55 protein-coding genes (2 of these 55 cut by a window edge) are annotated in these 56,913 nt (G+C 63.7%); 33 read left to right on the top strand and 22 right to left on the bottom strand.

Features of this window, described 5'->3' with window-relative positions; genetic code table 11:
* Positions 1-256: the 3' portion of a class I SAM-dependent methyltransferase gene (locus HMI60_RS09955; RefSeq protein ID WP_193591087.1), read on the top strand. Its footprint begins 404 nt before the window's first position; the window shows 256 of its 660 coding nt (coding positions 405-660); the start codon falls outside the window, past its left edge; the stop codon is at positions 254-256.
* A gap of 10 nt (positions 257-266) precedes the next feature.
* Positions 267-785, top strand: a complete 519-nt coding sequence (locus HMI60_RS09950) for a gamma carbonic anhydrase family protein (RefSeq protein WP_018777234.1) — start codon at positions 267-269, stop codon at positions 783-785.
* 76 nt (positions 786-861) lie between these two features.
* Here the strand turns inward: HMI60_RS09950 and HMI60_RS09945 are convergent, their stop codons facing one another.
* On the bottom strand, positions 862-2,565 hold the full coding sequence (locus HMI60_RS09945; protein ID WP_193591086.1) for an NAD(P)/FAD-dependent oxidoreductase: 1,704 nt from the start codon (positions 2,563-2,565) through the stop codon (positions 862-864).
* Positions 2,562-4,076 (bottom strand): amino acid permease, encoded by a 1,515-nt coding sequence (locus tag HMI60_RS09940; protein ID WP_064722074.1) that lies wholly within the window; start codon positions 4,074-4,076, stop codon positions 2,562-2,564. The genes HMI60_RS09945 and HMI60_RS09940 overlap by 4 nt, the downstream gene beginning before the upstream one ends.
* A 110-nt stretch (positions 4,077-4,186) precedes the next feature.
* Between HMI60_RS09940 and alr the strand changes: the two genes are divergently transcribed.
* A complete protein-coding gene (alr, locus tag HMI60_RS09935; RefSeq protein WP_193591085.1) occupies positions 4,187-5,419 on the top strand; it encodes an alanine racemase in 1,233 nt (410 codons plus the stop codon).
* Positions 5,409-7,016 carry a PucR family transcriptional regulator gene (locus HMI60_RS09930; protein ID WP_193591084.1) on the top strand — a complete coding sequence of 536 codons (1,608 nt, stop codon included), beginning with the start codon at positions 5,409-5,411 and terminating at the stop codon, positions 7,014-7,016. The genes alr and HMI60_RS09930 overlap by 11 nt, the downstream gene beginning before the upstream one ends.
* On the opposite strand, the gene HMI60_RS09925 is transcribed toward HMI60_RS09930, so the two are convergent.
* The gene (locus tag HMI60_RS09925) at positions 7,013-7,858 is read right to left on the bottom strand and encodes a carbon-nitrogen hydrolase family protein (RefSeq protein WP_079581111.1); all 846 of its coding nucleotides are present in this window, start codon (positions 7,856-7,858) and stop codon (positions 7,013-7,015) included. The two genes, HMI60_RS09930 and HMI60_RS09925, sit on opposite strands and share 4 nt — an antisense overlap.
* 305 nt (positions 7,859-8,163) lie before the next feature.
* On the opposite strand from HMI60_RS09925, the gene HMI60_RS09920 reads away from it, so the two are divergent.
* From HMI60_RS09920 to HMI60_RS09890, 7 genes are all read left to right on the top strand, one after another.
* The gene (locus tag HMI60_RS09920) at positions 8,164-9,354 is read left to right on the top strand and encodes an ROK family transcriptional regulator (RefSeq protein WP_018777228.1); all 1,191 of its coding nucleotides are present in this window, start codon (positions 8,164-8,166) and stop codon (positions 9,352-9,354) included.
* Positions 9,355-9,484: 130 nt separating this feature from the next.
* Positions 9,485-11,041 carry a multiple monosaccharide ABC transporter ATP-binding protein gene (mmsA, locus tag HMI60_RS09915; RefSeq protein WP_193591083.1) on the top strand — a complete coding sequence of 519 codons (1,557 nt, stop codon included), beginning with the start codon at positions 9,485-9,487 and terminating at the stop codon, positions 11,039-11,041.
* Positions 11,042-11,086: 45 nt separating this feature from the next.
* Complete coding sequence (mmsB, locus tag HMI60_RS09910; protein ID WP_018777226.1) at positions 11,087-12,358, top strand: multiple monosaccharide ABC transporter permease; 1,272 nt, start codon at positions 11,087-11,089, stop codon at positions 12,356-12,358.
* 54 nt (positions 12,359-12,412) lie between these two features.
* The gene (locus HMI60_RS09905; RefSeq protein ID WP_035733403.1) at positions 12,413-13,510 is read left to right on the top strand and encodes a sugar-binding protein; all 1,098 of its coding nucleotides are present in this window, start codon (positions 12,413-12,415) and stop codon (positions 13,508-13,510) included.
* Positions 13,511-13,796: 286 nt separating this feature from the next.
* Complete coding sequence (locus HMI60_RS09900; protein WP_193591082.1) at positions 13,797-15,248, top strand: ABC transporter permease; 1,452 nt, start codon at positions 13,797-13,799, stop codon at positions 15,246-15,248.
* A gap of 2 nt (positions 15,249-15,250) precedes the next feature.
* Positions 15,251-15,943: an ABC transporter ATP-binding protein gene (locus HMI60_RS09895; protein ID WP_110504333.1), complete on the top strand. Its 693-nt coding sequence runs from the start codon at positions 15,251-15,253 to the stop codon at positions 15,941-15,943.
* 108 nt (positions 15,944-16,051) lie between these two features.
* Positions 16,052-17,122, top strand: coding sequence for a Gfo/Idh/MocA family protein (locus HMI60_RS09890; protein WP_193591081.1), 1,071 nt, complete (start codon positions 16,052-16,054; stop codon positions 17,120-17,122).
* Positions 17,123-17,137: 15 nt separating this feature from the next.
* Here HMI60_RS09890 and HMI60_RS09885 read toward each other — a convergent pair whose 3' ends face one another.
* From HMI60_RS09885 to HMI60_RS09875, 3 genes are all read right to left on the bottom strand, one after another.
* The gene (locus HMI60_RS09885) at positions 17,138-17,578 is read right to left on the bottom strand and encodes a DoxX family protein (RefSeq protein WP_018777221.1); all 441 of its coding nucleotides are present in this window, start codon (positions 17,576-17,578) and stop codon (positions 17,138-17,140) included.
* 69 nt (positions 17,579-17,647) lie between these two features.
* Complete coding sequence (locus HMI60_RS09880) at positions 17,648-18,319, bottom strand: phosphonatase-like hydrolase (protein ID WP_193591080.1); 672 nt, start codon at positions 18,317-18,319, stop codon at positions 17,648-17,650.
* Positions 18,316-19,083 (bottom strand): GntR family transcriptional regulator, encoded by a 768-nt coding sequence (locus HMI60_RS09875; RefSeq protein WP_026267088.1) that lies wholly within the window; start codon positions 19,081-19,083, stop codon positions 18,316-18,318. The genes HMI60_RS09880 and HMI60_RS09875 overlap by 4 nt, the downstream gene beginning before the upstream one ends.
* Before the next feature lie 163 nt (positions 19,084-19,246).
* On the opposite strand from HMI60_RS09875, the gene HMI60_RS09870 reads away from it, so the two are divergent.
* The 5 genes from HMI60_RS09870 (at position 19,247) to HMI60_RS09850 (ending at position 24,246) form a co-directional block, all read left to right on the top strand.
* On the top strand, positions 19,247-20,452 hold the full coding sequence (locus HMI60_RS09870; RefSeq protein ID WP_193591079.1) for a TIGR03364 family FAD-dependent oxidoreductase: 1,206 nt from the start codon (positions 19,247-19,249) through the stop codon (positions 20,450-20,452).
* Between the two features lie 42 nt (positions 20,453-20,494).
* On the top strand, positions 20,495-21,424 hold the full coding sequence (locus HMI60_RS09865; RefSeq protein WP_039240251.1) for a phosphate/phosphite/phosphonate ABC transporter substrate-binding protein: 930 nt from the start codon (positions 20,495-20,497) through the stop codon (positions 21,422-21,424).
* Positions 21,424-22,179, top strand: coding sequence for a phosphonate ABC transporter ATP-binding protein (locus HMI60_RS09860; RefSeq protein ID WP_110504324.1), 756 nt, complete (start codon positions 21,424-21,426; stop codon positions 22,177-22,179). The genes HMI60_RS09865 and HMI60_RS09860 overlap by 1 nt, the downstream gene beginning before the upstream one ends.
* The gene (gene phnE, locus HMI60_RS09855) at positions 22,176-23,030 is read left to right on the top strand and encodes a phosphonate ABC transporter, permease protein PhnE (RefSeq protein ID WP_110504322.1); all 855 of its coding nucleotides are present in this window, start codon (positions 22,176-22,178) and stop codon (positions 23,028-23,030) included. Before HMI60_RS09860 ends, phnE begins: the two co-directional genes overlap by 4 nt.
* Before the next feature lie 106 nt (positions 23,031-23,136).
* On the top strand, positions 23,137-24,246 hold the full coding sequence (locus HMI60_RS09850) for an FAD-dependent oxidoreductase (RefSeq protein WP_193591078.1): 1,110 nt from the start codon (positions 23,137-23,139) through the stop codon (positions 24,244-24,246).
* A gap of 122 nt (positions 24,247-24,368) precedes the next feature.
* On the opposite strand, the gene HMI60_RS09845 is transcribed toward HMI60_RS09850, so the two are convergent.
* Positions 24,369-26,588: an NADP-dependent isocitrate dehydrogenase gene (locus tag HMI60_RS09845; protein WP_193591077.1), complete on the bottom strand. Its 2,220-nt coding sequence runs from the start codon at positions 26,586-26,588 to the stop codon at positions 24,369-24,371.
* Between the two features lie 321 nt (positions 26,589-26,909).
* On the opposite strand from HMI60_RS09845, the gene HMI60_RS09840 reads away from it, so the two are divergent.
* On the top strand, positions 26,910-27,911 hold the full coding sequence (locus HMI60_RS09840) for a serine protease (protein ID WP_018777212.1): 1,002 nt from the start codon (positions 26,910-26,912) through the stop codon (positions 27,909-27,911).
* Between the two features lie 130 nt (positions 27,912-28,041).
* Here the strand turns inward: HMI60_RS09840 and purH are convergent, their stop codons facing one another.
* Together purH and HMI60_RS09830 are read right to left on the bottom strand one after the other, a co-directional pair.
* A complete protein-coding gene (gene purH, locus HMI60_RS09835; RefSeq protein WP_018777211.1) occupies positions 28,042-29,712 on the bottom strand; it encodes a bifunctional phosphoribosylaminoimidazolecarboxamide formyltransferase/IMP cyclohydrolase in 1,671 nt (556 codons plus the stop codon).
* 247 nt (positions 29,713-29,959) lie between these two features.
* Positions 29,960-30,889: an endonuclease domain-containing protein gene (locus HMI60_RS09830; RefSeq protein WP_193591076.1), complete on the bottom strand. Its 930-nt coding sequence runs from the start codon at positions 30,887-30,889 to the stop codon at positions 29,960-29,962.
* A gap of 172 nt (positions 30,890-31,061) precedes the next feature.
* Between HMI60_RS09830 and HMI60_RS09825 the strand changes: the two genes are divergently transcribed.
* From HMI60_RS09825 to HMI60_RS09815, 3 genes are read left to right on the top strand one after another with little or no spacing between them, the layout of a single operon-like run.
* A complete protein-coding gene (locus HMI60_RS09825) occupies positions 31,062-32,009 on the top strand; it encodes an N-acetylglucosamine kinase (RefSeq protein ID WP_193591075.1) in 948 nt (315 codons plus the stop codon).
* Complete coding sequence (gene murQ / locus HMI60_RS09820; RefSeq protein ID WP_193591074.1) at positions 31,984-32,934, top strand: N-acetylmuramic acid 6-phosphate etherase; 951 nt, start codon at positions 31,984-31,986, stop codon at positions 32,932-32,934. The genes HMI60_RS09825 and murQ overlap by 26 nt, the downstream gene beginning before the upstream one ends.
* Positions 32,935-32,974: 40 nt before the next feature.
* Positions 32,975-34,327 carry an MFS transporter gene (locus HMI60_RS09815; RefSeq protein WP_110504309.1) on the top strand — a complete coding sequence of 451 codons (1,353 nt, stop codon included), beginning with the start codon at positions 32,975-32,977 and terminating at the stop codon, positions 34,325-34,327.
* Between the two features lie 58 nt (positions 34,328-34,385).
* Here the strand turns inward: HMI60_RS09815 and purN are convergent, their stop codons facing one another.
* Positions 34,386-34,955: a phosphoribosylglycinamide formyltransferase gene (gene purN, locus HMI60_RS09810; RefSeq protein WP_039240237.1), complete on the bottom strand. Its 570-nt coding sequence runs from the start codon at positions 34,953-34,955 to the stop codon at positions 34,386-34,388.
* A gap of 11 nt (positions 34,956-34,966) precedes the next feature.
* Here purN and HMI60_RS09805 point away from each other — a divergent pair, with 11 nt between their 5' ends.
* Positions 34,967-35,416: a hypothetical protein gene (locus HMI60_RS09805; protein WP_026267087.1), complete on the top strand. Its 450-nt coding sequence runs from the start codon at positions 34,967-34,969 to the stop codon at positions 35,414-35,416.
* Between the two features lie 24 nt (positions 35,417-35,440).
* On the opposite strand, the gene HMI60_RS09800 is transcribed toward HMI60_RS09805, so the two are convergent.
* The 4 genes from HMI60_RS09800 to HMI60_RS09785 form a co-directional block, all read right to left on the bottom strand.
* Entirely contained in the window at positions 35,441-36,775 is a 1,335-nt protein-coding gene (locus HMI60_RS09800) for a DUF6350 family protein (RefSeq protein WP_039240236.1), read from the bottom strand.
* Between the two features lie 716 nt (positions 36,776-37,491).
* On the bottom strand, positions 37,492-37,869 hold the full coding sequence (locus HMI60_RS09795; RefSeq protein WP_018777203.1) for a hypothetical protein: 378 nt from the start codon (positions 37,867-37,869) through the stop codon (positions 37,492-37,494).
* Positions 37,866-38,264 carry a J domain-containing protein gene (locus HMI60_RS09790; protein ID WP_055974595.1) on the bottom strand — a complete coding sequence of 133 codons (399 nt, stop codon included), beginning with the start codon at positions 38,262-38,264 and terminating at the stop codon, positions 37,866-37,868. Before HMI60_RS09790 ends, HMI60_RS09795 begins: the two co-directional genes overlap by 4 nt.
* A 227-nt stretch (positions 38,265-38,491) precedes the next feature.
* On the bottom strand, positions 38,492-38,914 hold the full coding sequence (locus HMI60_RS09785) for an Hsp20/alpha crystallin family protein (RefSeq protein WP_018777201.1): 423 nt from the start codon (positions 38,912-38,914) through the stop codon (positions 38,492-38,494).
* 138 nt (positions 38,915-39,052) lie between these two features.
* Here HMI60_RS09785 and HMI60_RS09780 point away from each other — a divergent pair, with 138 nt between their 5' ends.
* The 3 genes from HMI60_RS09780 to HMI60_RS09770 all read left to right on the top strand — a co-directional run bounded on the left by HMI60_RS09780 (position 39,053) and on the right by HMI60_RS09770 (position 42,210).
* Positions 39,053-39,496, top strand: coding sequence for a MerR family transcriptional regulator (locus tag HMI60_RS09780; protein ID WP_227453697.1), 444 nt, complete (start codon positions 39,053-39,055; stop codon positions 39,494-39,496).
* A gap of 162 nt (positions 39,497-39,658) precedes the next feature.
* Entirely contained in the window at positions 39,659-40,828 is a 1,170-nt protein-coding gene (locus tag HMI60_RS09775) for a glycosyltransferase family 1 protein (protein WP_055974592.1), read from the top strand.
* The gene (locus HMI60_RS09770) at positions 40,825-42,210 is read left to right on the top strand and encodes a UDP-glucose/GDP-mannose dehydrogenase family protein (RefSeq protein ID WP_193591073.1); all 1,386 of its coding nucleotides are present in this window, start codon (positions 40,825-40,827) and stop codon (positions 42,208-42,210) included. Before HMI60_RS09775 ends, HMI60_RS09770 begins: the two co-directional genes overlap by 4 nt.
* 8 nt (positions 42,211-42,218) lie before the next feature.
* Here the strand turns inward: HMI60_RS09770 and HMI60_RS09765 are convergent, their stop codons facing one another.
* Complete coding sequence (locus HMI60_RS09765) at positions 42,219-42,914, bottom strand: uridine kinase (RefSeq protein WP_193591072.1); 696 nt, start codon at positions 42,912-42,914, stop codon at positions 42,219-42,221.
* A 270-nt stretch (positions 42,915-43,184) separates the two neighbouring features.
* On the opposite strand from HMI60_RS09765, the gene HMI60_RS09760 reads away from it, so the two are divergent.
* The 4 genes from HMI60_RS09760 (at position 43,185) to HMI60_RS09745 (ending at position 45,189) form a co-directional block, all read left to right on the top strand.
* Positions 43,185-43,769 carry a hypothetical protein gene (locus tag HMI60_RS09760; RefSeq protein ID WP_227453696.1) on the top strand — a complete coding sequence of 195 codons (585 nt, stop codon included), beginning with the start codon at positions 43,185-43,187 and terminating at the stop codon, positions 43,767-43,769.
* Between the two features lie 75 nt (positions 43,770-43,844).
* A complete protein-coding gene (locus HMI60_RS09755; RefSeq protein ID WP_064721972.1) occupies positions 43,845-44,261 on the top strand; it encodes an SRPBCC family protein in 417 nt (138 codons plus the stop codon).
* Entirely contained in the window at positions 44,261-44,689 is a 429-nt protein-coding gene (locus HMI60_RS09750; protein WP_193591070.1) for a MarR family winged helix-turn-helix transcriptional regulator, read from the top strand. Before HMI60_RS09755 ends, HMI60_RS09750 begins: the two co-directional genes overlap by 1 nt.
* Before the next feature lie 86 nt (positions 44,690-44,775).
* Entirely contained in the window at positions 44,776-45,189 is a 414-nt protein-coding gene (locus tag HMI60_RS09745) for a hypothetical protein (RefSeq protein ID WP_039240223.1), read from the top strand.
* 242 nt (positions 45,190-45,431) lie between these two features.
* Here the strand turns inward: HMI60_RS09745 and HMI60_RS09740 are convergent, their stop codons facing one another.
* From HMI60_RS09740 to HMI60_RS09725, 4 genes are all read right to left on the bottom strand, one after another.
* Positions 45,432-46,688, bottom strand: a complete 1,257-nt coding sequence (locus HMI60_RS09740) for an APC family permease (RefSeq protein WP_193591069.1) — start codon at positions 46,686-46,688, stop codon at positions 45,432-45,434.
* Positions 46,689-46,760: 72 nt separating this feature from the next.
* Complete coding sequence (locus tag HMI60_RS09735; protein WP_227453695.1) at positions 46,761-49,307, bottom strand: LuxR C-terminal-related transcriptional regulator; 2,547 nt, start codon at positions 49,305-49,307, stop codon at positions 46,761-46,763.
* A 403-nt stretch (positions 49,308-49,710) separates the two neighbouring features.
* A complete protein-coding gene (locus tag HMI60_RS09730; protein WP_011773907.1) occupies positions 49,711-49,914 on the bottom strand; it encodes a cold-shock protein in 204 nt (67 codons plus the stop codon).
* Positions 49,915-50,146: 232 nt separating this feature from the next.
* Positions 50,147-50,701 carry a hypothetical protein gene (locus HMI60_RS09725; protein ID WP_193591068.1) on the bottom strand — a complete coding sequence of 185 codons (555 nt, stop codon included), beginning with the start codon at positions 50,699-50,701 and terminating at the stop codon, positions 50,147-50,149.
* Positions 50,702-50,877: 176 nt separating this feature from the next.
* Here HMI60_RS09725 and HMI60_RS09720 point away from each other — a divergent pair, with 176 nt between their 5' ends.
* Genes HMI60_RS09720 through HMI60_RS21260 form a run of 3 tightly spaced genes read left to right on the top strand, consistent with a single transcriptional unit; the run spans position 50,878 to position 53,116 of the window.
* Positions 50,878-51,210, top strand: coding sequence for a hypothetical protein (locus HMI60_RS09720; RefSeq protein WP_193591067.1), 333 nt, complete (start codon positions 50,878-50,880; stop codon positions 51,208-51,210).
* A 9-nt stretch (positions 51,211-51,219) separates the two neighbouring features.
* A complete protein-coding gene (locus tag HMI60_RS09715) occupies positions 51,220-52,464 on the top strand; it encodes an NAD(P)/FAD-dependent oxidoreductase (RefSeq protein WP_193591066.1) in 1,245 nt (414 codons plus the stop codon).
* Positions 52,465-52,516: 52 nt separating this feature from the next.
* Complete coding sequence (locus HMI60_RS21260; RefSeq protein ID WP_193591065.1) at positions 52,517-53,116, top strand: HNH endonuclease; 600 nt, start codon at positions 52,517-52,519, stop codon at positions 53,114-53,116.
* A 29-nt stretch (positions 53,117-53,145) separates the two neighbouring features.
* Here the strand turns inward: HMI60_RS21260 and HMI60_RS09705 are convergent, their stop codons facing one another.
* The 3 genes from HMI60_RS09705 to HMI60_RS09695 all read right to left on the bottom strand — a co-directional run bounded on the left by HMI60_RS09705 (position 53,146) and on the right by HMI60_RS09695 (position 55,593).
* Complete coding sequence (locus HMI60_RS09705) at positions 53,146-53,766, bottom strand: dihydrofolate reductase family protein (protein WP_193591064.1); 621 nt, start codon at positions 53,764-53,766, stop codon at positions 53,146-53,148.
* Between the two features lie 167 nt (positions 53,767-53,933).
* On the bottom strand, positions 53,934-54,134 hold the full coding sequence (locus HMI60_RS09700) for a hypothetical protein (protein ID WP_193591063.1): 201 nt from the start codon (positions 54,132-54,134) through the stop codon (positions 53,934-53,936).
* Between the two features lie 67 nt (positions 54,135-54,201).
* The gene (locus HMI60_RS09695) at positions 54,202-55,593 is read right to left on the bottom strand and encodes an APC family permease (RefSeq protein ID WP_193591062.1); all 1,392 of its coding nucleotides are present in this window, start codon (positions 55,591-55,593) and stop codon (positions 54,202-54,204) included.
* Between the two features lie 203 nt (positions 55,594-55,796).
* Between HMI60_RS09695 and HMI60_RS09690 the strand changes: the two genes are divergently transcribed.
* Entirely contained in the window at positions 55,797-56,207 is a 411-nt protein-coding gene (locus HMI60_RS09690) for a hypothetical protein (protein ID WP_193591061.1), read from the top strand.
* A 77-nt stretch (positions 56,208-56,284) separates the two neighbouring features.
* Positions 56,285-56,913, top strand: partial view of a DNA cytosine methyltransferase gene (locus HMI60_RS09685; protein WP_193591060.1) — the 5' portion only. The gene runs 532 nt beyond the window's last position; the window shows 629 of its 1,161 coding nt (coding positions 1-629); it begins with the start codon at positions 56,285-56,287; its stop codon lies off the right edge, out of view.

Here is a 56,913-nt window from a genome sequence, read left to right as displayed (position 1 = left end):
ACCGGGTGCGCCAATCGCCGTCGGACTCTGGTCCGGTGACGACGACGAAGTTCTGAACCCGGAGGACCTGGAAGAACCGCGGCGTTTCTTCAGCCGCCGCAGTGACGAAACCGTGCGGCGGATTTTTGGGGAACACGGCGTGGTGGAGCATTTCCGAACGTGGCCGGAAGGTGTGGGCGTTGAGTCCGGCCCCGGCGCGGGAAACTGGGAGCAGCACTACCAATTCCTGGTGCTCCGCACCCCTTCAGCCAACTAGGCTGGGCTTCATGGCTCCTTCTTACACTTTTGCCGGGGACACTCCGGACATCCATGAAACCGCCTTCGTGGCGCCCACCGCGTCCATCATTGGCAAGGCCACCTTGGCCCAGGATTCCAGCGCTTTCTACGGCGTCTCCGTCCGCGCTGATACAGCCGCGATCAAGGTGGGGGCGGGTTCCAACCTGCAGGACAACGTGGTCCTTCACGCCGATCCCGGTTTTCCCTGCACCGTCGGCGAGCGCGTCTCCGTCGGGCACAGCGCTGTGGTCCACGGCTGCACAGTGGAGGACGACTGCCTCATCGGCATGAGTGCCACCATCCTCAACGGCGCGGTGATCGGCACGGGTTCCCTCATTGCGGCCGGCGCCGTCGTGTTGGAAGGCACCGTCATTCCCCCGCGCTCCCTCGTAGCGGGCGTTCCTGCCAAAGTCCGCCGCGAATTGACGGACGAAGAATTCGAGGGCGTGAAGCACAACGCCGCCCACTACAAGGAACTCGCAGCGGCGCACCGGGACATGCACGCTTAACGCCGAATGCGAGGCCCGCTCTGCGTCCCCTGCGATGGGTTTGGGGCGTAGAGCGGGCCTCGCAATGCAAAAGGGACTAGTCCAAGCTGATCGGGCCGAGCTCGTCCAGCAGGTCACCCGGGCCGGGGTTTCCGGCGGCGGACGAGCCACCCAGGTGGTTCACCACGCCCCAGACGGCATTCAGGCCCGTGGTGACGGCGCCCTCGGCCCACCCGGCGGTGAAGGACACGTCATCACCGGCGAGGAAGATGCCGCGCTGGTTCCCGGGCAGTTTGTCCTGCTTGAAGTGCGTGAACAGCCGCTGCTGGTAGCGGTAGTGTCCGGGCAGGTTGGCCTTGAAGGCCCCCATGAAGTTGGGGTCCGCTTCCCAGGAGACGGTGATCGGCTGCCCCACAATGTGGCTCGCGATGTCAACGCCCGGATAGATCTGCTCCAGCGAGTGGAGCATCAACTTGACGCGCTCCTCCGCAGTGAGTGCGAGCCACTTCAGGGCGTCGTCGTTCCACGTGTAGGACAGGAGGATGACAGCGGGCTTGTCCGGGCCGTCGTCGAGCAAGTACGTTGCCCGGTTGAGGCGGTCGGTGAGGGTCATGGACAAGACTTCACGCCCGGTCTCCGGGTCGATGTCCTTCCAGAACGGCCGGTCCACCATCACGAAGGTCTTGGACGACTGCATGTAGTGCGAGCGTTCGATCGCGGTCCACATCTCCGCGGGGAACAGTGCCTCTTCGGTGTGGATACGGGTGGAGAGCAGCCACGACTGGCATGTGGTGACCACGGCCTGGTAGCTGGCTTCGCGTCCCCAGTTTTCCCGCACCACGAGGTCGCCGTTCTCTGCCCGGCGGATGTTGTCCACGGCACCGCGCGGCGAACCTGAGTGCAGGGAGGCCAGCGAGGTTCCTTCCGGCCAGTGCTTCAGGCCCGACGGCGCGTGGTTCCAGAGTGCCTCCGGGAGCCTTTGCGCGCCTCCCGAAATGGAGCGGTGCTGGTCGTCGGCGTCGGTGTATACGACGCGCAGGATCTCAAGGATGGAGTTGGGGAAGTCGGTGTCCCAACCGCCCGTGCCGAAGCCGACCTGGCCGAATGCCTCGCGGTGGGCGAAGCCGGCTTCCTTGAAGGACTTGCTGGCAGCGATGAAGCCGTAGAAGGTCTGCTCGTCGAGTTCGGGCAGGAGCGCGTTCCAGAGTTCCTTGATCCGCTTGGTGTCCCGGGCCTTGATGGCTTCCTGCATCTCCGCGAAGGCTGCGCCATCGTTGATCGCGGCTTTCCAGGCATCGGCAACTTCGCGGAAGAACACGGGCAGTTCGTCGGCGGTGGTGGCGTAATGCTTCTTGCCGGCGAGCTCGATCACAGTGCTGGATGTTGCCGGTGCCATGGGGTTGGGGAAATCGTTGGTGTCCAGCCCCAGGAGGTCCACGTAGTGGTAGAACGCCTTGCCGGAAACCGGGAAGCGCATGCCGCCGAGGTCGGCTACGACGCCGGGCGCCGACGGGAAGCTCGCGGTCCGGAGCCGGCCACCGATCTGGTCGGCCTCGTAAATGACCGGTTTGAGGCCAAGCTTCATGAGTTCGTAGGCGGTCACGAGTCCTGAGAGGCCCGCACCGATAACGGCGACTTCGGTGCCGTACATTTCCTCCGGGACGGAGCCAAGCCCGTCCGGGTGTGCCAGGTAGTGGTCGTAGCTGAAGGGGAAGTCCGGGTTCAGCATGGTGATCGGCGCTTCACTGGCGCCGGGTGCTGCGGGTTCCCCGGCGACGGGAAGTTCGGTGGCGATGGTCATGGTTTTGCTGCTTTCACAGGTTCCGGGCTCATGGCCCTGGTGGTCATTTCACGGTAGTCCTGCTCGCTGAGCGCGGCTACCTTGGAGTTCCGGCGTCCATAGCCGAAGTAGACGGCGATGCCCACCAGCATCCACACCCCAAAGGTGATCCAGGTATCTGCGCCGAGGTTGAGCATCAGGTAGGCGCACATCAGGGCGCCCAGGATCGGCGTGACCGGGTATAGGGGAACGCGGAAGCTTCGCTCGAGGTCCGGGCGGTTGCGTCGCAGGTAGATCACGGCGACGTTGACCAGGGCAAAGGCAAACAGCGTGCCGATGCTGGTGGCGTCCGCCAGCGCGCCCAGCGGGACAAGGCCCGCAGTGAGGGCGACGGCGGTGCCGATGATGAGCGTTCCCGCCACCGGAGTGCCGGTCCGCGGGGAGACGCGGCCGAAGATTTTGGGCACCATGCCGTCGCGGGACATGGACAGCATGATGCGCGTCTGGCCGTAGAGGACCGTCAGGACGATGCTGGCGATGGCGAGCACAGCACCGATGGAGAAGACCAGGGCGATCCAGGGCTGGCCGGTGATCTCGTGCAGGATCTGCACCAGGGCCGCTTCTGTACCATCGAACCATCCCCACGGGCGGGCACCGATAGCGGCCACGGATACGAGGACGTAGATGCTGGTGACGATCACCATGGACAGCATGATGGCCCTGGGAAGGTCACGCTTGGGGTTCCTGGCCTCTTCCCCTGCCGTGGACGCGGCGTCAAAGCCGATGTAGGAGAAGAAGACGCTGGAGGCCGCTGCCGAAACACCTGCGGCGCCCATGGGCAGCAGGGGCTCGAAGTTGCCGGCATTGAAAGCCGTGAAAGCCACTGCGCAGAAGAAGATCAGGATGCCCACCTTGATGATGACAATCGCTGTGTTGATCCACGCACTCTCGCGGGCGCCCCTGACCAGCAGGATCATGGCGAAGACCACGATCACCACGGCCGGTATGTTGACCAGGCCGCCATCCCCCGGAGGTTGGGACAACGCGTCCGGAAGGACCTGCCCAAAGGCGGCCAGGGTCTCATTGACGTACTGTCCGGCGCCGACGGCAACTGCTGCCACGGAGACGGCATACTCCAGCACCAGGCACCAGCCGCAGATCCACGCCATGCCCTCACCCATGGTGGCGTAGGAGTACGAGTAGCTTGACCCGGCAACCGGCACGAGGCCTGCCATCTCGGCATAGGAAACAGCGGAGAGGAGCGCAGCAAGGCCGGCGATGACAAAGGAGATCCAGATGGCCGGACCTGCCAGCGGAACGGATTCGCCGAGAATGACGAGGATGCCGGTGCCGAGCGTGGCACCAACGCTGATCATGGTCAGCTGCAGCACGCCGAAGCTGCGGACCAGCGGAGTGCCGCCTTCGCCGCTGCCGGACTCGCTGACCATCTGCCCAATGGGCTTTCGGCGCAGCAACTGGGCTCCGAGGCTCGGCCTCGCAGCGCCCACCGCCGCTGGATTTTCGGTGTTCACAGGCACAGTCACCCTTGACGTCCCTTCAAAGTAGTTTCGATTTCCCCTCCACAAGACTGGCATGTGAGCCACCTCTCACCGCGGTGCAAAATGACCTATAGTGTTCAACCATGAGACGTAATGCACACTATCAAGAGGCTGCCCCAGCGGCCCTCTCCGGACAGGTCACCGTTGACCTGTCCGCCATTTCAGACAACGTCAAGGCCCTGAAACAGCGCACCGAGGCGCCGTTCTTCATGGCCGTGGTGAAGGGCAACGCCTATGGGCACGGCCTGGTGGAAGTCGCCCAAACTGCTGCCGATGCCGGGGCCGGTTGGTTGGGAACAGCCCAACTCACGGAAGCCATCGCCCTCCGCAAAGCAGGCATCACCCTACCCATCCTTTCCTGGCTCTATCTGGCATCCCAGACAAGTGCCACCATTCTCGAGGCGCTGGAAAACGACATCGACGTGTCCCTCGGGAGCGTTGGCCAACTGGAGGTCCTGGCGGGTATCGCCAGCCGCCTTGGCCGCCCCGCCGTCGTCCATCTCGAACTGGACAGCGGCCTCAGCCGTGGCGGCGCGCGCAAGGAAGACTGGGCGGAACTCGTGGCGCACGCGCGGCAAGCCGAAATCGACGGGACCCTCCGCGTCCGCGGCCTCTGGACCCACCTGGCCTGGGCCGATGTCCCGGCACACCCTGGCAACGCAGCCGCCGTCGCCGAGTTCGAGGACGCCGTCCGTGAAGCCCGTGACGCCGGGCTGGCCCCCGAACTGCGGCACGTTTCCAGCTCCGCCAACATCCTGGACCGCCCCGAATTCCACTTCGACATGGTCCGCGCAGGGCTGGCAATCTATGGCCTCGCTCCGGCGGACCACCTCAACCCGGCGGACTTCGGGCTGCGCCCGGCGCTGAGCGTGACTGCGCCGCTGGTCATGGTGAAAAAGGTCCCAGCGGGCACCGGGGTCAGCTACGAACACCAGGCCATCACCTACGAACCCCGGTACCTGGGGCTCATCCCGCTCGGCTACGCGGACGGCATTCCCAAGGGCATCAGCGGACGCTCGGTGGTGAACATCGCTGGCCGCAGCGTGCCGGTAATCGGCAAGGTCTGCATGGACCAGTTCATGGTGGACCTTGGGCCGGATGCGTCCGGAATCGCCGTGGGAGACACCGCCGTACTGTTCGGCGATCCCTCCAGCGGAGCGGCGAGCGCCGACGACTGGGGTGCCGCGATCGGCAGCCATGGAGACGAGATCATCAACAGGATCGCACCGCGCCTCCCCCGCGCCTACTCGACAACCGCCTACCAGTGCCCCGACTACCAGGAGCCGGCAGCCGCCGGGCAAGGCAATGTCGCCTGAGCCCGCCACCGCCCGCCTGAGCTTCGTCACGCTTGAGCAGTTCCTGGAGCAGCTGCCGCCCGAGTTGAAAATGATTCACGACGGCGGCAGCGGCGGCTCGCTGCTGCGGTGGGTGGAACCCAGTGAGCTCGAAGACCCCACGCCCTACCTGCCCGAGGGCGAATTCCTCCTCACCGCCGGGCTGCCCTTCCTTGGGGAGGGCGGCACGGCGGCGAAGGTGGACGCCTACGTCCGCCGGCTCGTGGACGCCAAGGTCGCTGCACTGGGGTTCGGCATCAGACCCTACTTCGACGCCGTACCTGAGGCCCTGGTCGAAGCGTGCCGCACCCACGACCTCACCCTTTTCGAGGTACCGGAGTCCGTCCCGTTCGCCGCGATCGGTCTTGAATTCTCGCAGCTTCTGGAGACAGACAACGCACGCGTTTTCCGGCAGCTCGCCGAGACCAACCGGCAGCTCATGCGCGCGGTCCTCTCCCCCAGGCCGGAACACGAACTGCTGGCAGCCCTCGTCCAGCGCGTACCGGTGTGGGCGCTGCTGGTGGGGGCGGACGGGCGGGTCAGGGCACGCGGGCACAATGCCGGCGGCAGCAACGGCGTCGAGCATTCACTGCTGGCACCGATGCTGGAGCGGCTGCTGTCCGGCAGCGGTCCCCGCGTGGAGATGGACAGCTTTGAGCAGCCGGGATCGGCGCTGGTGTTCGGGCACCCCCTGCGGAGTACCAAGGACGCGAACCTTGGCGCGTTGATCCTTGGTTCGGACGCGCCGCTGACACCTGCGCAGAACAACGTGGTGCAGTCGGCCGTGGGGTTGCTGGAACTGCTGGTGCGGCAACGAACCAGCGGATCCCTGGCTCCGAGCCAGCTCGCCACCGCGGTGTTGCTGCATCCGGACTCCCTGGCTACCGGCGGGACCAAGCACGTCAACGGCCTCAAGGACCTGCTGGCACAGAGTTTGTCGTCCACCAGGTCGGCGCAGATGCGGGTGGTGCAGGGTGTCAGGGTGGATGGGGCGGCCGACGATGGTCCCGTCCGCGAGGTGCTCCAATGGCGGCGTCTGCTCGACACCAAGCTGGTGGAGATCACCGAGTACGGTTTCGCGGCGATCACCCGTTTGAGGGTCGATGATTCGCTGCTGGCCGACATCGAAAAACTGGGCTGGCGCCTGGTGATTGGCGAACCGACGGAACTTCACGGGCTCTCAGCGGCCTACCAGCGGGCAAGCTCCCTGCGGTCCCGGGTTGTCTCCAGTGGCATGAGCGCACGCGTGGACGAAGTGACGTGGTCGGTCACCGGCCTTCTGGGACGCGAAGCGGGGACCATGCTGGCCGAGCGGCTTCTGGCGCCCGTGCTGGCGTTGGAACCGGACCGCAGGGATCCGATGCTGTCCGTGCTGCGGGGATGGCTCAGCGAAAACGGAAGTTGGGACGGCTCCGCCAAATTGCTCGGCCTGCACCGGAACAGTGTGCGCCGGCAGATCGGCGTCCTCGGGGAGCTGCTGGACATGGACCTCAACCAGGCGCAGGTACGGGCAGAGTTGTGGTTCGCGCTGCAGTACGTGGACGGGTTTGTGACGGCGGACCGGGAGGCCACTGCCTAGGCCTGCTGCTCCCACTCGCTGTACAGTTCCGGCCTGCGTTCACGCAGGTACGGGACTTCGTCACGGGCGGCCTTGACCGTTTCCGTACCGACCTCCGCGAACAACAACGCTGCGCCCTCCCCTGCGGCGGCGAGCAGCGAACCGTCAGGACCGGCCACCACGCTGCCGCCCAGGAAGTTGTAGATGTCCTCGTGGCCGGAATGGTTGGCGTAGGCCACGTTGAGCTGGCTTTCCAATGCCCTGGCGCGGATGAGCACTTGCGGCACGTTCTCGAACCCGGCGGAAAGAGCTGTCGGCACCAGCAGGAGTTCAGCACCGCGGGTGGCCGCGGCACGCACTGCCTCAGGGAACTCGACGTCGTAGCAGATCAGCATCGACGTGCGGATTCCGTTGAAATCCACGACGGCGGGAGGTACGTGGGCGCCGACGAACGCCTTGTGTTCCTCCGGACCGAAGAGGTGGACCTTGGCGTAATTGAGGATTTCATCGCCCGAAGCGTCCAGCAAAGTGGCCGTGATGTGCCAGGCGTCGCCGGCCAAAGCCGGCTGCGCGGCGTCGTCGTGTGCTGCCTCCTTGGGGGCGACGGCCGGCAGGCTGTAGACCAAGCCAATGCCGTGAGTGCGCGCGATCCCGGCCAAGCGTTCGCGAACTGCCGGCAAAGTGGCGGGGTCCAACTCGGCATGCAGGCGCAGTGGCGCGTAACCAACAGGGAACAGCTCCGGGGTGAGCAGCAGAGCAGCTCCCGCGCTGGAAGCACGCTGGGCTGCGTCCTCGATTGTGCGCAGGTTGGCGTCCACGTCCATGACGGAGGCGTTCGCCTGCAGGATTGCGAGCAGCATCATTACCACCTTGTTTCACCTGATCCCTGCCGTCCGTGGGCATGGGACATCTTCTTGGTTCAAGCCTAGGCTTAGCTCCGTTGCATGCGGCGATGCAATTGGACCTGCGGGCCGCGAACCCGGGACGCATTGCACGCGCCTCCCTGTTGCGGGGCCCGCTCTGCGCCTAAAAAGTTGGGGATAGGGCGCATATCGGGCCTCACAAGGGGTACTTAGAGAGTGTCCTTGCGTTGGAGTATGTCAGTGATGCTTGACTCGCTGTGTTCACTTCTTGACTACAACGCATCTTCTGGGGCAATCTTCTTGTCATGCCCGCTACGCAGCGCTCAACGAAGAGCCACCCAAGAAAACCCGGCTCGCAGTCCGCGCTCCGCCACCTCAATCAGCAGCGCATCATCGAGTGCTTGCTGAGCGGACCGTCCACGCAAGCCGAGCTTTCGCGGCAGACCGGCCTCTCCACCGCCACGATCTCGAACATCGTCAAAATCATGCAGGACGCCGGCCTGGTGTCCACCGAACCGACCACGAGCTCCGGCCGCCGCGCAACCAACGTACGGCTGAACAGCAACGGGGCTGTCGCCGTCGGAATCGACTTCGGACGCCGCCACCTGCGGGTGGTTCTGGCCTCGCTGGGTTACCACGTTATTGCCGAGGACTACATCGAGTTGCCCTTGGGTCACCAGGCGGAAGAGGGCATCGCCGCTGCGGTCCGCCTGCTGGAGAAACTGCTCCGTGAGAACGGCATCGACCGAACGGCCGTAGTCGGAGCAGGAGCCGGCATTCCCGGCCCGATCGACCGCAGATCCGGCACCGTCGCGCAAGGCGCCATCCTTCCCGAATGGGTGGGCATCGACATCCTCCACAGGCTGGAGGAAGCACTGAATTGCCCCGTCTTTGTTGACAACGACGCCAATCTTGGCGCGCTGTCCGAAGTGACCTGGGGACCGCACAGCGGGGTCTCCAACCTCATGTTCCTCAAGATCGGTTCGGGCATTGGCGCCGGCCTGATCCTCAACGGATTCCCGTACTACGGCAACGTCGGCATCACCGGTGAAATCGGCCACGCGACGATCCATGAACACGGCCTCGTGTGCCGCTGCGGGAACCGGGGTTGCCTGGAAACGATAGCGTCCACCACCACCATGATCGAGCTGTTGGGCCGCGGCCAGGAGACATTGCTGACGCCCCAGGACATCGTGCGCAATTGCCTCGCCGGGGACTCCGCGACACAGCGCGTCGTGGACGACGCCGGCCTGGCCGTGGGACGTGCACTGGGGAACGTTTCCAACCTGATCAACCCCGAGGTCATCGTTGTCGGTGGCCCGCTGGCTGGTCTTGGCGACCTGCTCCTGGACCCCATCCGCAGGGGCCTGGTACGCCATGCCGTGCCCGTGGTGGGCGAGACGACGCACCTGGCAATGTCCTCCCTCGGCGCCCGGGCAGAGGCCCTCGGAGCGGCCGCTTTGGTGTTCCAGCACGCCGGTATTACTGGTAGGTAACGAAATCGTTAGCTGGATCATGCGTTCAAGTCTTGACGACAAGATAGGTGATCCAGTTTACTTTTTCATCAGACAGCTCCGCCGTTTGCGGGGCCGACAACGAAGTCATGCATTGGAGGCGTAAGGGCTGATGACAACCCTCGACACGCAAGGCGAGCCCATCCTTTTGGAGATGCGCTCCATCACCAAGGAATTCCCTGGAGTGAAAGCCTTGTCGAACGTAAGCCTGCGCGTAATGGCCGGCGAGATCCACGCAATCTGTGGTGAGAACGGTGCAGGCAAATCCACGCTGATGAAGGTCCTGTCCGGGGTCTACCCCTACGGCAGCTACACCGGCGACATCGTGTACCAGGCCGAGACGCAGCAGTTCAAGGACATCCGCGCCAGTGAAGCGGCCGGCATCGTGATCATCCACCAGGAACTGGCACTGATCCCGGAACTGTCCATCATGGAGAACATCTTCCTGGGCAACGAACCGACGAAGTGGGGTGTCATTGACTGGGCCGAGGCCCGTAAGCGTTCCCTCGAACTCCTTGCCCGGGTAGGCCTCCGCGAAGACCCGGACACCCCCATCAAGGAAATCGGCGTCGGCAAGCAGCAGCTGGTGGAAATCGCCAAGGCGCTGAACAAGTCCGTGAAGCTCCTGATCCTGGACGAGCCCACCGCAGCACTGAACGAATCGGACTCCCAGCACCTGCTGGACCTGATCCTTGGCCTCAAAGGCCGCGGCATCACCTCGATCATCATTTCCCACAAGCTCAACGAGATCGAACAGATCGCGGACGAGATCACCATCATCCGCGACGGCAAGTCGATCGAAACGCTGAACGTCAAACGCGATGGCGTGGATGAGGACCGCATCATCAAAGGCATGGTCGGCCGGACGCTCGAGTCCCGGTTCCCGGACCACGAGCCCAAAATCGGCGAAGTCTTCTTCGAGGTCAAGGACTGGACAGTGGGTCACCCCCAGATCCAGGACCGCCTGATCTGCAAGGGATCCAGTTTCTTTGTACGCCGCGGTGAGATCGTCGGCTTCGCAGGCCTTATGGGCGCCGGCCGCACGGAACTTGCCAGGTCGGTCTTCGGCCACTCCTACGGCCGGTTCATCAAGGGCCAGATCTACAAGGACGGCAAACCGATCCAGCTCCGCAGCGTCAGGGCAGCGATCGACGCCGGACTCGGCTACGTGACCGAAGACCGGAAGTCGCTCGGGCTGAACCTGCTGGACGACATCAAGACGACCACCGTTGCGGCCAACCTTCGCGCCATCAGCAACTACACCGTAGTTGATGACCGCAAGGAGTTCAGCGTCGCGGAGGAATACCGGAAGTCGCTTCGGACCAAGACCCCATCGGTTGAAGAGGGCGTAGCCAAACTCTCCGGTGGCAACCAGCAAAAGGTGGTGCTGGCCAAGTGGATGTTCACCGACCCGGACCTCCTGATCCTGGATGAACCCACCCGCGGCATTGACGTGGGCGCCAAATACGAGATCTACGGCATCATCCAAAGGCTGGCCGACCAGGGCAAGGGAGTGATTGTCATTTCCTCGGAGCTTCCGGAGCTCCTGGGCCTGTCCGACCGTATCTACACCATCTTCGAAGGCGCCATCACCGGCGTCCTGGACAAGAACGAAGCAAGCCAGGAAAGCCTCATGAAGCTGATGACTTCCTCCCGCAAAGCAGCCTGACCCTTTGGCCCAGCCCCGCCCCTTCCTGACACAAGGACCAAAACAATGAACGCGCTCAAGAAGCTATTTGGTGGCAATACCCGCCAGTTCGGCATGATCTTCGCCCTGGTGGCACTTATCGTCTTCTTCCAGATCTTCACGGACGGCCGCACGTTGACGCCCGGCAACGTGATCAACCTGTTCAACGGCAACTCTTACATCCTCATCCTGGCCATCGGCATGGTCCTGGTTATCATCGCCGGCCACATCGACCTCTCCGTGGGATCCGTGGCAGCATTCGTGGGCGTGTTCGTGGCCCTCGCAATGCGTGACTGGGGCCTGCCCTGGTGGGCCGGTGTGCTCTTCGGGCTGCTCCTTGGTGCCGTGATCGGTGCCTGGCAAGGGTTCTGGGTGGCATACGTCGGCATACCCGCGTTCATCGTGACGCTGGCCGGCATGCTCCTGTTCCGCGGCTTCAACCAGTTTGTCGGCAAGTCCAACACCATCCCGGTCTCCAAGGACTTCCAGTACCTCGGTTCCGGCTACCTTCCGGAGATCGGCCCGAACACCGGCTTCAACAACCTCACCTTGCTCCTCGGCATCGTTGCTGCAGCATTCGTCGTCATCATGTCGCTGCGTGCCCGCGCTGCCAACAAGGCTTTGGGCGCAGACGTTCCCGAGCTCTGGGTTGAGGTCACCAAGCTGGTCCTCATCTGCGGAGCGATCCTCTACGCCACGTACTTGTTCGCCACCGGCCGCCCCGGAACGTCCTTCCCCATCCCCGGCCTGATCCTGGCCGTCCTGGTCCTCATCTACGGTTTCATCGCAGACAAGACGGTCCTTGGCCGCCACGTCTACGCTGTGGGTGGCAACCGCCACGCAGCCGAGCTGTCCGGCGTGCAGTCCAAGAAGGTCAACTTCATGGTCATGATGAACATGTCCGTCCTGGCAGGCCTGGCCGGCATGATCTTCGTTGGCCGCTCCACGGCATCGGGCCCGTTCGATGGCGTTGGCTGGGAACTGGATGCCATCGCAGCCGTCTTCATCGGTGGCGCAGCCGTTACCGGTGGCGTCGGTACCGTGATCGGCTCGATCGTCGGTGGCCTTGTCATGGCCGTCCTCAACAACGGCCTGCAGCTTCTGGGCGTCGGCGCCGACCTCACCCAGATCATCAAGGGCCTGGTGCTCCTGGCCGCAGTTGCCTTCGACGTCTACAACAAGTCCCAGGGCAAGCGTTCGATCACCGGTTTGCTGCTGAAGAACTTCCAGCGCAACAACAACGAACTCAAGCCCGACGAAACCACCTCCACCAAAGAGGTCATCTCCAAGGAAGCGTAATCCCGCTTCCGCTCGACTCGCTCCACCCCACCCACACAGAAAGTGAACCAAGATATGCGAATGTTTGGTAAAGCAGGAAAGGCAGCAGCAGTCGCTGCCATCGCGGCACTGGCGCTGACAGCCTGCGGCCGCACTGACAGCGGCTCAAGCAGCAGCACGGCAGGCGGGGAAGCGTTCCCCAAGGACTCGCTGATCGGCGTCGCACTTCCGCAGAAGACCAGTGAAAACTGGGTCCTCGCGGAGAAGCTGTTCAACGATGGCCTCTCCGGCGCCGGCTTCAAGGCCGACGTCCAGTTCGCCAACGGCGGCGTGTCCGAGCAGCAGAACCAGATCAGCGCCATGGTCACCAAGGGTGCCAAGGTCATCATCGTGGGAGCCATCGACGGCGCCCAGCTGGGTACCCAGCTTCAGCAGGCCAAGGACTCCGGCGCCACCGTTATCGCCTACGACCGTCTGCTCCTGAACACGGACAACGTGGACTACTACGTGGCCTACGACAACTTCAAGGTCGGTGTCCTGCAGGGCCAGGCGTTGCTGGACGGACTGAAGGCCAAGAAGCCTTCCGGCCCGTACAACATCGAGCTCTTCGCCGGTTCCCCGGATGACGCCAACGCCAAGGTCTTCTTCGACGGCGCCATGAGCGTCCTGAAGCCGAAGATCGACGACGGCACCCTCAAGGTAGTCTCCGGCCAGACCTCCTTCGAGCAGGCCGTTACCCAGGGCTGGAAGGCAGAAAACGCACAGCGTCGCGCTGACACGCTGCTCACCGGCAGCTACGGCACCGCTTCGCTCGACGGCGTCCTGTCCCCGAACGACACCCTGGCCCGTGCAGTGCTGACGTCAGTCAAGGCCGCCGGCAAGCCGCTGCCCGTGGTCACCGGCCAGGACTCCGAAGTTGAGTCCGTGAAGTCCATCATGGCCGGCGAGCAGTACTCCACCATCAATAAGGACACCCGCAAGCTCGTTGAGCACGCCATCACCATGGTGAAGGACCTCCAGGCCGGCAAGCAGCTGGAGATCAACGACAAGGACTCCTACAACAACGGCGTCAAGACCGTTCCTGCGTTCCTCCTGCCGCCGCAGATCGTTACGGCTGAGAACGTCAAGACGGCTTACGTCGACGATCCGGTACTCGGCCCGATCACCAAGTAACACCCGAGCACCAAGTAATACAGCAAGCCCCGGTCCGCCAGCAGGCGGGCCGGGGCTTTCGCTTGCTCAGGTTCTGCTGGATCATCGAGCCCCCGGGGCGGGCCAGAGACCCGGAATTCGGGGTTCCGGGTAACAGCGAATGTGAATGATCCAGCAGAATTCGTGACCCCAGGCTTTCACAGCCCACACATAGCTTCGGCTGGAGTGCCGCACAGCAGCGCTCAGCAATGTTGGACCTGCAGCCCGCGTCCCGTGGGCCACGAACTTGCAGGTCCAGAGGAGAAACGTGAGCGTCCTTGCCCGAAGCGTAGGCAATGCCTTCCGCAACAAAATCAGAACAGCGGCGGTGGTCGCCGTCCTCGCCGTAGCGATCGGGCTGGCTTTGGCCATGCTCGTGGCCAACCAGGCGGTGGGCGCCAAAGTGCAGGAGCTCAACGCCTCCGTAGGCACCACCCTGACGGTCAACCCGGCGGGCGGGCAAGGCTTCGAAGGCGGCGGCGAACCCCTCACGACGGCGGAAGCCGGGACCGTGGCGTCGGTCGCCAATGTCACCTCGGTAGTCGGAACCAAGGCCCTGCGCCTGCAGACTGCAACGACAGGAACCACAGGAACCACGCAGCAGGCGGCTCCTGGAGGCGGCTTCGGCCCTGGAGGCCAGCAGGCTACGGTCAGCACCAACCTGACAGCGGCCATCGACGCCGGCACCCTGGGCAACCGCAACAATGCCAACGGAAATTCGGGAACGGGCACCACCGCCCTGCCCGCCCGGGCCCTTCCGATCACGGCAACGGGCATCGGTGCGGAGGTCGACAGCACCGGCAAAGCACTGAATATCACCAGCGGCACCGGGCTGGGCGATTACACGGCTGCCGGTGGGAAGGCCCTGGTAGGCACGTCCTTGGCGGAAAAGAACAGCCTGAGTGTCGGGTCCACCTTCACCGTGCAGGACAAGACGTTCACAGTGGCCGGTATCTTCGACGCCGGCACCGCGTTCGGCAACAATGCCGTCTACCTGACGCTCCCCGAAGCCCAGACCCTGGCGTCAACACCGGACGAGCTCTCCAGCATGATCGTCACGGTCAACAGCATGGAGAACGTCGACAGCACCAAAACGGCCGTCCAATCGGCTCTCGGCACGGATAAAGCCGACGTCACCCAAGGCCAGCGCAACCTTGAAACAGCCGTCAGCTCCTTGGACAGCGTGAAGAGCATTTCCATGGTCGCCTTCATTGCGGCCCTCGCCACGGCGGGGATCATCATCCTGCTCATCATGGTCATGCTGGTCCGTGAACGCCGCCGCGAAATCGGCGTGCTGAAAGCCATCGGTGCTCCCAACCGCACCATCGGCCTGCAATTTGTCCTCGAGTCCCTGGTTCTCGTTGCCATGGGCAGCGTAGTGGGCGCGGTGATTGCATCGTTCGCCAGTGGCGGCATCGCCTCGGCACTGATCAGTTCAAACACAACCACGACGGCGGCCCCCACCAACCAGCGCGGCGGCGGCCTTGCCGGCGCCATGCCAAACGGGGCGGTACCCGGTGGTGGCGGCTTCCCCGGCGGCGGGCAGGGAGGTCCGTTTGGCGGGGCCTCACAGTTGCTCAGCTCCGTCACGGCCAGCGTCTCCCCCGGCGTCCTCGCGGCCGGCATCGCCGCAGTGTTCGCCGTCGCCATCATCGGTGCGCTGGTTCCGGCGCTGCTGACCGCCCGCATCCGTCCCATCGAAGTACTCCGAGGAGAATAGCCGTGATTGAAGTCAAGGACCTGGTCCGTCAGTTCAAGTCCGGTGACCGGACCATCAAGCCAGTCAACGGCGTGAGCTTCGAGCTCGAAAAGGGTTCGTTGTCGTCCATCGTGGGCAAGAGCGGCAGCGGCAAGAGCACACTGTTGTCCCTCCTGGGCGCATTGGACAAGCCCACCTCAGGGGACGTCGTCGTCGATGGCGTCAGCCTGGCGGGGCTGCCGGACGGCAAGCTGACCGAGTACCGCCGCCGCGACATCGGTTTCGTCTTCCAGCAATTCAACCTGATCCCCAATCTCAGTGCCGTGGACAATGTCATGCTGCCCATGGAGTTCGCCGGAGTCCGCAAAGCGACCAGGCTGAAGCGGGCCAAGGAACTGCTTGAGCAGGTTCAGCTGGATCCGGAGAAGCATTCGCGGCGGACCAACCGGTTGTCCGGTGGGGAGCAGCAGCGTGTGGCGATTGCCCGGGCGCTGGCCAACGAGCCCAAGCTGATCCTCGCCGATGAGCCCACCGGAAACCTCGATGAGCAGACCGGCGAGCACATCATCGAACTCCTGAGCTCCCTGAGCCGCGACCACAACACCACCATCCTGGTGGTCACGCACGACCGCAGCCTGGCTCAGAAAACCGAACGCTGCTTCCGTCTCCAGCAGGGCCGGCTGACCGAGGAGCTCAGAACCGGATCGCGTCGATGACCTTGACGCGCACCGCCACGAGCGCCGGAATGGCTCCGCCGAGTGCGCCCACAAGGACGGCTGTGCCCCTGGCCGCCAACGCCTGCGCGGAATGAGAGGATGGCTGGCATGACTCTTCCTATTGCCGTGCCGTGGCTCACAACCCAGGACAACCAGGATCCTCGCGCTGCCACCGGGCAACCTTTGCGGTGGGGCGTGGTGTCCACGGGCAATATCGCCAAGAGCGTCTCCCAGGACCTGGCCCTCTTGGAGGACGCGGAACTCTACGCCGTGAGTTCCCGGACCCAGGCTGCCGCGGATGCCTTCGCCAACGCTTCGGGTTTCGCCAAGGGATACGGGGACGACGCCGGTGTTCCCGGCTACCAGCGTCTGTTCGAGGATCCTGCGGTGGACGTGGTCTATGTGGCGACACCCCACGCCCAGCACTTCCAGATCGCCTCTGCGGCGTTGCGGGCCGGAAAGCACGTCTTATGCGAGAAGGCCCTCACCATTAATGCCCGTGAGGCCACGGAACTGGTGAAGATCGCGCGTGAGCAGAACGTGTTCTTCATGGAGGCGGTGTGGAGCCGCTTCCTGCCGAGCATGCAGCGGGCTTTCGAGATCGCAGCGTCCGGTGAGCTGGGGCAAATCCAGTGGGTTACCGCGGATCTCGGATTCCCGGCACCGTACGATCCTTCGGCCCGCATCTGGGCCCTGAACGACGGTGGCGGAGCGCTCTTGGACATCACGGTGTATCCCTTGCTCTGGGCCTTGGGGACGCTGGGCTTCCCGCAGTCGGTCACGGCGATCGGATCGCTGAATGAGGACGGCGTGGACACGCAGAACGCACTGACGCTGGGATATGACACGGGCGCACAGGCGCAATTGACGTCGTCCCTGATGGCCCATGGGCCAAGGACAGCCACCGTTGCCGGCGGCCTTGGCTACTTGCAGACAGTGGGATCGGTGAACAATCCGCGTGAGCTGCTGGTCAGGGTCGGCTGGGACGAGCCCCGTCACGAGCACTTCGACGTTGCAGGCATCGGCTACACCTATGAACTGCGCGAGGTGACCCGCTGTGTTCAGCAAGGACTCCTCGAGAGCCCGGTGATGCCGCTGGAAGACTCCATCAATGTGATGCGCCTCTTCGACGGCGTCCGTTCCCAGCTGGGTGTCCGTTACCCCAATGACGCCCGGTGATTTAACCAGGACGGGTTAAGACCCCTTGCGGCCTGGCTGCCTGGCCAGTTTGCGGTCCAGCGAGAAGGCCCCGGAGCCCAGGAAAACGAAGGCCACGGACACGGCGAAGTAGATGATGAGCAGCTCCGCCGTCACGCCCGCTTTGTCCGTGAGCAGGGGCTTGCCCGCTTCCGTCACGAACCAGATCGAGGCGAACATCAAAGCCGACAGGAACCCTGCCACGCGGGTCAGCGCTCCGAGGACCAGCAGCAGCCCCAGCCCCAGCTCACCGGCGATCACCAGCCACGCAACGATTTCCGGCTTCTGCACACCCATGGCAGCAACGGATGCTGCGAACGCGGCATGGCCGGCCATGAACTTCTGGAAGCCGTGGACCATGATGAGCGCGCCGAAGACCACGCGGAGTATCGTGACGCCACGGGCGGAGGACTTGGGTGAAGGGTGAAGGAATTTCACGCAGTCCAATCTTCCATGCCCGGCGCTCCCGGCCAAACGCCCGCAATCCGGCGACCTTGGAAAGAGAAGCTAGGACAGCAGCGCCGGGATGTCCTTCACTCCGGCCAGTATGTGGTGATGCGGGTGCGCGGCAAGCTCGTCGCGCCCGAGCTTGCCGGTTAGTACGCCGACGGCCAGGACCCCTGCGTTGTTGGCCGCAGCGAGGTCGTTGACAGTGTCGCCCGCTGCCATGACCGAGCGGACATCCTGGACTCCCGTCAGCTCCATGGCGCGGTGGATCATGAACGGCGCCGGACGCCCGGCGGCTACTTCGTCGGAGCACACGACGGCGTCCAGCAGGTTGCCGTCGCCGACGCCCCACCCCAGCCGCTCAAGAAGCGGCTCGGCGACGTCGCGTGAAAAGCCTGTCGTCAGGGCCACCTTGATGCCCCGGCGGCGGAGTTCGCGGAACGCGTCTTCGACGCCTTCCAGCGGGACGGGCGGGTTGGCATCGTAGAACCCGCCCAGGAGTTCCTTGAACCGCGCGAACGCTGCGGTCGCTGCGTCCTTCGTTGCGGTTCCTCCCCCGGCTTCGATCAAAGCGGTAATGGCCTCCACTTTGTCCGCACCCATCCACTCCTGGACGGCCTCGGGGCTGGTGTCGGCTCCGGTTTCTTCGACGCAGCGGGCCAGGGCAACATAGACGTCACCGTGTTCGTCGATGGTGGTTCCGGCCATATCGCAGGCTACGAGCTTGATCATGGGGTGGCTCCTTCGGTGTGGATGCGGACCAGGGCTGCCCTGCGCTCCACGGTGTTGTCGATGGTGAAGTTGGTAAGGGCCGGCAGGTAGCGGTCCTCTGAGTATTCAAGGGGCTGACCGTCACCGGAACGGGTGATGCGGCGTTCGCGCAGGAGCGGAATTCCTTCGGGTTGCTCCAGGAGTTCGGCGTCCTCGTCGCTGGCCGCTACTGCGTCGATGGTGTGCCGTGCGCTGTGCAGATCCACGCCTTGGTCCTTGAGGAACGCAAAAATGGATCCCGAGTCGGTGTCGAAGTCGAACAGTTTCCGGCCTACGTCCAGGACGAACGTGGTGCGCTCAATCATGGCCGGAGCTTCATCCAGATAGCGGACCCGCAGGACTTCCACAACCGTTGTCCCCGGCACCAGTCCGAGCGCTTCCGCAGCTTCCGGGCTCGCTTCGCGTCGTGCCACCTCCAGGGTTCGCTGGCCGGGCTTCTTGCCGATCCCCAGCGCCCACTCGGTGAACGAGTTGAAGGTGGAGAACGACTGCGACGGCACGGACGAACGGACCATCGGAGGACGGCCCCGGCCACCTGTAACCGCGCCTTCGGAACGGAGGAAGGCGAGCGCCTGGCGGATCGGTCCGCGGGAGGTTCCGAACTCCCGGCACAGCTCCGCCTCGCTTGGAAGCTGGAAACCGGGCGGCCATTCGCCGTCAGTGATGCGGCGCATGAATTCCTCGCTGAGCCGGACATGGAGGGGTGCGTTTTGCTGAGTGCTCACCAGTTGATAATACAAGTTTCCAGCATCAAGAGAGCCTCTTTCGCTGCATCCCACATGAATCCGGCGTGAACAAACATGAACGGAGGTTAAATTCTGATTAACTTGTATATACAAGTGGCGATGTAGCTTGATTCACCTCTTGCGTGCCGTCAAGGTCGATAGTGTGAACAACGCAAGCAACCCCACCTCAGCCACCGGCAACAGCCCCGGCCAAGCCGTCGACGTCGTCGTCGTCGGCGCCGGCATCATCGGCCTGGCGCATGCCGCCCACGCTGTTGCCAACGGACTGACTGTCACCATCATCGAACGCGACCACCACGCCGCCGGCGCCTCGGTACGGAACTTCGGCCACTGCTGCATCACGGCGCAGTCCGGCGAACTGTACGAGCTCGCAAAGACGTCCCGGAAGTACTGGCTCGAGTTCGCCGAGCAGGCAGGTTTTTGGGCCGTTGAATCCGGCGCAGTGGTCCTTGCCCGTGCCGATGCAGAGATGGCTGTCCTGCGCGAACTCTCCGCAGTCCGCGAGCCCGGCCAAGTGCAACTGCTCTCCCCTGCCGCGACACGGGAGCGCCTGGACCCGGTTGCGGCCGGACTGCCCGACGGCGGCACCCGCCAAGGCGTTTGGCCCGGCCTGGTCGGCGGAGCCTTCCTCCGCGACGACCTCCGCGTCGATCCCCGGACCACCGTCGCAAAGTTGGCCGAATGGCTGAGCCGGCAGCCCGGCGTCGAACTTCACTGGAACACCGCGGCACTGGGCTTCAGCCAATCGCCGGACGGCGTGACCGTGCAGACATCGCGCGGCGTGCTGCAGGCGAAGCAAGTGTTCGTGTGCGTGGGCCACGACGTCGACTACCTGTTCCCGGACCTCGCTGCGGAACACAGGATCCAGCGGTGCGCGCTCCAGATGTCATTGGCTGCCGGGCCAGCCGGAGTCCGCTTCACACCGGCTGTGCTCACCGCAACGTCCATGCTCCGCTACCCGGCTTTCACCGATATGCCCGCGGCGGAGGCCCTGCGCTCCGAAGTGGAAGCCAAGCAGCCGGAACTGTTGGACATCGGCGCCAACGTCATGTTCACCCAACGCCCCGACGGCACCATCATCCTGGGCGACTCGCACCACTACCACCGCACCGCCGACCCGTTCCTGGACGAGACAGTCACCGACGCCCTGAACAACGACATCAGCGGCAGGATCGGCCGGCCCCTGGAAATCATCGAACGCTGGCAAGGCATTTACGCGTCCTCGGACGTTGCCCCGATCCTGGTCCGCGACATCCAACCGGGCGTCACTGTGGTGTCCGTGACCTCCGGCGTCGGCATGACCCTGTCCTTTGGCCTGGCACACCGCAACGTGTCGCGTCTGTCCTGAGTTCCTCCGTACCCCCACCCCTCCCTTCGCCTAAGGATTCCCATGAAAACCACGCTCTTCACCGGCTCCGCGCTTGCCCTCGCCGCTGCTTTGGCATTGACCGCATGCGGCGGCTCAGCCCAGTCGTCTCCAGACCAGTCCTCCCCCGGGACGGTGTCGGCCACCTGCCCCAACGGCGGGATCAAGTTCGGCATCGAGCCCTACGAGGACCCGGCCAAGCTGAAGCCCGCCTACGACGTCCTGGCCGCTGCCCTTTCCAAAAAGCTCGAATGCCCGGTCACAGTCCAGGTGGTGGAGGACTACGCAGCCGAAGTCCTCGCCATGCGCAACGGCAAGCTGGACCTGGGGCAGTTCGGTCCGCTGGGCTACGTGTTCGCCGACACCAAGGCAGGCGCAGAACCACTGGTTTCATTCGGCACGGCAGAAAAGGAGCTCAGCAGCTACACGGCCGGAATCTGGGTACCCAAGGACAGCCCCATCCAGGCAATCGGCGATCTCAACGGCAAGTCCCTGGCCCTGGGCAGCGTCGGATCCACCAGCGGCGATGTCCTGCCCCGGTTCGGTCTCCGTGAGGCAGGCATCGCTGACGCCGACCTCACCATGGACTACACCGGCGGCCACCCGGAGGCACTCCTTGCCCTGACCAACGGGAAGGTGGACGCGGCCGAGATCAACTCGCAGACGCTGGCCACGGCGATCGCCGCGGGAACCTTCGCCAAGGACGATTTCCGCCAGGTCTGGACGTCCAACCCCATCCCGAACGATCCCATCACCGTACGCGGCGACGCCGATCCCGCCTTCAAACAAGCCGTCAAGGAGGCGTTCCTGTCACTGGAGCCCGCCGACGTTGCCAAGGTTGGAGAGTTCCTGGACGTGACCCCTCCCGGCCCGTTGCTGGAGGTCACCAAGGACAACTACACGCCCCTGTTCGAGCTCGCCAAGACCATGCACCTCACGGAGAAGGATCTGTAATGCCGCTCTCCGTCCAAGGGCTGGGTAAGTCCTTCAACGGCAGGACCGTCCTTCAGGGTGTCGACTTCTCCGTCGCCCCCGGTGAACTGGTTGCCTTCCTCGGCGCCAACGGCTCGGGCAAGTCCACCACGCTGCGTTGCGTCATGGGCATCACCGCTCCCGATGCCGGAAGCATCAGCATTGACGGCACGGCACTGGACCGTCTCCAGGGCCGCGAACTCCTGCAGGCGCGGCAGCGGATGGCCATGATCTTCCAGAAGATCCACCTGATTCCGCGCCGCACGGCCCTGGATAACGTCTGCGCCGGAGCCCTGGCACGCATCCCCACAGTCCGTTCCCTCACTCCGCTGCTGTTCCCCGCCGAAGTCCAGCAGGAAGCCCTGGACTGCCTGGACCGCGTTGGCATGGCGGACCGTGCCTTCGACCGAGTTGGCCGGCTTTCCGGCGGACAGCAGCAACGCGTGGCAGTAGCCCGGGCACTGTGCCAGCGTGCCGACGTCGTACTCGCTGACGAGCCGGTCTCCGCGCTGGACCCGCACGCCGCTGAACAAGTCATGGCACTGCTGCGCGAACTCGCACACTCCGAAGGCCTCGCCGTCGCGGCCGTGCTGCACCAGCCGGACCTTGCACTGCGTTACGCGGACAGGTCCATCGGGCTGCTGCACGGCTCAATGAACTTCGACCTTCCCTCCACGGAAGTCACCTCCGAACACCTCAACACGTTGTATGCCCCGGACAGGAACATCGCAGCATGACACCCCATACCTTGACCCCCGCCGTCGTGCGCCGGGACTCAACAAGCAAAAGCCGCGTGGCCCTGGTCCGCCCGAAGAAGCCCCTGCGGTGGATCACGACGGCGGCAGTGGCGGCCGTCGTCGTCGGACTTCACGCTGTGGCCATCCAAGGGACGGGCTTCAAACCCGAGTTGCTGGTGGACGGTTGGAGAGGCATGGCGGCGTTCATCGGCGATGCCTTCCCGCCGGACCTGAGCTGGGAACGGACCGTGAAGCCCGGACTGGAAGCGACGCTCGTGACCCTGTGGATCGGCTTGCTCGGCACCACGTTTTCCGTGCCGTTCGCCTTGCTCCTGGCCTCGCTTGCGGCAAGGAACACCAGTCCGCATCCTTCGGTGTACCAAGCTGCCCGGGCTGTGTTGTCCTTCTTCAGGGCGGTTCCGGACATAGTGTTTGCCCTGATCTTTGTCACCGCCGTGGGCCTGGGTCCGTTCGCGGGCGTCCTCGCGTTGATCTGCCACAACACCGGTGTCATGGGGAAGCTGTGGGCCGAGTCCATGGAAGAGATCGACGCCGGGCCGCAGGAGGCGCTGCGGACCGCCGGCGCCAACCGGATCCAGCAGGTCGCCAATGCCACGCTGCCCATGGTGATCCCGCAATTCGTGGGCCTGCTGTTGTACCGCTTCGACGTGAACGTGCGGTCCTCGCTGGTCCTTGGCCTGGTGGGCGCCGGTGGCATCGGGTTGCTGATCAACCAGTCCATCAAGTCCTTCCAGTTCGATTCCATGCTCACGCACATCCTGATCGTGCTGGTGCTGATCGTCGTGGTGGACCAGTTCTCCGCGTGGATCCGCCGGCGGTTGGCTGCGTAACCCGCATTCCGGCCCAATCCACGTTCCAACCCAACTGGGGGCAGAATGGGAGGTGGCTCTTCTTGGAGCCACGGTTGGTCTCGCGGACGTTGTGGATGGAGCAGGCATGCAGGTTGATGTTGTAGTTGTTGGCGGAGGAGCCATGGGATCGGCCGCTGCATGGCAGTTGTCCCGCTCCGGACGTTCGGTGGTCCTGCTGGAACAGTTCGAGGCCGGCCACCACATCGGTGCCTCCCACGGAGCAACCCGCAACTTCAACACCGCCTACGCCGAGGCCGACTACCTTGACCTCCTCGCAGAGTCCAAGACCCTCTGGGACGAGCTCGCGGCAGAAAACGGGGCGCCGCTGCTGGACCTCGTGGGCTTGGCCAACCATGGCAACATCCCCAAGCTGGAACTGGTGCGGGAAGCACACCAGGAACGCGGCATCGAGAGCTACTTCATGTCCGCCGACGAGGCCGCGGACCGTTGGCGGGGCATGAACTTCTCCACCGATGTCCTCTTTGTGCCAGGATCCGGCCGGATCCGCTCGACTGACGCCTTGGTGGCGCTGCGGAAATCGGCGGAGTCGCACGGCGCGGTCTTCAAGTATTCGACGCCGGTCCGGGACATCCGGGTGGACGGCGCCGATTCGGTGGTGGTGGTGACGGAGGAAACCGAGTACACCGCCAACCGCGTGGTGGTGACGGCCGGAGCCTGGACCCCCAAAGTCCTGAAGGACCTCGTCAAGCTGCCCGCACTGGTGGTCACCCAGGAGCAGCCCGCCCACTTCACCCCGACCGATAACACCTTGGTGTGGCCGAGCTTCAACCACAATCCGGACCCCGACCCGAACAACGAACTCTACGAATACTGGTTCAGCCCGGTCTACGGCATGCTCACCCCTGGAGAGGGCGTCAAGGCCGGCTGGCACGGCGTCGGGCCCGTCATGGACCCTGATGAGCGCACGTTCGAGCCCATCCCCCAGCAGCTCGAAGCCCTGGTGCGGTACGCGGAAGAGTGGCTCCCCGGCGTCGATCCTTCCACTGCGGTTCCCATCAGCTGCACCTACACCACCACCCCCACGGAGGACTTCGTCCTGGACGGTTTCGGCCCGTTGGTGGTGGGCGCCGGATTCTCGGGGCACGGTTTCAAGTTCACGCCGGCCATTGGCCGGGTGCTGAAGGACATCGTCGACGGCGGCGTGGCACCTGACCGGTTCCTCGCCGACCGCTAGGAGTTTTTGTGCACCTAATGCCCTTTAGAGGGGCTTTTAAGGACGCTATGTGTACAAAAACTCCAATGGGGGGACGAAAAAGACCCCGCAAGCGTGATGCTCGCGGGGTCTTTTCGCGGTGACTACTTCAGGGTCGCAACGACCTTGTTGAACGTAGCCGACGGGCGCATGATCTCGGCAGCCTTGGCGGCGTCCGGACGGTAGTAACCGCCAAGGTCGACGGCGGGACCCTGCACGGCTGCCAGCTCACCGACGATGGTCTCCTCGTTGGAGGTCAGGGCTTCGGCGATACCGGCGAAGTCCTTGGCCAACTCGGCGTCTTCGGTCTGCTTGGCCAGTTCCTGTGCCCAGTACATGGCCAGGTAGAAGTGGCTTCCACGGTTGTCGAGTTCGCCGACGCTGCGGCGCGGGGACTTGTTTTCCAGCAGGAACGTGCCCGTGGCGCGGTCCAGCGTGTCAGCAAGAACCTGTGCCCGCGCGTTGCCGGTGGTGGTGGCCAGGTGCTCGAAGCTCACGGCCAGGGCCAGGAACTCGCCCAGGCTGTCCCAGCGGAGGTGGTTTTCCTTGACCAGCTGCTGGACGTGCTTGGGAGCGGAGCCGCCGGCGCCGGTCTCGAACAGGCCGCCACCGTTGATGAGCGGAACGATGGAGAGCATCTTGGCACTGGTGCCGAGCTCGAGGATCGGGAACAGGTCCGTGAGGTAGTCGCGGAGGACGTTGCCCGTGACGGAGATGGTGTCCTGGCCCTTGCGGATGCGCTCCAGGGTGAAGGCCGTGGCCTCAACCGGGGAGAGAATCTTGATTTCAAGGCCCTCGGTGTCGTGGTCCTTGAGGTACTCGTTGACCTTGGCGATGAGGTTGGCGTCGTGGGCGCGGCCCTCGTCCAGCCAGAACACTGCCGGGGTCTGGGACGCGCGTGCACGGGTGACAGCCAGCTTGACCCAGTCGCGGACGGGGATGTCCTTGGTCTGGCAAGCGCGCCAGATGTCACCGGGGAAGACCTGGTGTTCGGTCAGGACGTTGCCCTTGCTGTCCACGAGCTGGACGGTGCCCGCTGCCTGGATCTCGAAGGTCTTGTCGTGGCTGCCGTATTCCTCCGCTGCCTGCGCCATGAGGCCCACGTTGGGGACAGTGCCCATGGTGGTGGGGTCGAACGCCCCGTTGGCACGGCAGTCGTCCAGCACAACCTGGTACACGCCGGCGTAGGAGCTGTCCGGGATGACGGCCAGGGTGTCGGCTTCCTTGCCGTCCGGGCCCCACATGTGGCCGGAGGAGCGGATCATGGCCGGCATGGAGGCGTCAACGATGATGTCCGAGGGAACGTGGAGGCTGGTGATGCCCTTGTCGGAATCAACCATTGCCAGCGCGGGACCCTCTTCGAGGCCCTTGGTGATGGCTGCCTTGACGCCTTCGCGGACGTCCTCCGGCAGGTCTTCCAGGCCGCTCAGGATGGCTGCGAGGCCGTTGTTCGGGCTGATGCCGGCGGCTGCCAGCTGCTTGCCGTAGGTGTCGAACAGCTCGGAGAAGTAAGCCTTGACCACGTGGCCGAAGATGATGGGGTCGGAGACCTTCATCATGGTGGCCTTCAGGTGTGCGGAGAAGAGGATGCCCTCTTCCTTGGCGCGGGCAACCTGTGCTTTGAGGAACTCGTCCAGGGCGTCGGCGCGCAGGACGGTGGCGTCAACAACTTCGCCGGCCAGGACCGGGAAGTCCTTCTTGAGGACCTTGGTGGTGCCGTCTTCGCGGACAAGCTGGACGCTGAGGGAGTCGGCGGCGTCGAGGACGACGGACTTCTCGTTGGAGCGGAAGTCGTTCTGGCCCATGGTGGCGACGTTGGTCTTGGAGTCAGCGGACCAGGCACCCATGGAGTGCGGGTTCTGGCGGGCGTAGTTCTTGACCGACAGGGGTGCGCGGCGGTCGGAGTTGCCTTCGCGCAGCACCGGGTTCACGGCGGAACCCTTGATCTTGTCGTAGCGCGAGCGGATGTCCGTCTCGGTGTCCGAGGAGGGGTTGTCCGGGTAGTCCGGGAGGGCGAAGCCCTGGGCCTGGAGCTCGGCGATGGCAGCCTTGAGCTGCGGCACGGAGGCGCTGATGTTGGGCAGCTTGATGATGTTGGCTTCCGGCTGCTTTGCCAGTTCACCAAGTTCGGCAAGGGCGTTGCCCGTGCGCTGCTCTTCGGTCAGGAAATCGCCGAAGACGGCGATGATGCGGCCGGCCAGCGAAATATCGCGGGTCTCCACCTCTACACCTGCGGTCGAGGCATACGCTTCCACAATCGGCAGGAATGAGTAGGTTGCCAGCATCGGCGCTTCGTCTGTGTGGGTATAGATAATCTTGGCCATTGGCGGGGTTCTCCCTGAAAGTCTGCAGATTTCAACACTCCTAACTTACCCGAGTAGACCGTTTTGGCGGCCCTTCGTGTCCGGGATCACTCTCTGGGTTACCGCCCGGGAAAGCGATTTACCCCCGACGGCGACCTGACCGCCGCAGCTGCCTGCCGCCGTCGTGTACTCCTCCCCACAGCACGACAAGGAAATGACAGCAAATTATCACAAACTCTGAAACATCTCTTTACAAACTTGTCATACGTTGGGTAGCTTCGATTCCGTCAGTCGGCGGTCGCCATCACTGGCCGCCTCACTCCCTCGATAGGTAGGAACAACGTGACAAAAACCAAGACCCTGGCCACAAGCCTGCTGAGTCTGTCCGCTGCCGCAATCCTGGCGCTGGTAGGAACAACCAGCGCCAACGCAGCACCGTCAAAGGACGCGGACACCAGCGGCGCAGCGGTCAGCAGCCATGCAGTCTCCGACGCCGGCGCTGCAGATTACTGGACACCGGAACGCATGAAGAACGCCAAGTCCGGCGACATCCTGGCCGCAAAGGCACTGGAACGCGGCCGGCTCCTCAACCTGGGCAAAGCGCCAGCCACCGAAGCCCCGGGCGCCATCAGCAGCATCGCCGGCCAGCCTGCGGCCACCGACTCCACCACGATCGACCGGAAGGTCAACCAAAGCGAAACGCCGGTCAAGCACATCGGCAAGATCTTCTTCACCCTGGGCGGCTCCAACTACGTCTGCTCCGGCAACTCCGTGACAGCGGCCAACAAGAGCACAGTGTCCACCGCCGGCCACTGCCTCAACGAAGGTCCGGGCGCCTACGCAACCAACTTCGTCTTCGTGCCCGCCTACCTCAACGGTGCAGCACCCTACGGGAAGTGGACGGCAAAGGCGCTGTACGCCCCCACCCAGTGGGCATCGAACGGCAACATGCAGTACGACACCGCCTTCGCCGTCATGAACACCCTCAACGGCCAGAAGCTCGCCGACGTCGTGGGCTCCTCCGGTGTCCAGTTCAACGCCGCCCGTGGCCTGAGCTACAAGTCCTTCGGTTACCCGGCAGCCTCACCCTTCAACGGCGAATCGCTGAAGAGCTGCTCCGGCACCGCCACCAACGATCCCTACAACCCGCAGTTCGCCACGCAGGGCATCCCCTGCAACATGACCGGTGGTTCCTCGGGCGGTCCGTGGTTCATCGGCAACAGCTCCAGCGGCTACCAGAACTCCGTCAACAGCTACGGCTACGGCAGCAACTCCAGCACCATGTACGGCCCTTACTGGGGCACCGTAATCCAGTCCACCTACAACACCGCTGCGGCTTCGTAACTGATGTAGCAAGTCCCTGTTAACAACGACGGCGGCCGTCCCCTTCCGGGGCGGCCGCCGTTTCCGTTGTGGGCCCACGCCGCCCGGGTTCCCTGGCCGAAGCGCAGCGAGGTTAGGGCGGCGGTGGGGACTAGTGGAAGAAGTGGCGTGCGCCGGTGAAGTACATCGTGATGCCGGCAGCGTTGGCTGCGGCGATGACTTCCTCGTCGCGGACCGAGCCACCGGGCTGGACGACGGCGCGGACACCGGCGTCGATCAGGATCTGCAGGCCGTCAGCGAACGGGAAGAACGCGTCGGAGGCTGCAACCGCGCCGCGTGCCCGTTCCGGTGCGTTGGCACCGCTGGCGTTGGACGCGCCGCCGGCACCTTCGACGTCGGACTCCACCTGGACGCCCAGCGTGTTGGCGCGCTCCACGGCAAGGCGGCAGGAGTCCAGGCGGTTGACCTGGCCCATGCCGATGCCCACGGCAGCACCGTGGTTGGCGATCAGGATGGCGTTGGACTTGGCAGCGCGGCAGGCAGTCCAGGCAAATGCGAGGTCCGCGAGGGTGGCGGCATCAGCGGCTTCGCCGGCAGCGAGGGTCCAGTTGGCGGGGTTGTCGCCCTCGGCGTCCACTTTGTCGCTCATCTGGACCAGGACACCACCGGAAACCTGGCGCATCTCGGACGGGTAGCGGCCATAGCCCTCGGGCAGGGCGAGCAGGCGGATGTTCTTCTTCTTGGAGAGGATCTCCACGGCTTCGGGCTCGAAGTCAGGTGCGATGACGACCTCGGTGAAGATGTCGGCAACGGTGCGGGCCATGCCTGCAGTCACGGTGCGGTTGGCAGCGATGACGCCACCGAAAGCGGAGACGGGGTCGCAGGCGTGTGCCTTGGCGTGGGCGTCAGCGATCGGGTCGGCCGCGTCAGCGGAACCGACGGCGACACCACACGGGTTGGCGTGCTTGACCACTGCAACGGCGGGCTCGGCGAAGTCGAACGCTGCGCGGAGGGCGGCATCGGCGTCGACGAAGTTGTTGTAGCTCATTGCCTTGCCGTGCAGCTGGTCGGCCTGGGCGATGCCCGCCGGAGCGGCCTTGTCCACGTAGAGGGCAGCCTGCTGGTGCGGGTTTTCGCCGTAGCGGAGGACCTCGGAGCGCTCCAAGGCCAAGCCGGCGTAGGCGGGCCAGTCAATGACGCCGTCGCCGTCTTCGTCCAGGAACTGGCTGGCGGTCCAGGAGGCAACAGCGTTGTCGTAGCTGGCCGTGTGCGCGAAGGCCTTGGCAGCCAGGCGGCGACGGGTGTTCAGGTCGAAACCGCCGTGCGCAGCGGCGTCGACAACGGCACCGTAGAAGTTCGGGTCCGTGACGATGGCGACGGCGGCGTGGTTCTTCGCGGCCGAACGCACCATGGCGGGGCCGCCGATGTCGATCTGCTCCACGACGTCATCCTGCGCCGCGCCGGACTTCACGGTCTCGACGAACGGGTACAGGTTCACCACAACGAGGTCGAAGGTTTCGATCTCCATGCCGGCAAGGGTGTCCATGTGCGCCGGAACGCGACGGTCGGCCAGGATGCCGCCGTGCACGCGGGGGTGCAGGGTTTTGACCCGGCCGTCCAGCATTTCCGGGGAGCCGGTGACTTCTTCGACTTCCTTGACCGGGATGCCTGCGGCGGCAATCTTCTTGGCGGTGGAGCCGGTGGAAACAATGGCGACGCCTGCTGCGTGCAGGCCCTTCGCGAGCTCCTCCAGTCCCGTCTTGTCGTAAACCGAGATCAGTGCACGGCGGATGGGAACACGGTCAAGCTGCGTCAAGCTCACAAAAGTCTCCGTCTTAGTTCGCGTAGATGTCGCGGGTGGTGGGGATACGGAGAGTTTATCGTGTTTCGTTGGCACCCCGCTTTTGCGTCTTCGCTCCTGGATTGCGGCACCCCGTTGCGGGGCCTGCTCTGCGCGGCATTCGTCCGGCTTGGGACGCACACCAGGCCCCACAAACTCGGCCACCCCGTTGCGGGGCCTGATCTGCGCGCCATCCTTCCCACATGGGACGCACACTAGGCCCCACAACTCACGACGGCAGTCGCAGCCACCCGCGCGAACTCAGGGCATCCCTGATCTTCCGCTCGGAATGTGCCCATCCAGCATTCATCTGGACCTGCGAGAACCTCAGCACGATCCACCCCATGGCCCGGAGCCGATCATCACGTTCAATGTCCTTACCCCATTGCGCCGGGTCACTCCGATGATGGTCACCCTCATATTCGAGAGCGATCTTGTACTCCTCGTATTGCAGGTCGGGCGTGGAAATGTAGATTCCACGCTCGTCGAAGATCGGCCGGGTAACCGCCGGCTCCGGCAGACCGGCGTCGTCGATCATCACGCGCAAGCGGGACTCCTGCGGTGAGTCCACTCCTGGGCGCAACAGCGGCAGGACCTCTCGAGCCATCCGGATTCCCTTAACCTTGGGGCGCCGGTCAATGACTTCCTGGATGGCATCGATCGAAGAAAGCGGGTTCGTCCGCGCCAGCAAGTAGTCGCCGGAGGCTACGAGGGAAGCCCGGCCCATGTGTCGCGCGAGATCCACCCACGTCCACTCCGGAGATGTCAGGTTGATGCCCTTGAAGACCCGGACATCCCTGGCCAGGAGTGGAGCCCGATGCCCAACCACTCCCCGACGTTTTACGCGGCCTATCTCCTGGCGTCGAGTGACATGGATCAGGCCGCTGCGGCCTTCCTCTTCCAGATAAAGGGGCAGCGGAATGGACCACAGAAGCGCGGCGGTCACATGGCTCACGGCGCTCCGTGGCGTCACTGAGGAGTGCAACCGGCCCAGCAACTCAAGGTCGGGCTCGCTGGTTCTTGGCACTCGTATGCCCCTGCTGGGGGTGATGAGGTCACCGGTCTGAAGGCGCCATCGCGGGACTCCCTCGGCGTAGGCGTCTTTCACGAGGAAGCCACCGGGATCAAGGGAAGCTGGCAAGGGTGTCGGATTTCGCATTCAACCATGCTCCCGAAAAACGATATCCAACATTCAGATATCCACAGATTCGTCCCTTCGAGCCGGGGCGACCCCTCCTCCACAGGGCATTGTGAGGCCCGGTCTGCGCCTGATATCCGAACAATGGCACGCAGAGCCGGCCCCACAACGACATGCAACATAGGGTTGAGCCATGGAAGCGCCCAACGATGTCGTTCTTGTTGCCGATGTAGGAAAGAGCCGCTGCCGCGTGGAATTGCGCCGCGGAACTGAGCTGCTGGGCGCCGCAGACCAACACGGTTTTCCCGGCGTCCACGTGGAGAATGGCCCCACACTGGCGTTCGAGCTGCTCCTTGAAACTGTCGCCTTGCTTCCACCCGCTCTTCCCCTCGGCGCGGTCACCAGCGTCGGGGCGGCCGTAGCGGGCGTGGCAGCTTCCGAGACGAAGGCCCAGGAACTGGCCACCCTGTTGTCGCAGCGCTTCAGCGTCCCCGCAGCTGTCCTGTCCGACGCCACGGCCGCCCAGCTCGGCGCACTCCAGGGCGCCCCGGGCACTACGTTGATTGTCGGCACGGGCGCCGTTGCCTTCCGTTTTGACGAAGCCGGGGTCCTGCACCGGGCCGACGGTTGGGGACCGTATCTGGGTGACCGCGGCAGCGGCCGCTGGATCGGCCAGCGGGGTCTGCAGGCAGTCCTCGAAGCGCACGACGGCGGTCCCTCCACGTCTTTGTCGGCCGCGGCAGGGGCGCTGGTCGAGTCGCCGGAACTCCTTCCGGGATGGTTGGCCGAACAGGAGAACCCCTACCGGGCGATGGCCCGGTTCGCGCCGCTGGTTCTGCAGGCAGCGGAGGCGGGTGACGCCGTCGCGCATGGCATCGTCGGTGAGGCATGCCGCATCCTGTCCCGCACCGTGGAGCTCGCCTCCGGCGGGGACGGCACGTCACGGCGCGTGGCATTGCTGGGCGGAGTGGTGGGATCGGACTTCTTTGCCGCGCTCTTGCGGAAGTCCCTCGCTTCGGCTGGGATTGAGGTGGTGGCGCCGCTCGGCGATGGCTTGGACGGTGCTGCCCTCGCTGCGACGCGCCGCGGGCTCATCCAGGAAAGGTACATCCACCGTGACGGAACAAACTGGCCCGACTGACGCGGACAAACTCGCAGGCCTGCGCTCGGAACTAGCCGGATTGCAGACCGAAGCCGCCGCCGAAGGCCTGGACAACCTGGACATCCTGGGCACCGAAGAACTCGTGGCGGCCATGCTCGCCCACAGCGCGGGAGTACACGCCGCCGTCGCAGCGGCCAGCCCGGCCATTGTGCACACCGTCGACGCCGTTGCGGAGCGGCTCCAGCGCGGAGGCCGCCTTTTGTATGTGGGAGCCGGGACGGCCGGACGTTTGGGTGTGCTCGATGCCAGTGAGTGCCCACCGACATTCGGCACCCCGCCGGGACTCGTCGTCGGGCTGATCGCAGGCGGACTTAAAGCGATCCAGCACCCTGTGGAGTACGCCGAGGACAACGCAACGGCCGGGGCACGCGACCTGCACGATATCAACGTGACCGAGGCGGACGCCGTCGTCGGAATCACTGCCTCCGGGCGGACCCCGTACGTGATCGGCGCGCTGGAGGAAGCCCGGAAGCGCGGCGCGTTCACGGCGTCGCTGGCGTGCAACAAGGGCTCGGCCGTGAGCCATGTGGCGGATGCGGCGATCGAGGTGGTGGTGGGTCCCGAGTTCATCGCCGGCTCCACCCGGTTGAACTCCGGCACGGCGCAGAAACTTGTCCTCAACATGATCAGCACGCTGGTGATGGTGAAGCTGGGCAAGACCTACGGAAACCTCATGGTGGATCTGCGTGCGACGAACGAGAAGCTGCAGGCCCGTTCGCAGAGGACCGTCCAGCACGCCACCGGGGTTTCCGCCCAGGAAGCCGCCGCCGCATTGGACTCCGTGGGCGGCTCGGTGAAAGCCGCGATTCTGGTGCTCCTGACGGGCATCGATGCTGGTCAGGCCAAGGGTGCGCTGGAGGAAGCCGGCGGTTTCCTGCGCAGGGCCATCGAGAACCAGAAGTAACGTTGCCCGGCAGCGCATAAAGTTGCATGCAGGAGGCCCAATGAATACATACACAGCCGTGCCCAGCGGCGAACAAGTAGTGCAGGAACTGCCGTGGCGGTGGAAGGTTCAAGGCAGGATTTTCCTGATCGGTGGCCTCGGGTTCATGTTCGATGCCTGGGACGTCACGCTCAACGGCATCCTGATCCCCCTGCTGTCCAAGCACTGGTCGCTGCAGCCGGCCGACGCTGCGTGGATCGGTACCGCCAACTTGATCGGCATGGCCGTGGGTGCGTTTGCCTGGGGCACTATCGCCGACACCATTGGGCGGAAGAAGGCCTTCACCGCCACCCTCCTGATCTTCAGCATCTTCACCGTTCTGGGTGCGTTCTCGCCGGACATCGTGTGGTTCTGCATCTTCCGCTTCATGGCCGGCTTCGGCCTTGGCGGCTGCATTCCCGTGGACTATGCGTTGGTGGGTGAGTTCACGCCGCGCAAGCAACGTGGCCGGGTACTGACAGCCATGGACGGTTGGTGGCCGGTGGGCGCTGCCCTGTGCGGGTTCGTATCGGCCTGGCTGGTTGCAGCTTACGGCGACTGGCGGCTCACCATGCTGATCATGGTGCTCCCCGCGTTGCTGGTTTTCTGGATCCGGCGCAGTGTTCCGGAGTCTCCTCTGTTCTTGATCCGAAAGGGCCGGCGGGCCGAGGCAGCGGCCGTCATTGATCGGCTGGTGGACGCGACCGGGGCTGAGCCGCGCGCTTACAGCCTGCCCGAGCCCCAAGCCGCTCCCCGCCTCTCCGCGGGCTCCGCGTGGACCCAGTTGCAGCGGATATGGCAGTTCAACTGGAAGATCACGACGGCTGCCTGGGCTTTGTTCTTCAGCATTCTGCTGGTCTACTACTTGTCTCTGACCTGGATGCCGCGCATTCTCATCGGCGCGGGGTTTGAGGAGTACAAGGCGTTCGTGACCACGGCGGGAATGGCCGCCGTCGGGCTTTTGGGCGTCGTGGTGGCCGCAGTCCTGGTGGAGCGTGTGGGACGCAAGTGGATCCTCGCCATCACCGGTCCGCTGTCCGCGTTGACGCTGGTGATTGTGGCGTTCGTGGTGGATGTGCCCTCCGCGGCCGTGTTCTGGCTGCTGGTGTTCGGCTTTGTGGTGCAGGTGGCCATCCCGGTCCTGTACGCCTATGTTTCCGAGCTGTATCCGACGGAGCTGCGTGGCTCCGGCTTCGGCTGGGCTTCTACGTTTTCCCGCATCGGCGCCGGATTCGGCCCGTTGGTGTTTGCTTCGTTCTTCTGGCCGGAGTTCGGGTTGGCGACGTCTTTCGCGCTGGCGGGTGGGCTGGTGCTGCTCTCGGTGCTCTGGATGGCGTTCTTCGCCCCGGAAACCAAACAGCAGATCCTCGACTAGCCCGTTTAGCCAGCGAGGGGTGGGCGCCCTTGGGGTGGGCGCCCGTGGGTGGGCCGGCTCAGTTGGCTGCGGCGGCGAGCTCGGCGAGGGTCTGGACCAGGAGGCGGCGCTCCACTACCTTGATGCGTTCGTGCAGGGTTTCTTCGGTGTCGTCCGGAAGCACTGATACAGCTTCCTGCGCGATGATGGGCCCTGTGTCCACACCGGCGTCGGCCCAGTGGACCGTGCAGCCTGTGACCTTCACGCCGTAAGCCATGGCGTCGCGGACACCGTGGGCGCCCGGGAAGGCCGGCAGCAGGGCCGGGTGCGTGTTGACGTACTTGCCGCCGAAAGCGTCGATGAAGTCCGCGCTGACAATCCGCATGAATCCTGAGGAGACCACAACATCCGGGCTGTAGGACAGGACCTTGTCCCGCAAGGCAGCATCCCACTCCGCGCGGGTTTCGAACGAGTTGAAGTTCACCACGAACGTCTCAATGCCGGCTTCGTCAGAGCGCTCCACACCGTAGGTATCGGGACGGTCAGCGCCCACAGCGGCGATCTCGACATCCAGTTCACCCGACTTCACGGCGTCGATGACAGCCTGAAGATTGGAACCGGTACCGGAGACAAGGACAACAATGCGCATTGCACTAGCTTATGGGCGGCTCGCGTAGGCTGGAAAACATGAATCCCGACGTCGGCCCCCGGCCGAGCCAGCAACCTCGCTCCGAGGCCGAAAAGTCCGCCCTCGGCGTGACCCAGAACCTCTTCCGCGCTTTCCTTTTGTCGGCTTTGGGCGCGTTCTTTGTGTTCTCCCTGAACGTGAATTACGTGTGGTTGAGTGCCATTCTGACGCTGGCCGCGTTGGTGTTGGGCATCGCGGTTCTGGTGCGGACCGTCAAGTACAAGCACCCGCGGTTGATTCTCTTCGGGACCATTTCAGGCCTGGTGGTGACCGGCGTTATGTGCCTGCTCATCCTGACGTCGGCCCTTTTCTTCAAGCAGGTCAGCACGTACCAGGATTGCGCCCGGTCAGCACTTACGGAGTCCGCGAAGACGCAGTGCCTTACGCAACTTGAGAAGTCCATGCCGGGCTCGCTCAGGTAGCCCAGCACCACCGGACCTGCGCGCTCAGGCGTGCTCGTCGTCGTACGCTGCCTCGTCCAGATTGGCCTCACGCAGCTTCTGGCGGCGTTCCAGCCAGGGCCCGACTGCGTAGCCAATCACGACGCCGATACCCACTTCCGCAGCCAGCCAGACTGCCGTCCACAGCGGGTGGGGCCCGATTTCCGTGAGCCGCCCTATGCCGGCAGAACCGCGCGCGACCCACGCCAGTGCGCCACCAAGCAGGCCCGCGACGGAACCAATGAAAGCGCCCAGGAACAGCGTGGACACGGTGGCCGTGAACCAGCGGGCCTTGATCTTGATGGAAAGCCACTCGTCAAAGTGGTTTTCGCCCTCTCGGAGGAACCACCAGCCGGCCAGGATGCCTGCCACTACCGGCAACGCGAGCGCCATGGCTCCGAAATCCAATTGCCCAGCCGGCAGGCTGCCCAGGATCGGGACCGCCGGAAGTGGTCCCACGGAAGTGCCCAGCGGACCCGCGGTGGAGCCGATGCCCAGTGAGAAGCCGGCTCCCGAGGACCACGACAAAGCGAAGATCACCAGGTTGGGCAGGAAGCCGAGTTGGGCGATCGTGAGCACAGCGCCGCCCAAGGCGCCGGCCTGCAGGCCTTCGTAGACTGCGATGATGTCCGTCCAGTGCCACACAATGGTCACAGCCAACAGCACGGCTGCCAGGCACACGGCGGCCATCGCGGCCACGAAACCGGCCTTCAGTGCTGAGCCGACATACGAGCCGGCCCACCGTGAATGCTGGCTGGTCTTGGAGAGCCAGGCGACGGCGTCGACACCGATCAGGCGGCTCCAGGAACCGGCCTCGCGTCGGGCGCCGACGATCATGCCCAGGCCGAACGAGATCAAGGGGATGGACATGGCCAACCACAGATTGATGACTACTTCGGGTGTGCGGCACACAAATCCGGTGGCTGCGCCGAACGCCGCGTACACAACGAAAGCGCCCAGGAACGCCTGCCACAGCTGATCGGTGTAGGAGGCACGGGCCAAGCGACGGCCGGCACGCCATGCCAGCAGAAACGGGATGAGGGTCAAACCCAGCGGAATCAAAGACAACAGTCCCGACCCCGGCTGCGCAGCCGCGGCGCCAACGTTTACGTGAGCCAGTTCCAGCGGCACCCCGTGGATCAGCAACCAGGCCTGGCCGCCCAGCCGCGCAAGGGTGTCCACGGCGCGGTCCTGGAAACCGTCTGTAGCCCACACTCCGACGAGCGGAAGCACCACAACAATGGCCGAAATGAACGCTGCCTGGGCCGCTTCCAACCCGCCCTGCAGCCAAAGGGGCATAGGGAGGCCACGGTTTCCGGTCTGATCAGCGCGCAGTTTCATCGTGTTCAATCGTGCCACGACGAGCCGCTCTCCCCCGTCAGGCGCCCCTGAAATACCGCGAATTTCAGCGCTTTTTCCTGCTGGCCGCCGTAAGATGGGAGGTGTTCTCCCGGGGCAGACCACCACCCCCTGACTGACATTGAAGCCCGGAAACAAACCGAAGCCGGGAACTAGGAGCGGCCAATGGATAGGTGTCACAACTTTTAACAGAAAGTCGTACTAGCAGCTGGTGCAGCCGCCTTGGAATTCTTTCCCAGGCTGCACCAGCCTTCTTTTGCCCACGCGCTCTTTCACCGAGGGGTTGGCTCTCAGCACTTTGGGGGCGCACCTTTCGCCGAGGGGTTGGCTCTCAGCACTTTGGGGGCGCACCTTTCGCCGAGGGGTTGGCTCTCAGCACTTTGGGGGCGCACCTTTCGGTCGAAACCTCGCCCCTCGCGGAAACCACGACGGCGGGCGGCCGGGTTGGGGCGGCCACCCAACCTGCCCTGCGCCAACCTTCCCGACCTGTGCCACGCAAACGGATTGATGCCACCCAAATTTGGGTGTCGTCAATGCGTATCCATGGCTGCTATCGGTTTGCGCGTCATGAACGGTCAAAGCTGGCAGCGGCGTCGGCTCTCACCTCGCCGAGGGGTTGGCTCTCGGCACTTTGCAAGCACACCTTTGGGTCGAGACCTAACCCCTCGCGGCCACCCACAAGACGCTCGAACGCTCACTCACAGCTGCGGGCCGTAGATGAACTCCTTGGCATGATTGACGGCCTTCTTGAAGGCGTCGTTGCGAAGTGTCACCTGCTCCTGGTTGGCGCCTCCTTTTGGTTCCACGAACGTGGTGGGTCCGGGGCGCAGCATCCAGATGTCACCTGCCGGCGGCAAATAGAACACCCCGAAGGAGCGATGCTCTGGATCGTCGGTCCAGATGGGGACGACGGCGACCGCGGCACCGGTGTCCGGGTTGATCCACTGCGCCCGGGGAAGGGGTTGTTCGTGGACTTCCGGGTCCAGGAACGGCGCTGTCCCCCTGCCCCAGCGTTGTTCGAACCGCTCGTAGAACGCGGGGATGATGTGGCCGTCATACGGACGCCAAGCACTCATGGATTACTCCTTGGTGTTCTCAGGTTTCTGGACGAAGGTTCCCAACGGGTGGGCCCAAAGGTGAGCGGTGACTGCTCGCCGCTCGTCCCAGGCCGTGGTTCGCGCCTGTGCACCCGGACCTTCACGGGTGTTCCGCCGGCACCAACAATGGATCCACTCCGCCGCGCCCGATCGTATGCCGCCCGCTTTCCTGGGTCCGACAACACGACGTACGCCTGCATGATGGCGTGCAGTTCCTGGAGGTCGGCCGCGGAGGTGGTGTCGCCGTCGTCGACCTTTTGGCGGGTGTCCGGGTGGTGGGTTCGCAGCAGTGCGCGGTAGGCGCGGGTGATTTCACGCGCCGTCGCGTCCGGCGGCACGTGGAGGGTGGCGTAGTAGTCGGGTTGCGTACTCACTGCGGGTTCCGGTTCATGCTGCGGATCAGGCGATGGCCCCCGGCCTGGGCCGGGGGCCATCAATCGGGAGACGACGGGCGGGGGTCGCTTTCATGTGCGCTAAGAAACGCTGTGACGTGGCACGAAGCCTGCGCCCGACTTTTCCGATGCGGCCGCCTCCGTCGTTCCCGGTCGCTGCCCTGCCGGTCGGCCACCCCCGGGTGAGCCTTCCGGCAGGACGGACTGGATTATGCGTTGATCTCCTGCCTCTGCCCATTGGAGGTGATTTCAATGCGCCGTGGCTTGGCCTTTTCGGCGACGGGGATGCGGAGTGTGAGTACCCCGGCGTCGTAGCTGGCCTGGACGCCATCGGTGTCCAAAGTGTCACCCAGGATGAGTTGCCGGCTGAAGACACCCTGCGGGCGCTCGGCGGCAATCATCTCCGTGTTCTCGCCCGCGGGCGACTTCCGTTCTGCCTTTACCGTCAGGACGTTCCGTTCGACATCCAACTCCACCGAATCAGGGCTTACGCCAGGCAGATCGAAGGCAACAACGAATTGTCCGTCCTCCTGCCATGCATCCATCGGCATTCCGGCCGGGCGTGCTGTTGTGCCAAAAACCTGTTGGGCGAGCCTGTCGAATTCGCGGAACGGGTCAGTGCGCATCAGCATTGGGTTCTCACTCCTTTGGTTTTGATGCTGATTCTGTTAGGTTCCAGCCTGTTCGATCTGTGTTGGCTGGTATAGATTTTTTATAGCACTGGTGAGAGAGTGGTGCAAGTAGCTTTTTGGAAGATTTCGGAGGTTCTAATGGCGGTTTCGGATCGCGCGACTGCTGCCCAGGAGCACGACGGCGGCCTGCCCACCCCAGCGTCCGACGGCGGCACTGATGGTGGCCGGGACACGCAAGGGGTCTATGCGATCTCAGTTGCCGCGGAACTGGTGGGAACCGGGCAGCAGAACATCCGGCAGTACGAGCGCAAGGGTCTGCTCACCCCCGAGAGGACCGACGGCGGCACGCGCCGCTACAGCGAAAACGACCTGACCACACTGCGCCGGATCGGGGTGCTCCTGGACGAAGGACTGAACCTGGCCGGTGTGAAGCGGGTACTGGAGTTGGAGGAGGCCAACCGCGGGCTGAGCGAGGACAACCGTGGGCTGAGTGAGCACAACGAGGAACTCCGCGCGGACAACCGTGGGCTGCGGAAGGATTTGAAGCGGGCGCGGGGTGGGCGACCAGCCGAACATCAGTAAGTCGCTTCCGGCATTCCTACTCCCAGTGCGAGTGTTTTCTTCAAGACTCCCCCTGCTTGCTGCGAGTCGGAGACCAGCCCAACCCACCTGTTAACCCACTCTTCCCGCACAGGCCACCCCCGCGCACCCAGTAAGCCACCCGCCGCGACCACCGTTGAAGGCGTGAGGATCGCAATCGTCGCCGAATCATTCCTGCCACTGATGAATGGGGTCACCCACTCGATACTGCGGGTGCTGGAGCATCTGCAGGAGCGCGGGGATGAGGTGATGGTGATCGCGCCGTCGACCTCGGACACTGATGTTTCGAGCGTCGAGAAGGGCGCGTATGTGCACCGGCTTCCCTCCGTGCCGCTGGCCGGTTACACGAATGTGCGGGTGGCGTTGGGTGGTGTGAATCGGGTCAAGCGAATCCTTGCCGATTTCGCGCCCGACGTCGTTCACCTCGCCTCCCCTTTCGTCCTCGGCTGGCGCGCCGTGCAGGCCGCCCACCAACTCGGCATCCCGACGGTCGCGATCTACCAAACCGAAGTTCCCAGCTACGCGGGCCGTTATGGCGTGCCGTTCCTGGAGAACTGGGCCTGGAACCGCGTGGACAACATCCACCTCCTGGCCACCCGGACGCTGGTGCCGTCCACGTTCGCGCTGAACCAGTTGCGCGGACGCGGCATCCTTCGCGTGGACATGTGGCGGCGCGGTGTGGATACCGCGCGCTTCAATCCCGCGAAACGTTCGACGGCGTGGCGCAGCAAAGTAGCACCTGACGGTCAGCGCATCATCGGCTACGTCGGCCGGCTCGCCGTCGAGAAGCAGGTGGAGGATCTCGCCGTGCTGGCGGATGTGCCGAACACCAAGCTGGTCGTCGTCGGCGATGGCCCGCAGCGCGAAGCTCTCCAAGCCGCGCTTCCCAACGCCCATTTCGCCGGTTTCCTCGGCGGCGAAGCCCTGGCGGAGGCCGTCGCCGGTTTCGACCTTTTCGTCCACCCCGGAGAGTTCGAGACGTTCTGCCAAACCATCCAGGAAGCCATGGCGTCGGGCGTTCCGGTGGTGGCCACGGGTCGCGGCGGCCCCTTGGACCTGGTGGAAAACTCCCGCACCGGCTGGCTGTACGAGCCCGGAAACCTCACCCAGCTCCGCGCCTACGTCCAGGACCTAATGGGCGACGACGCCAAGCGCCGCGCGTTCGCAACGGCAGCTGCCGCTTCGGTCCAGGGCCGGACGTGGCCGGTGCTCAGCGCCGAGCTGGTCCGTCATTACAACGAAGTCATCTCCGGCGTGCCCAGCGAAACAACCGGCCCCTCGGAACTCACCTCAAGCAAAGGACCCTCCTCATGAAGATCTCCGTGATCGGCTGCGGCTACCTCGGGGCAGTCCACGCTGCAACTCTGGCGTCCATGGGCCACACCGTGGTGGGCATCGACGTTGATGCCGCCAAAGTGGAGCAGCTCAACAAGGCGCTGGCCCCGTTCCATGAACCGGGTCTGGATGAGCTCCTGAAGGATGGCCGCACCACAGGCCGGCTCTTGTTCACCACGGATTTCGCGGCTGCAGCGGACGCGCAGGTGCACTTTCTCTGCGTGGGTACCCCGCAGTCCAAGACCTCGGACACCGCGGACCTCTCGTACCTGATGGGCGCCACGAAGAGCCTCCTGCCGCACTTGGCGAAGGGCGCCGCCGTCGTCGGTAAATCGACTGTGCCGGTAGGCACGGTGGAAACGCTTCGCACGGTGCTGACCCGACGCTCTGACGTCCTGCTCGGCTGGAATCCGGAGTTCCTGCGGCAAGGCACCGCGGTGAAGGACTCGCTGGTGCCCGATCGGCTGGTGTATGGGGTTCCGGGTGGCAAGGGCGCCGCTGCGGGCGCGCCCGTCACCGCCGTGCTGGATGCGGTATACGAACCTCTGATCTGCGCCGGCATCCCGCGGCTGGTCTGCAACTTCGCGACTGCGGAGCTGATCAAGTCGGCGTCGAACGCGTTCCTGGCCACGAAGGTCAGCTTCATCAACGCGATGGCCCAGCTGTGCGACGCGTCGGGCGCGGACGTGAGTGAGTTGAGTGAGGCGATGGGCCTGGATCCTCGTATCGGCAACCGCTACCTGCACGCTGGGCTCGGCTTCGGTGGCGGCTGCCTGCCCAAGGACATCCGCTCCTTCCGGGCCCAGGCGCGTGAATTGGACGTACCGTCCGTGGATGAGTGGATGGCGTTGGTGGATTCAGTGAACCTGGACCAGCGTTCCCGCGCGGTGGAGGTGGCCCGCGAAATGTGCCGCGGTTTCCTCTCCGGCCGCACCGTCACGATCCTCGGCGCCGCCTTCAAACCGGACACGGACGACATCCGCGACTCCCCCGCCCTGGACGTCGCCCAGCAACTCGCCGACGCCGGCGCCCACGTCACCGTCACCGACCCCAAAGCCATCAACAACGCGTGGATCCGCTACCCGCAGATCCGTTTCGAGGCCTCCACCAAACGCGCCCTCGATGGCGCCGAACTGGTGCTGCTGCTCACCGAATGGGACGAGTACGTCGCGTTGTCGCCCTCTGTTGCCGGTTCACTGGTACGACGCCGGATGGTGCTGGACGCTCGAAACGTCTTGGACGCGGAGGCCTGGCGGGGCGCCGGGTGGACGGTGCGCGGCTTGGGTACGGGCGCGTCAGTGGTTGTCGACGAGGAAGGCACCACCGGCGGTGCCGACCGGAAGCGGCACGCGCGGGCGTAGCCGGCTGATCAGCGCTGCCGCTGTGCGGCCTCTGTTGCAGACAGCAGCCGCGGCTGTTCGGGAAGAGTGTTGTCGACAACCCGTGAGGCGCGCATCCATGGCCGGCTCTCTTCAAAGTAGAGCCGCTGCCCACCAACGTAGCGGCGCATAGAGGGGTGTTCAGGGTCCGGGTTGCTGCCATCCCTGACGGACATGCGCCTGGCCGTTTCCGCGAAGGGAACATCGAGGAAAACGGAGTAGTCCCAGTGGCCGGCCATCCGGTCGCGGTGGAGGAACATTCCCTCCACCAGGATGATCGCATCGGACGGCGCCTTCCGGGGTTCGGGGTGTAGCGGCACATCCTTTCGGACATCCGCAGCTGCCGGACGATACACGCCGTCGCCGCCCTTCCCGAGCGGGGTGAGGACGTACTTTTCGAGCGCGTCGTAGTCATATGTGTCCAGCCAGAATCCCTCGGGCGATGCCCGGCCCCGGCGGTGTCGGACTTCCTGAAGATTGAGGAAATCATCTACGTGAATAATCAGGACCGGGCGGGCCTGGGACAACGTAAGCGCTTCCGACAACCCCTCGGCGAAGGTTGATTTGCCACTGCCATCCACGCCGTCGATGCCAACGAGCTGCCGTCCAGCCCCGAGTGCCTGCAAGTCCGCTGCCAAGAGACGGAAAAGCCCAGCCTTTCCCATGGTCTCGTTCTCCCCAAGCATCCACCCATGGTTGCACAGGCCAGGCTCAGCCATGTGGCACGTAATATGCGACTTTTTCACTCCCGCCCTTAAGGCGGGTGTTATGGTCGCAGCACGCGCCATCGCATCGGCGCACTAAAAGGGGGCATTACGTTGCAAAAACAATTTTCGCGCGCCGAAAAACAGTCAGCATCCAGCCGGAGTACTCGGCCCAAAGCACTTGGCATCGCGGCCATGGGATCACTGTTCATTCTGTTGACGGCCTGCGCACCGGTTGGAACTGCCAGCTCAGTGAGCAGCTCCAGCGGGTCGCCGGCCACCACCGCATCACCAAAGCCCACGCCAACACCCAGCAAGATCTCGGGCACGTCCTGTTCTGCGGAGAAAAAGACCCAGGTTCTGGCAGGCGAGACGTACGTGTGCGCCGTTGATCAGACCGGAAAACTGACGTGGTTGGATTCAGCCACAGCACAGGCACTGAATGACCAGCGTGCCGCGTCGGCCAAGGCAGTGGCGGATAAGGCAGCTGCAGACAAGGCGGCAGCTGACCAAGCCGCAGCGGTAAAAGCAGCAGCGGACAAGGCGGCCGCAGACAAGGCGGCTGCCGACCAGGCAGCTGCAGCGAAGGACGCGGCCGACAAAGCTGCAGCCGACCAAGCGGCCGCGAACGCGGCACCCAAGGCGGTTCCCGTCGCGCCGGCACAAAGCCAATGCGACCCGAACTATGCCGGTGCCTGCGTGCCGATTGACTCCGACGTCGACTGCGCTGGCGGCAAAGGCAACGGTCCCTCATACGTCCGAGGCCCTGTGACTGTGATCGGTTCGGACATCTACGGCCTGGACAACGACCACGATGGCATCGGCTGCGAAAAGTAAATCCTCGCGCTCCATGGACAAGATGATCTATGCACAGATAGTCTGTACATAGATCATCTTCCAGAGGAGGCAGCCATGTGGGACTACGAACACAGCGTTGAGACCGGCGCGGCACAACAGGACATCTGGCGCCTGTGGGCCGACGTCGAAAGTTGGGGCGACTGGAACGCCGAGATCGAGCGGATCGAGATCGACGGCCCCTTCGCTGAGGGCGCGACCATCCTGATGACACCTCCGGGCGAGGACCCCATCGCGCTGCAGCTCGCCGAGGTGGTGCCGGGTGAGCTCTTCGTTGACGAAGCGCGATTCGACGGCTTGCTGCTGCGGACCACCCACCGCATCGAAAAGCTCGACGGCGGCCGCGTCCGGGTTACCTACCGGATGGAGATCTCCGGCGCCGGGGCAGACGATATCGGTCCCGGGATTGGACCTGGTATCACGGCAGATTGGCCCGAGACTATGGCTTCCCTCGTCGAACACGCACAGCTCTGATGCCGCTCAGCCCCGGCGAAAGTCCAGGATTCCTGCTGTGGCACGCCACTCTTCGCTGGCAACGTGAGGTCGCGGCGGCCCTGGCCCCGCACGGCATCACCCACGTGCAGTTCGTCCTGTTGGCGTGCACCTGGTGGCTCAACAAAGAGGGCGGCCATCCCAATCAGCTGGCCGTAGCCCGTCAGGCCGGCACCGATGTGAAGATGGCGTCGCAGGTTCTGCGCACATTGGAACAGAAGGGCCTCATCGAGCGCGAAGTGGACCCTGCGGACACGCGGTCCAAGCGGCTGCGAGTCACAGCGGCGGGGGCAGAGCTGGCCCCGCTTGCCATTGCCGCCGTTGAACTCGCCGATGCCCACTTCTTCGGACCTGCTTCCGGCGGTGACATGGTCCCCCTGTTGAAGCGGTTGGCGCATCCGGAGGATTAGCCGGCGGTATTTCGCGTCATGGGTCCGCAGTTCGTCGCACTACCCCTATGCCGGGGGTAGGGCCGACGAACGACGAGGATTTTCCAGTGATTACGCACTTCTACCCTGCAGCCCTTCGAATACTCACGAGCATCGTTGCTGTCTGTTCTGCGGTGTCGGCTACCCTCCTGGGAATGGCTCCACCCCCGGAAGGCCTGAAGGTACTTGATCCCGCGGACCTGCGGGCTACCGCGGTTGTGCTCACCATGGCATTGGGTGTGGTGGCGCCGGTAGCCGCCTTGGTAATGGACCCGTTGAGGTGTTTGCTGCTGAAAGCGGGAGTGTTTGCGGCGTCCGGATTCGGCAACGCCATGATGCTCAGTCCGTTGCTGGTTGTTCCCTTCCAGGAGACTCCCGCCGTGCTGGCGGTGATGTGTTCCCTTGCCATGACCCTCGCCAGCATCGTCACGTTCATGGAATCCGTTGAGCGCAGGAATGCCCGACGACGTGCCAACACCTAGAGCGGCCACACCCAACACCTAATTTCATGCTCTTTGCGAACTAAACCGCGCCCAGGACCACCTAGTTTCGGGGTTTCGATACCTAGGGCCGGAAATCCGGCCATATGGTTCTTTTGTGCCTCCGGAGCAGGGATCCCGGTGTCCGGCGGGTAACCCCACCTGCTCCAGACGTAGGCGGCACTACGGCACGGCTCCACCCCACTACCCCCGGTGGAGTCGTGCCCAGCCGGACCTCATTACACTTAGGTCCGGTTTCGGCGGAGCCGCAAAAGGCGGTAGATGATCCCCGCCGCGAACATCAGCACACCAAGCCCCACGGAGAGCGGCGGCAACGTCATCACCAGACCCACGCAGGCCACAGCGCCAGCCACCTGAAAAAACTTGGGATATCGGCGGTCTTCCTGCGGTTGGGTGTACGCGGCCACATTGGCCACCAGGTAGTAGAGCAGCACACCGAAGGACGAGAACCCAATGGCGCCCCGGAGGTCCGCCACTGCGATCACGAGGCACACCACAACGGCCAAGGCCGTTTCTGCCCGATGCGGGACCTTGTACTTGGGGTGCACGGCAGCCAGCCATGGTGGTAGGTCACGTTCCCGGGCCATCGCCAGGCTGGTGCGTCCGAGGCCCGCAATCAAGGCCAGCAGCGCCCCCAACGAGGCCACGGCCGCGCCGACTCGAACCACCGGAGCCGCCCACGCCACCGAGCCTGTCGCTACGGCGTCGGCCAGTGGCGTCGGTGTCCCGGCTACCCCCTGCGGACCGAGCACTCCGAGCAAGGTAATCGCAATGACGGCGTAGATGACAATGGTGATTCCCAGCGCGATGGTAATTGCCCGGGGGATGGTCCGCCGGGGGTCACGTACTTCCTCGCCCATGGTTGCGATTCTGGCGTAGCCGGCAAACGCAAAGAACAGCAGGCCGGCCGATTGGAGGACGCCGTACCAGCCGTGTGCCAGGAGCCCCTCGCCCACAATGTTCCCGAAGTCCGGGCCGGAACCACCCCAGACTGCTGCAATAGCGATCGCCAAGGCACCCAGCACGGCAACCACGAGCACCCGGGTAAGGCCCGCGGTTCGGGTCACGCCGTGATAGTTCACGGCGGTCAGAAGTACGACGGCGGCGATCGCCACCGGCCGCTCCCAGCCCTGCGGTGCGGCGTAGGCGGCGAAGGTCATTGCCATCGCGGCGGCACTGGCCGTTTTGCCGATGACGAACCCCCATCCGGCAAGGAACCCGGGCCATTGGCCGAGCCGTTCACGACCGTAAATGTAGGTGCCACCGGAAGTGGGGTACCTCGCCGCGAGCTGCGCAGAGGAGGTGGCGTTGCAGAAGGCCACGAATGCCGCCAAAACCAGCCCGATCAACAAGCCTGATCCGGCTGCTGCGGCTGCGGGGGTGAAGGCCGCGAAGACGCCGGCTCCGATCATGGATCCCAAGCCGATAAGGGAAGCGTCGAAGGTACCTAGGCGTCGGGCCAACGTGGGTGGCTGGTTCACAAGAGCCCTTTCAGCAGCTGCCACGGCACTTATGTAAGTGCCATGGGAGGGACGCTGACAGCATATCCAGTGTCACTCGGGCGGCAGTGAATTTCTGGCCAGGATGAAGAGACGATTGCGCGAAGTTGCGCCGGTCTTTCGCAGAGCGTTGGAAATGTGGTTCTCCACGGTCCTGGCACTGATTCCAAGTTGTTCAGCAATCTCCACATTCGAGCGGTACCCGGCCAGCAAGGCTATTTCGGTTTCCCTGTCCGTGAGGAGCATTGACTTCACCGCAATGAAGGAGACCGGTTCGAAGGCTGCCGGGAATCGGGCCGCGAACAGTGATGACTCCCCCGCGAGGACTTCCGCAGTGTCTGAGTCGCCGTCCAGAACATGACGTTTGAGGCCGCCCTGGAGCAACATGCCAACCTGGTAGAGGTCGATGTCCGGTTCGTAGTGCTTCAACAAACTGCTGAGCGTCTTGTGGTCTCCCTCCACCACAGCAGTTGCGATGGCCAGGAACTGTTCATGAACGGTGATGTTGCTTTCCCTGAGGATCCTTTTCAGCAGGTCCAGCACCGGGCGAGCCGGACTCAGGCAGGTGCACAGCAGCGCCGTCATCATTCCTTCCAGTACGTAACCGCTCTTCAGCTGCCGGTTGATCAGTTGTAAGGCGCGGCGGTCAAATCCCGCCGGCCGAGTGTTGCTGCCGGCGACCAGTGCGTAAGTCCCCTTACCCACACCAGGCAACGGACCGACGTCGGGCACTTCCGTCCGCGCCTGAGTGGCGATGGATAGTTCCGGCGCCGCCGAAGACGTGGCGTGCCGCAGGCCCGCAAGGCGCAGCATGGCGTCGTAAAGTACGTCCACCACAAAGCCCGGCCGGCCCATCGCAAACACGCTGCTCATCAGGTATTCGGCTTCCTCGAAGTAGCCGCGGTAGAGCAGCCCGTGGACCGCGATGTAACTGCTGCTGACCACTCCGAACTGGTCGAGGTTCTTACGGGCTTCGGCACGCCAGTCCAGTGCGAACACCAGCGATTCGTCGATCTTGCCACTGGCAAAGAGGGAAAAGCCGGTGATGAATGGCCGTAGGTGCGGGAAGGTCTCGTCGTCTTTTGTGTCCTTGATGACTTCCAGGGCCATGGTCGGATTGAGGCGGTAAAGATGCATAAGGCCCTCGATCAACTTGCCGATCCCCGGCACCTGGCCTGTTCCCGACTCAAGCCGGGCCATGGGGACGCGGCTGTGGGATCCGCTGAAAAATAGAATGGCGGCGTCCGCACCAAATTTTAGTCCTGGATGTGTTTCACCCAAGTTCTTCAGGATCCCAACGGCCGAGTTCAATCCCCTGCCCGTGTTGATGGCGAGGAGGGCCTTGGAGATGGTGAACAGCAGCAGGTCCGAAGGGTCGGCGTCGTGGGTTGATGTTTCCGTGCAGACGCGCTGGGCGCGCTTCACATCCACAGGTGCGCCCCAATAGATGCGCAACAGCGCAGCCGCATTGGCGACAGACTTTTCGGCTTCCCACCGTTCAAAGCGGGCGCGCTCACGGACCGTGCTGTGTTCATGAAAGTGCCTGGCCGTAACGGCGTCGTCGCTGCTGCGCTCTCGGCGGAGTGAGGCGAGCACACGGGAGAGGCAGTCTGCGGTGGTGAAGGTGTCGGCAGCCGCTGGCGTTGACTCCAGCACACCAGCGATTCTGCTCCGCAGCAGGTGCCTGTCCCGTAGGGACTTCTGCCCGTTGAAGTAGTCTGCGACCACAGGCGGGCTGACCGCCGCCGTGGCGCCGTTGTGGTGATCGTCCATGACGGACAGCAGGCCCTTGCGCTCAAGCGCATCCAGCACGTCGGGGTGCACGATCTTCTGAAGGACATCGATACGGGCCGTACCCAGAATGGCCATGGTGTTCAACCCCGTAAACTCGTCCGCGGTGAGCTCCGCCAACAACCCCTCGATGGTTCCGCGGAGATGATCGCTCCAAAGCGTCTCACCGGTCATGCGCCACAACCCACCACGCCTGACCAACAGATCGCTCAGTGAGGCGGTCTCTGCGATCTTCACGATGAGGCGAGGGTTGCCGGCCGCCTTGGTCAGAATCCGCGCTGTCGTGTCAGCATCGGCTGATCCGCCCAGCACTTGGGAGAGCAGGGTGTGGACTTGCTCGTAGTGAAGAGGGTCCAGCTGGAGGACGGCTTCCCGCCCGTGGTTGAGGACAGCTAGTTGGCTCTCGGAGAAGGTGACGTTCTCGGGTGCCGTGGCAATCAACGGGCTGCTCGAACGGCCGCGGACAGCTTCAAGAACAGCCAAGGATTCGTCGTCAACGAAATGGATGTCATCCAGGATCAGGACATGTTTGCCACTCATGGCCAGGTGACTTGAAAGGACATCAGCCAGATCCAACACCCCGCTGCGGCCTGGCCGCAGATCGAGTCCAAGGCTCTTGATGGCCGAGAAGGGGATGTTCCTGTGTGTACGGAGACCTTCGATGACATGGACCATCGCTCCGGATTTCTCCAGGCTTGCGATGACGTTGCGCACCACCGTGCTTTTGCCGCTGCCGGGTACCCCAACGATGCGCACACCAATGCCGTGCGCTACATAGTCCAGGACACGCTGGACCTCTACATCGAACACCCGATCCAACCTTCTGCTTCTGTGCATGACCGACATTCGGCTCACCTCGCAGGTTAGATCTTGAACAGCGGACTAGGTGTTGAAAATGGCTTGCACAGGCGAGATCTGCCAAATCTAGGTGATGATTTGGGTCGATTCAGGTGGTGAGCGGCATCAACTAGGTGGTGGCGGCGGAGTTCGCGCTGGTGTTTGGTGTTCGGGCAGATCATCGGTACCCCTTGCGTCGTGGTCTCTTGCTACCGACGCTACGGTCTGCGTTGGATGAATTACATTGGTGTAATTCGCTATGTGGATATGTATTCGAATCCACTCTCCATCGGTAGTAGACATCTTCTATCCGGGGAGCGACAAAAAAAAGCAGGGCCGGTCAGTGACCGGCCCTGCTTTTTGCGTTATCCGAAGACTAGATAGCCTGGATGTTTACTGCCTGGGGACCCTTGGGGCCCTGCTCGACGTCGAAGGAAACCTTCTGGTTCTCTTCGAGGGAGCGGTAACCCGAGGAGTTGATCGCAGAGTAGTGAGCGAAAACGTCCTGGCTGCCATCTTCAGGAGAGATGAAGCCGAAGCCCTTTTCGGAGTTGAACCATTTCACGGTACCTGTAGCCATTTTTTCAGTCCTTACTGAAGGTGGAGATTCTCCCGACTTTCGGGTCTCCGGTGTGGGGTGTTCTCCACCGTTACTTCAGAAGGTCACGATCCAGATGGATCATGGGGACTGCCTGAACTACCAAATGCCAAACACAACAACACCATCAAGTCTACAGAGTTCTGAGCAGATAGCTAGTGCTGGGAAATGTTTTATCCATCGGATGTGCCGGATTGGCCTGGAATCGGCTGATTTATGGTCCCTGAGGTGCCTGTGCAGCGGCTGATTCCGGAGCTTCCTGCTGAAGTTTCCCGTCGGTGCCCCGGGCCCAGTGACGTCCGTCGCTGTCCATGAACGTCACGTTGCCCATGTAGTCGACATTCCCCGGAAGGGGTTCGCAGACATGGCTCGCGTCGATGTACGTTGGCCAGCGATCCTGATGGCTGAAGAAGTAGCGACCGGGAGGGATAATCTTGGCGGTCGCCTTGATCGCCGGGATCGGGACGCCTTTCCGGGTGACGCCTTCGGGCCGCTCAAGGGTCAGCCGGAAGATCGGTGCCTCACTGGAGTTGACCAGCTCAATCCCCCACTGCTCTTTGCCCTGGTACTTCTTGCTGACGGGCCAGAAGGCAATCCGCCCGGCCTGGCGCCGCTCCGCCGTCGTTATTGCTCTTTCGTCCCGTTCTGCCTCCAAGCGGCGCATCCGCTGGGACTCCTCCACCGTCTGCCGCGAATGGCGTGCTGCCTTGGCGACGAAGAACAGCGCCGTAGCTGTAGCCAGCGCCCCAATAATCTGCGCTATATCCACCCAAAAATCCATGCCCAGCCTTTCCGAGATCCGCCTTCGCGTGCCCTTCCTCTGATACAAGGCACCTCTTGTATGTGATCCGAGCCGGCCGGATATGACGGCGTTCGCGTCACGACCCGGCCTCAGCCCGCACTTCTCCTAAAGGAACACTGCGAGCGCCCAGGGGGCCAGTCACATTGAGTACCACCGAGATCCCGCCTGGCGGATCGTTGTCCGATCACGCGCATCCCAAGAGTCCTTGGAGCAGTAATTTGCTGCGGAACTTCGACCTCGAGGTCATCATTGAGATCTCTGGATGCGAGCGCAGCGCCTCACGCCTGCTGCGCGGGGAGCCGTTGTCCGGAGTCGACGTCGGACCTCTCGCCATGGCGAATCATGCCGCCCTGCACATGGGCTACCTGCCCCTGTTCGAGCTGGGCGGCAAGGCGCCGTCCGTTGCTCCCGGTGTGGAGGATGTGCTCCGCAAAGTTCTCCCCAACGCACTGTTCCCAAGGGGTGGCCGGGCGTAAAGTCCACCCATGGGACGCATCCCGGAAACCGTCGTTATCGGCGCAGGCCAAGCCGGCCTGACGACGAGTTATTGGCTCACGCAATTCGGCGTGGAGCATCAACTCCTGGAGCGACGCGACACTTTGGGTGGCGCTTTTCAGGATCGTTGGGACGGCTTCTACATGAACACGCCCAACCTTTCGCTGGACCTTCCGGGGATGCCGTTCGACGACGGCGACCGTGACGCCTTCATCCCCCGCGACGCCGCCGTGAACCTTTTCAGGCGATACGCGGAGCTGATTGCGGCACCAGTGCACACGGGCGTTGACGTGACCCGGTTGTCCGTTTCTCCGGAGGGCGGGTTCCTGATCGAGTCCTCCCAAGGGAGCCTGCGAGCCCGGAACATCGTCCTGGCCACGGGTGCCTATCAGGTGCCCAAGGTTCCTGCTGTCGCCGCGAACCTCCCCGCCGCCGTGACCCAGCTGCACACCCACGATTACCGTAATCCGGAGCAGCTGCCCGATGGCGCCGTGTTGATCGTAGGGACCGGCCAGTCGGGCGGTCAGGTCGCCGAGGAGCTGCACGACGCCGGCCGCGACGTCCACCTCGCCATCTCCGTCGTTCCCGAAGCCCCTCGCCGCTACCGAGGCCAGGACCTCATCTACTGGATGCTCGAGACCGGCAAACACGGACCTGACTACGGCGTCAACGCACTCACCCGTGAGGCACTACCCTCCCCCGCGTTGCGGTTTGCGCCCAATCCCCTGCTTTCCGGTACCGACGGCGGCCACAGCATCCACCTCCGCGAACTCGGCCGCCGCGGCATACACCTGCACGGTCACCTTGAATCAGTCGACGACGGCGTCATCACCTTCAGCGACGACCTCCCCGAACGCCTCGCAGCCGTTGAGTCCGCGTTTGGACAGCGTTCAAGCAAGGCGATTGATGCGTATATTGCGGCAGCGGGGATCGATGCACCGGAGCAGGCGACTGCGGAAACGGATGACTGGTTGCCTGCGGAGCCTTCACGGGTGAGCCTTGCGGAGGCGGGCATCACTTCCGTGTTGTGGGCTTCCGGATACAAGCTGGACTTTGGGTTTGTGGACCTGCCGCTGGTGGATGAGTGGGGCTATCCGAAGCACTCACGGGGAGTAACGGAGTTTCCCGGGCTGTATGTGGTGGGGCTGCCGTGGTTGACCCGGCACTATTCGTCGATAGTTGGTGGCGTGGGGCTGGACGCGGAGTACGTGGCGGGGCGGGTTGCCGGGGATTGACGGACGCCCCGGCCTGCCGATAAACGGAGTGCGTTGCTGCTAATGTCACGGCATGACCGAGGGCCAGTCATTTCGATCTGAATTGCGGCGCATCTATTGGACGCGCCAATCCCTTCGGCTGCTCGTCCTTGTCTCCGGGGTCTGGCTGTTTGCGGCCGCTTACCTGTCGTTTACAACCCCGCGGGCCCTCGGCAACTTCGGTACTGGCTCACTCGAAAACGTCCTACAGGAAGTCTTTGGCGGGTTATGGACCGCCGTCGGAATGCCTGCTGCATTCGTTGTGATGTTGCTGGTTGTGGCTATCATGCTGCGGACGAGCGACGTTCGTCGTCGTGATCCGCAACGTCGGTTCACGCGGTACCAGCGTTGTGAAGGAATGCTGCGGGCTGGCGGAATATGTGAACTGGAATCGGGTTACGGGAGGCGCTGCAGCCGAGCTGCGGAACACGGAGATCATTTCTATCCATGGTCCAAAGGTGGAGCCACCTCGCTCCGGAACTTCGTGGCTGCCTGCAGTCACTGCAATCGGCATAAAGGCGCCAGTATTCCAAGCCCTGGGCTATTGACGCGCCTCGAGCGACGGCGGGCTTCGTATATTGGGACTGGTGATGCGGTTACGGTGGGCGAACGACGAAGGCTCCAACCTACGTAACTTATCGCCACGTCAGGCTCTCGCGGCCCCTACGCCTGATCAATCTCCGCCATGTTTCCCACCCCAGGAGTCCCCTCAACCAAGGCGTAGCGTTGCATCACGGCACCCTTCGGTGAAGCAACTACGGGCTCGATAAGCCTGAGGTTCGTCGGCACCACCCCATCGGCGAACACTTTCTTCCCGTGGCCCAGGAGGATCGGATAAACCCACAGATTGAGCTGATCGAACAAGCGCTCCGCGAAAAGGGTTTGAACGAAGTCGAGGCTCCCGATGACGTGGATGTTTTGATGCTTCTCGCGTAACTCCCCCAACGACGCCACCGTGTCGGGGCCGAGCAACGTGGATCCTTCCCACTCAAGCTCCGGCGACTGACGCGAGGCTACGTACTTCGGAATTCGGTTGAACAGCTCCGCGATTTTGCCATCCTGGTGCGGCCAATACGAAGCGAAGATGTCATAGGTCCGCCGGCCCAACAACAGCGCGTCCATCCCCGCCATTCCGGAATCGATCTGCTCGCCGACAACCTCGTCGATGAGCGGCGCCTGCCAGCCGCCGAACGCAAAGTCGTTGGCAGTGTCCTCTTCCGGCCCGCCCGGTGCCTGCGCGACCCCATCGAGGGTGGTGAACAGGTCAATGTGGATCAGTCCCATGTCGGGTTCCTTCCCTGCTGCCTGCCGTCACCCCGGCGGCAGGATCAAGTCGAGAGTTCCACAGGTGAGGCGACTAGGCAATGGTCACCGGACAGATACGACGACGCCGACAGCATCTTGCGCTGGCACAGGCCCACCGTCTTGGCCTTGGTAGATGAGAAGACAGGCTAAGCCGAGTCCCGCATCTTCTCGGCGCCCTGGCGCCGCTCAAGAATCACCCAAGCCACCGTCGTCGGGGCCCCGACCAGCACCAGGAGTGTCATGCTCCAGAACCCGTCGATCACTTTGGTGGACTGCAGAGTCAAAACAGCTAACAGCAGGACTGTGGCTGCAATGTTCAAAATGCGGAGCTTACGTGCCGTAGTCATTTTCAGAATCGTCCCCCTACGATGTCGTCCAAGAAGCCTAACGTCATCCGCAGAAAGCAATGACTTTCTAGGCTTCCTTCAAGTCCAGCTGAGGTGCCGGTCGGCGGAACCCGCGGGTCAAGTACGCGAGCCAGACCAAACCAACTGCAGCCCATGCCAGACCGAAGCCGATGGACAACCCGCTCAAACTCGTCCACAACCAGACCGTCAGCGCGAACCCAATAGCGGGCAGCACTAGGTTGTGAACGACTCCCCTGGCTCCGCGGGCCTTCTCATCAATGAAGTAGTGCTTGATCACGGCGAGGTTTACCACGGAGAACGCAACCAGGGCGCCGAAGCTGATGAGCGAAGAGATGGTCAGAAGGTCCAAAACGAAGGCCAGAAGTGAAACAGCCGACGTCAGAAGGATCGGCAGTACGGGAGTGCGGAATCGTTCCTGCAAGCGACCCAAAGCTGCCGGGAAGACCCCGCTACGACCCATTGAATGAATGATGCGCGACACCGAGGCCTGGGAAGTAAGAGCCGAACCAAGGCTGCCTGCGATGTAGGCGGCAGTGAAGAAGGCGACCAACAGGTTCCCACCGGCCGCGCCAATCACTTCAATCGCGGCAGCGTCGACGTCGTTAAAGGCGCTGACCGGGAGAACAAGGTGACTGATGTACGCGAGCCCAAGGAAGATCACGCCGGCCAGGACGGTGGTGATCATGATGGCACGGGGCAGGTTTCGCTTCGGGTCCTTGGTCTCTTCGGCAAATGTCGAGACGGCGTCGAACCCCAGGTAGGAGAGGCACAGAATCGCGGAGCCGGCGAAGATTGGCGAGAGTCCGTCAGCGCCGTCGACGCCGGTGAAGGGCGCCAACAGGTCGACGGTTCCCGCGCCGGTGATGGACGAGAGTCCCAGGGCGACGAACAGCACTATGAACAGCCCCTGCAGCCCCACGACAACGAAGTTGGCCTTAGCGATCGCCGTGATGCCGAGGATGTTCAGCACCGTCACTGCTGCGATGGAGGCGATCATGAACACCCAGGCGGGGATGGCTGGGAAGGCAGCTTCCATGTAGATGCCGATGAGCAGGTAGTTGATCATCGGGAGCAACAGATAATCGAGGAGGAGCGACCAGCCGGCCATGAAGCCCAGTCCGGCTCCGAAGGATCGGGTTGCGTATGTGTACGCGGATCCCCCGAACGGGAAAGCTTGCGACATCCGGCCATAGGAGCGGGCGGTGAACAGCATGACTACCAACGTGACTGCGTAGGCCGCAGAAAGGCGCCCTCCGGTCAGCTCGACGACGATGCCGTACGTGCTGAAGATCGTCAGCGGCACCATGTAAACCAAGCCCAGCAGGACCAGCGACGGAACGCCAAGGACACGGCGCCAGCCTTGGGCGGGTGGCTGGGCGGATGTCGGCCCCACAGGCTTCTCGCCTGCCGGTGTATCTGTTTCAAACGTGGGGGTCATGGGAATCCTAAGTCGTGATGCTGGTGTGAGCTTGGAAGCTGCGGCGCTGCAGAACTTCGTAGCTGCGACTGGATCTACGGGGTGGCCGAGATCCTGAAGTGCTGGGGGCGGCTGGCGAGATCTGGATGGAGGTCGCGGGCCATATGAATGGGAAATGAATAGCGTTCATTTAGTGTGACGGTGAGCCGGGTCACAGTCAATTTGTGACGGGGATTCTGTTAGCTGGGCATGGCCCGGACTACGGCACGCGCGCCCTCACACGGGCACTGCCCTCTCCTGCCGCGCGCCTCGCCCTCAATCCCTTGCTCTCCGGCACCGACGGCGGTCACAGCATCCACCTCAGCGAACTCGGCCGCCGCGACATGCACCTGGACGGTCACCTTGAAGCACTCGACGACGGCGATACCATTCTCAGCGACGACGTCCGCGAACGCACCGCAAATGTCGAGCAACGCTTCAAACAGCTGCGGCAAGTGATTGACATGTGGTTTGACGCGGAGGGCATCGTCGCCCCTGAGCGGTCACCGGCCCATTGGCCACTCCAGAACCCACTTTGCGGAATGATCTCACCAAGAGCCATTGTGGAATTCTGTGTACGGCGAGGCGATAGGTAGCCTGTAACTCTGGGACTCACCCCGCAACGCTTCTCCGTTGTGCGGACGTTCCGAAACTGGCCCAAGGATCGAATAGCATGCACCAAGACACACCAATCCTCAGCCTGTTCGCAGGTATCGGCGGCTTCGAGGAAGCCTTCCGTCGCGCCGGCTTCAGCGGCAAGGTCACGGCTTACGAAAATTGGCCCTCGGCTCAGATGGTGTTAAGCCAACGCTTCCCGTCATCTGACCAGTTCGAGGACGTAAAAGACCTTCCCTCCACTCTTCACGACGCGGATCTGGTCACCGCAGGCTTTCCGTGCACGGATCTCTCTCCCGCCGGGCTCCAGGCTGGAATCGACGGCCACGCCTCCGGCTTGATTCTTGATGTCCTCCGTGCCGTTCAGATCAACAAGCCAGAGTGGGTACTGCTTGAAAACGTACCCAACATGCTCCGTCTCAAGGGTGGCGAGGCTATGGCCATTATTGGAGAAATGCTCACCACTGCCGGATACCGTTGGTGCTACCGCACTCTGGACGCTCAGTACTTTGGAGTGGCCCAGAGGAGGAAACGGGTCTTCCTTCTGGCAAGCCGGAATCATGAGCCCGAACGAATCATGTTCAGGGACTACGCGAAGAGCAGCACTTCTGTGAGCCCACCAAAATCGGTTGTTGCGAAGGCGAACGGATTTTACTGGACTGAGGGAAATCGCGGCCTAGGTTGGGG

Origin of the sequence: Paenarthrobacter sp. YJN-D (genome assembly GCF_015040335.1) — a bacterium.
In the GTDB taxonomy this organism is placed as follows: Bacteria; Actinomycetota; Actinomycetes; order Actinomycetales; family Micrococcaceae; genus Arthrobacter; species Arthrobacter nicotinovorans.
This window is presented reverse-complemented; position numbering and strand designations above follow the sequence as displayed.

Bases quoted from the DNA above. Each gene is read 5' to 3' on its own strand.
- HMI60_RS09695 (WP_193591062.1), bottom strand. From the start codon at position 55,593: ATGACCCCCACGTTTGAAACAGATACACCGGCAGGCGAGAAGCCTGTG.
- HMI60_RS09905 (WP_035733403.1), top strand. From the start codon at position 12,413: ATGCGAATGTTTGGTAAAGCAGGAAAGGCAGCAGCAGTCGCTGCCATC.
- HMI60_RS21260 (WP_193591065.1), top strand. From the start codon at position 52,517: ATGACCGAGGGCCAGTCATTTCGATCTGAATTGCGGCGCATCTATTGG.
- HMI60_RS09755 (WP_064721972.1), top strand. From the start codon at position 43,845: ATGTGGGACTACGAACACAGCGTTGAGACCGGCGCGGCACAACAGGAC.
- HMI60_RS09930 (WP_193591084.1), top strand. From the start codon at position 5,409: ATGTCGCCTGAGCCCGCCACCGCCCGCCTGAGCTTCGTCACGCTTGAG.
- HMI60_RS09730 (WP_011773907.1), bottom strand. From the start codon at position 49,914: ATGGCTACAGGTACCGTGAAATGGTTCAACTCCGAAAAGGGCTTCGGC.
- HMI60_RS09780 (WP_227453697.1), top strand. From the start codon at position 39,053: ATGGCGGTTTCGGATCGCGCGACTGCTGCCCAGGAGCACGACGGCGGC.
- HMI60_RS09795 (WP_018777203.1), bottom strand. From the start codon at position 37,869: ATGAGTGCTTGGCGTCCGTATGACGGCCACATCATCCCCGCGTTCTAC.
- purN (WP_039240237.1), bottom strand. From the start codon at position 34,955: ATGCGCATTGTTGTCCTTGTCTCCGGTACCGGTTCCAATCTTCAGGCT.
- HMI60_RS09865 (WP_039240251.1), top strand. From the start codon at position 20,495: ATGAAAACCACGCTCTTCACCGGCTCCGCGCTTGCCCTCGCCGCTGCT.
- HMI60_RS09945 (WP_193591086.1), bottom strand. From the start codon at position 2,565: ATGACCATCGCCACCGAACTTCCCGTCGCCGGGGAACCCGCAGCACCC.
- HMI60_RS09830 (WP_193591076.1), bottom strand. From the start codon at position 30,889: ATGCGAAATCCGACACCCTTGCCAGCTTCCCTTGATCCCGGTGGCTTC.
- HMI60_RS09845 (WP_193591077.1), bottom strand. From the start codon at position 26,588: ATGGCCAAGATTATCTATACCCACACAGACGAAGCGCCGATGCTGGCA.
- HMI60_RS09925 (WP_079581111.1), bottom strand. From the start codon at position 7,858: ATGATGCTGCTCGCAATCCTGCAGGCGAACGCCTCCGTCATGGACGTG.
- mmsA (WP_193591083.1), top strand. From the start codon at position 9,485: ATGACAACCCTCGACACGCAAGGCGAGCCCATCCTTTTGGAGATGCGC.
- HMI60_RS09880 (WP_193591080.1), bottom strand. From the start codon at position 18,319: ATGATCAAGCTCGTAGCCTGCGATATGGCCGGAACCACCATCGACGAA.
- HMI60_RS09890 (WP_193591081.1), top strand. From the start codon at position 16,052: ATGACTCTTCCTATTGCCGTGCCGTGGCTCACAACCCAGGACAACCAG.
- mmsB (WP_018777226.1), top strand. From the start codon at position 11,087: ATGAACGCGCTCAAGAAGCTATTTGGTGGCAATACCCGCCAGTTCGGC.
- HMI60_RS09800 (WP_039240236.1), bottom strand. From the start codon at position 36,775: ATGAAACTGCGCGCTGATCAGACCGGAAACCGTGGCCTCCCTATGCCC.
- HMI60_RS09785 (WP_018777201.1), bottom strand. From the start codon at position 38,914: ATGCTGATGCGCACTGACCCGTTCCGCGAATTCGACAGGCTCGCCCAA.
- HMI60_RS09850 (WP_193591078.1), top strand. From the start codon at position 23,137: ATGCAGGTTGATGTTGTAGTTGTTGGCGGAGGAGCCATGGGATCGGCC.
- HMI60_RS09765 (WP_193591072.1), bottom strand. From the start codon at position 42,914: ATGCTTGGGGAGAACGAGACCATGGGAAAGGCTGGGCTTTTCCGTCTC.
- HMI60_RS09825 (WP_193591075.1), top strand. From the start codon at position 31,062: ATGGAAGCGCCCAACGATGTCGTTCTTGTTGCCGATGTAGGAAAGAGC.
- HMI60_RS09860 (WP_110504324.1), top strand. From the start codon at position 21,424: ATGCCGCTCTCCGTCCAAGGGCTGGGTAAGTCCTTCAACGGCAGGACC.
- HMI60_RS09700 (WP_193591063.1), bottom strand. From the start codon at position 54,134: ATGACTACGGCACGTAAGCTCCGCATTTTGAACATTGCAGCCACAGTC.
- HMI60_RS09950 (WP_018777234.1), top strand. From the start codon at position 267: ATGGCTCCTTCTTACACTTTTGCCGGGGACACTCCGGACATCCATGAA.
- HMI60_RS09750 (WP_193591070.1), top strand. From the start codon at position 44,261: ATGCCGCTCAGCCCCGGCGAAAGTCCAGGATTCCTGCTGTGGCACGCC.
- HMI60_RS09920 (WP_018777228.1), top strand. From the start codon at position 8,164: ATGCCCGCTACGCAGCGCTCAACGAAGAGCCACCCAAGAAAACCCGGC.
- alr (WP_193591085.1), top strand. From the start codon at position 4,187: ATGAGACGTAATGCACACTATCAAGAGGCTGCCCCAGCGGCCCTCTCC.
- HMI60_RS09770 (WP_193591073.1), top strand. From the start codon at position 40,825: ATGAAGATCTCCGTGATCGGCTGCGGCTACCTCGGGGCAGTCCACGCT.
- HMI60_RS09815 (WP_110504309.1), top strand. From the start codon at position 32,975: ATGAATACATACACAGCCGTGCCCAGCGGCGAACAAGTAGTGCAGGAA.
- HMI60_RS09805 (WP_026267087.1), top strand. From the start codon at position 34,967: ATGGGCGGCTCGCGTAGGCTGGAAAACATGAATCCCGACGTCGGCCCC.
- HMI60_RS09715 (WP_193591066.1), top strand. From the start codon at position 51,220: ATGGGACGCATCCCGGAAACCGTCGTTATCGGCGCAGGCCAAGCCGGC.
- phnE (WP_110504322.1), top strand. From the start codon at position 22,176: ATGACACCCCATACCTTGACCCCCGCCGTCGTGCGCCGGGACTCAACA.
- HMI60_RS09705 (WP_193591064.1), bottom strand. From the start codon at position 53,766: ATGGGACTGATCCACATTGACCTGTTCACCACCCTCGATGGGGTCGCG.